55 protein-coding genes and 1 other RNA gene (2 of these 56 running past the window's edge) are annotated in these 57,671 nt (G+C 48.6%); 34 read left to right on the top strand and 22 right to left on the bottom strand.

Features of this window, described 5'->3' with window-relative positions:
- The 4 genes in view from ribH to CWC33_RS07960 are tightly spaced (at most 3 nt apart) and all read left to right on the top strand, a layout consistent with a single transcriptional unit that may run on beyond the window.
- Positions 1-82, top strand: partial view of a 6,7-dimethyl-8-ribityllumazine synthase gene (ribH, locus tag CWC33_RS07945; protein ID WP_053953707.1) — the 3' portion only. It extends 383 nt beyond the left edge of the window; only the last 82 of its 465 coding nucleotides appear in the window; the start codon falls outside the window, past its left edge; the stop codon is at positions 80-82.
- A 2-nt stretch (positions 83-84) separates the two neighbouring features.
- Positions 85-504, top strand: a complete 420-nt coding sequence (nusB, locus tag CWC33_RS07950) for a transcription antitermination factor NusB (protein WP_100691502.1) — start codon at positions 85-87, stop codon at positions 502-504.
- 2 nt (positions 505-506) lie between these two features.
- Positions 507-1,511 carry a thiamine-phosphate kinase gene (gene thiL, locus CWC33_RS07955; RefSeq protein WP_100691503.1) on the top strand — a complete coding sequence of 335 codons (1,005 nt, stop codon included), beginning with the start codon at positions 507-509 and terminating at the stop codon, positions 1,509-1,511.
- 3 nt (positions 1,512-1,514) lie between these two features.
- Positions 1,515-1,979 (top strand): phosphatidylglycerophosphatase A family protein, encoded by a 465-nt coding sequence (locus CWC33_RS07960; protein ID WP_100691504.1) that lies wholly within the window; start codon positions 1,515-1,517, stop codon positions 1,977-1,979.
- Positions 1,980-2,348: 369 nt separating this feature from the next.
- Here CWC33_RS07960 and dxs read toward each other — a convergent pair whose 3' ends face one another.
- Genes dxs through CWC33_RS07975 form a run of 3 tightly spaced genes read right to left on the bottom strand, consistent with a single transcriptional unit; the run spans position 2,349 to position 5,324 of the window.
- On the bottom strand, positions 2,349-4,199 hold the full coding sequence (gene dxs, locus CWC33_RS07965) for a 1-deoxy-D-xylulose-5-phosphate synthase (protein WP_100691505.1): 1,851 nt from the start codon (positions 4,197-4,199) through the stop codon (positions 2,349-2,351).
- 4 nt (positions 4,200-4,203) lie between these two features.
- Entirely contained in the window at positions 4,204-5,091 is an 888-nt protein-coding gene (locus CWC33_RS07970; RefSeq protein ID WP_100691506.1) for a farnesyl diphosphate synthase, read from the bottom strand.
- Entirely contained in the window at positions 5,088-5,324 is a 237-nt protein-coding gene (locus tag CWC33_RS07975) for an exodeoxyribonuclease VII small subunit (RefSeq protein WP_088767519.1), read from the bottom strand. The genes CWC33_RS07970 and CWC33_RS07975 overlap by 4 nt, the downstream gene beginning before the upstream one ends.
- A gap of 180 nt (positions 5,325-5,504) precedes the next feature.
- On the opposite strand from CWC33_RS07975, the gene pomA reads away from it, so the two are divergent.
- The 4 genes from pomA to CWC33_RS07995 all read left to right on the top strand — a co-directional run bounded on the left by pomA (position 5,505) and on the right by CWC33_RS07995 (position 9,080).
- Complete coding sequence (gene pomA / locus CWC33_RS07980) at positions 5,505-6,272, top strand: flagellar motor protein PomA (RefSeq protein ID WP_100691507.1); 768 nt, start codon at positions 5,505-5,507, stop codon at positions 6,270-6,272.
- A 2-nt stretch (positions 6,273-6,274) separates the two neighbouring features.
- Positions 6,275-7,213 carry a flagellar motor protein MotB gene (locus CWC33_RS07985; RefSeq protein ID WP_100691508.1) on the top strand — a complete coding sequence of 313 codons (939 nt, stop codon included), beginning with the start codon at positions 6,275-6,277 and terminating at the stop codon, positions 7,211-7,213.
- A 67-nt stretch (positions 7,214-7,280) separates the two neighbouring features.
- Complete coding sequence (thiI, locus tag CWC33_RS07990; RefSeq protein ID WP_088767522.1) at positions 7,281-8,735, top strand: tRNA uracil 4-sulfurtransferase ThiI; 1,455 nt, start codon at positions 7,281-7,283, stop codon at positions 8,733-8,735.
- 12 nt (positions 8,736-8,747) lie between these two features.
- Positions 8,748-9,080, top strand: a complete 333-nt coding sequence (locus CWC33_RS07995; protein WP_100691509.1) for a VanZ family protein — start codon at positions 8,748-8,750, stop codon at positions 9,078-9,080.
- Here the strand turns inward: CWC33_RS07995 and srmB are convergent.
- The 6 genes from srmB to CWC33_RS08025 form a co-directional block, all read right to left on the bottom strand.
- Positions 9,077-10,330, bottom strand: a complete 1,254-nt coding sequence (gene srmB / locus CWC33_RS08000; RefSeq protein WP_100691510.1) for an ATP-dependent RNA helicase SrmB — start codon at positions 10,328-10,330, stop codon at positions 9,077-9,079. The two genes, CWC33_RS07995 and srmB, sit on opposite strands and share 4 nt — an antisense overlap.
- 22 nt (positions 10,331-10,352) lie before the next feature.
- Positions 10,353-11,204, bottom strand: a complete 852-nt coding sequence (locus tag CWC33_RS08005; protein ID WP_442906125.1) for a universal stress protein — start codon at positions 11,202-11,204, stop codon at positions 10,353-10,355.
- A gap of 11 nt (positions 11,205-11,215) precedes the next feature.
- On the bottom strand, positions 11,216-12,706 hold the full coding sequence (locus CWC33_RS08010; protein ID WP_100691512.1) for a SulP family inorganic anion transporter: 1,491 nt from the start codon (positions 12,704-12,706) through the stop codon (positions 11,216-11,218).
- Positions 12,707-12,903: 197 nt separating this feature from the next.
- Positions 12,904-14,112 (bottom strand): organoarsenical effux MFS transporter ArsJ, encoded by a 1,209-nt coding sequence (arsJ, locus tag CWC33_RS08015; RefSeq protein ID WP_100691513.1) that lies wholly within the window; start codon positions 14,110-14,112, stop codon positions 12,904-12,906.
- Positions 14,112-15,107: an ArsJ-associated glyceraldehyde-3-phosphate dehydrogenase gene (locus CWC33_RS08020; protein WP_100691514.1), complete on the bottom strand. Its 996-nt coding sequence runs from the start codon at positions 15,105-15,107 to the stop codon at positions 14,112-14,114. The genes arsJ and CWC33_RS08020 overlap by 1 nt, the downstream gene beginning before the upstream one ends.
- Before the next feature lie 243 nt (positions 15,108-15,350).
- On the bottom strand, positions 15,351-17,012 hold the full coding sequence (locus CWC33_RS08025; RefSeq protein ID WP_088767530.1) for a dipeptidyl-peptidase 3 family protein: 1,662 nt from the start codon (positions 17,010-17,012) through the stop codon (positions 15,351-15,353).
- A gap of 98 nt (positions 17,013-17,110) precedes the next feature.
- Here CWC33_RS08025 and CWC33_RS08030 point away from each other — a divergent pair, with 98 nt between their 5' ends.
- Positions 17,111-17,959, top strand: a complete 849-nt coding sequence (locus tag CWC33_RS08030) for an HDOD domain-containing protein (protein WP_100691515.1) — start codon at positions 17,111-17,113, stop codon at positions 17,957-17,959.
- Between the two features lie 6 nt (positions 17,960-17,965).
- On the opposite strand, the gene rdgC is transcribed toward CWC33_RS08030, so the two are convergent.
- Both rdgC and CWC33_RS08040 read right to left on the bottom strand, forming a co-directional pair.
- Positions 17,966-18,856 carry a recombination-associated protein RdgC gene (gene rdgC, locus CWC33_RS08035; RefSeq protein ID WP_100691516.1) on the bottom strand — a complete coding sequence of 297 codons (891 nt, stop codon included), beginning with the start codon at positions 18,854-18,856 and terminating at the stop codon, positions 17,966-17,968.
- Positions 18,857-18,916: 60 nt separating this feature from the next.
- A complete protein-coding gene (locus CWC33_RS08040; protein WP_100691517.1) occupies positions 18,917-20,650 on the bottom strand; it encodes a sensor histidine kinase in 1,734 nt (577 codons plus the stop codon).
- Positions 20,651-20,832: 182 nt separating this feature from the next.
- Here CWC33_RS08040 and CWC33_RS08045 point away from each other — a divergent pair, with 182 nt between their 5' ends.
- From CWC33_RS08045 to phoU, 15 genes are all read left to right on the top strand, one after another.
- Positions 20,833-21,633 (top strand): DUF3450 domain-containing protein, encoded by an 801-nt coding sequence (locus tag CWC33_RS08045; RefSeq protein ID WP_100691518.1) that lies wholly within the window; start codon positions 20,833-20,835, stop codon positions 21,631-21,633.
- A gap of 12 nt (positions 21,634-21,645) precedes the next feature.
- Positions 21,646-23,025: a MotA/TolQ/ExbB proton channel family protein gene (locus CWC33_RS08050; protein WP_100691519.1), complete on the top strand. Its 1,380-nt coding sequence runs from the start codon at positions 21,646-21,648 to the stop codon at positions 23,023-23,025.
- Positions 23,026-23,027: 2 nt separating this feature from the next.
- Positions 23,028-23,558 carry a MotA/TolQ/ExbB proton channel family protein gene (locus CWC33_RS08055; protein ID WP_100691520.1) on the top strand — a complete coding sequence of 177 codons (531 nt, stop codon included), beginning with the start codon at positions 23,028-23,030 and terminating at the stop codon, positions 23,556-23,558.
- A gap of 21 nt (positions 23,559-23,579) precedes the next feature.
- Positions 23,580-23,987 carry an ExbD/TolR family protein gene (locus tag CWC33_RS08060; RefSeq protein ID WP_053953732.1) on the top strand — a complete coding sequence of 136 codons (408 nt, stop codon included), beginning with the start codon at positions 23,580-23,582 and terminating at the stop codon, positions 23,985-23,987.
- 6 nt (positions 23,988-23,993) lie between these two features.
- Positions 23,994-24,599 (top strand): energy transducer TonB, encoded by a 606-nt coding sequence (locus CWC33_RS08065; protein ID WP_100691521.1) that lies wholly within the window; start codon positions 23,994-23,996, stop codon positions 24,597-24,599.
- A gap of 11 nt (positions 24,600-24,610) precedes the next feature.
- Positions 24,611-25,888 (top strand): tetratricopeptide repeat protein, encoded by a 1,278-nt coding sequence (locus CWC33_RS08070; protein WP_100691522.1) that lies wholly within the window; start codon positions 24,611-24,613, stop codon positions 25,886-25,888.
- A 128-nt stretch (positions 25,889-26,016) separates the two neighbouring features.
- The gene (locus CWC33_RS08075) at positions 26,017-26,982 is read left to right on the top strand and encodes a porin (protein ID WP_100691523.1); all 966 of its coding nucleotides are present in this window, start codon (positions 26,017-26,019) and stop codon (positions 26,980-26,982) included.
- Between the two features lie 80 nt (positions 26,983-27,062).
- A complete protein-coding gene (locus CWC33_RS08080) occupies positions 27,063-27,974 on the top strand; it encodes an AEC family transporter (RefSeq protein ID WP_100691524.1) in 912 nt (303 codons plus the stop codon).
- 96 nt (positions 27,975-28,070) lie between these two features.
- Positions 28,071-28,757, top strand: coding sequence for a phosphate regulon transcriptional regulator PhoB (gene phoB / locus CWC33_RS08085; protein WP_100691525.1), 687 nt, complete (start codon positions 28,071-28,073; stop codon positions 28,755-28,757).
- 17 nt (positions 28,758-28,774) lie between these two features.
- Complete coding sequence (gene phoR, locus CWC33_RS08090; protein ID WP_100691526.1) at positions 28,775-30,070, top strand: phosphate regulon sensor histidine kinase PhoR; 1,296 nt, start codon at positions 28,775-28,777, stop codon at positions 30,068-30,070.
- Positions 30,071-30,171: 101 nt separating this feature from the next.
- The gene (locus tag CWC33_RS08095; protein WP_100691527.1) at positions 30,172-31,152 is read left to right on the top strand and encodes a PstS family phosphate ABC transporter substrate-binding protein; all 981 of its coding nucleotides are present in this window, start codon (positions 30,172-30,174) and stop codon (positions 31,150-31,152) included.
- Between the two features lie 165 nt (positions 31,153-31,317).
- Positions 31,318-33,585, top strand: coding sequence for an ABC transporter permease subunit (locus tag CWC33_RS08100; RefSeq protein ID WP_100691528.1), 2,268 nt, complete (start codon positions 31,318-31,320; stop codon positions 33,583-33,585).
- A 22-nt stretch (positions 33,586-33,607) separates the two neighbouring features.
- Entirely contained in the window at positions 33,608-35,269 is a 1,662-nt protein-coding gene (gene pstA, locus CWC33_RS08105) for a phosphate ABC transporter permease PstA (protein WP_100691529.1), read from the top strand.
- Positions 35,270-35,315: 46 nt separating this feature from the next.
- Positions 35,316-36,134, top strand: coding sequence for a phosphate ABC transporter ATP-binding protein PstB (gene pstB, locus CWC33_RS08110; protein WP_088769337.1), 819 nt, complete (start codon positions 35,316-35,318; stop codon positions 36,132-36,134).
- A 10-nt stretch (positions 36,135-36,144) separates the two neighbouring features.
- On the top strand, positions 36,145-36,867 hold the full coding sequence (phoU, locus tag CWC33_RS08115; protein ID WP_088767546.1) for a phosphate signaling complex protein PhoU: 723 nt from the start codon (positions 36,145-36,147) through the stop codon (positions 36,865-36,867).
- Here the strand turns inward: phoU and serA are convergent.
- The 3 genes from serA to CWC33_RS08130 all read right to left on the bottom strand — a co-directional run bounded on the left by serA (position 36,864) and on the right by CWC33_RS08130 (position 39,428).
- Positions 36,864-38,090, bottom strand: coding sequence for a phosphoglycerate dehydrogenase (serA, locus tag CWC33_RS08120; protein WP_100691530.1), 1,227 nt, complete (start codon positions 38,088-38,090; stop codon positions 36,864-36,866). The two genes, phoU and serA, sit on opposite strands and share 4 nt — an antisense overlap.
- The gene (rpiA, locus tag CWC33_RS08125; protein ID WP_088767548.1) at positions 38,090-38,761 is read right to left on the bottom strand and encodes a ribose-5-phosphate isomerase RpiA; all 672 of its coding nucleotides are present in this window, start codon (positions 38,759-38,761) and stop codon (positions 38,090-38,092) included. The genes serA and rpiA overlap by 1 nt, the downstream gene beginning before the upstream one ends.
- A gap of 79 nt (positions 38,762-38,840) precedes the next feature.
- Positions 38,841-39,428, bottom strand: a complete 588-nt coding sequence (locus CWC33_RS08130) for a 5-formyltetrahydrofolate cyclo-ligase (RefSeq protein ID WP_100691531.1) — start codon at positions 39,426-39,428, stop codon at positions 38,841-38,843.
- A 47-nt stretch (positions 39,429-39,475) separates the two neighbouring features.
- On the opposite strand from CWC33_RS08130, the gene CWC33_RS08135 reads away from it, so the two are divergent.
- Positions 39,476-41,062 (top strand): amidohydrolase family protein, encoded by a 1,587-nt coding sequence (locus tag CWC33_RS08135; RefSeq protein WP_100691532.1) that lies wholly within the window; start codon positions 39,476-39,478, stop codon positions 41,060-41,062.
- A gap of 12 nt (positions 41,063-41,074) precedes the next feature.
- On the opposite strand, the gene ssrS is transcribed toward CWC33_RS08135, so the two are convergent.
- Positions 41,075-41,259: non-coding RNA, 6S RNA (gene ssrS, locus CWC33_RS08140), on the bottom strand.
- 27 nt (positions 41,260-41,286) lie between these two features.
- Positions 41,287-41,598: a cell division protein ZapA gene (zapA, locus tag CWC33_RS08145; protein WP_100691533.1), complete on the bottom strand. Its 312-nt coding sequence runs from the start codon at positions 41,596-41,598 to the stop codon at positions 41,287-41,289.
- Between the two features lie 133 nt (positions 41,599-41,731).
- On the opposite strand from zapA, the gene CWC33_RS08150 reads away from it, so the two are divergent.
- The 4 genes from CWC33_RS08150 to CWC33_RS08165 are packed head-to-tail and all read left to right on the top strand — an operon-like array spanning position 41,732 to position 45,944.
- Entirely contained in the window at positions 41,732-42,301 is a 570-nt protein-coding gene (locus CWC33_RS08150) for a UPF0149 family protein (protein WP_088767551.1), read from the top strand.
- 3 nt (positions 42,302-42,304) lie between these two features.
- Positions 42,305-43,627, top strand: coding sequence for a Xaa-Pro aminopeptidase (gene pepP, locus CWC33_RS08155; RefSeq protein WP_100691534.1), 1,323 nt, complete (start codon positions 42,305-42,307; stop codon positions 43,625-43,627).
- Positions 43,609-44,775 (top strand): 2-octaprenyl-6-methoxyphenyl hydroxylase, encoded by a 1,167-nt coding sequence (ubiH, locus tag CWC33_RS08160; RefSeq protein WP_100691535.1) that lies wholly within the window; start codon positions 43,609-43,611, stop codon positions 44,773-44,775. Before pepP ends, ubiH begins: the two co-directional genes overlap by 19 nt.
- Complete coding sequence (locus CWC33_RS08165; RefSeq protein ID WP_100691536.1) at positions 44,772-45,944, top strand: FAD-dependent oxidoreductase; 1,173 nt, start codon at positions 44,772-44,774, stop codon at positions 45,942-45,944. The genes ubiH and CWC33_RS08165 overlap by 4 nt, the downstream gene beginning before the upstream one ends.
- A gap of 23 nt (positions 45,945-45,967) precedes the next feature.
- Here the strand turns inward: CWC33_RS08165 and CWC33_RS08170 are convergent, their stop codons facing one another.
- Positions 45,968-46,810 carry a LysR family transcriptional regulator gene (locus CWC33_RS08170; protein ID WP_100691537.1) on the bottom strand — a complete coding sequence of 281 codons (843 nt, stop codon included), beginning with the start codon at positions 46,808-46,810 and terminating at the stop codon, positions 45,968-45,970.
- Between the two features lie 141 nt (positions 46,811-46,951).
- On the opposite strand from CWC33_RS08170, the gene gcvT reads away from it, so the two are divergent.
- From gcvT to CWC33_RS08190, 4 genes are all read left to right on the top strand, one after another.
- Positions 46,952-48,031 (top strand): glycine cleavage system aminomethyltransferase GcvT, encoded by a 1,080-nt coding sequence (gcvT, locus tag CWC33_RS08175; RefSeq protein ID WP_100691538.1) that lies wholly within the window; start codon positions 46,952-46,954, stop codon positions 48,029-48,031.
- 45 nt (positions 48,032-48,076) lie between these two features.
- The gene (gene gcvH, locus CWC33_RS08180) at positions 48,077-48,466 is read left to right on the top strand and encodes a glycine cleavage system protein GcvH (protein ID WP_088767557.1); all 390 of its coding nucleotides are present in this window, start codon (positions 48,077-48,079) and stop codon (positions 48,464-48,466) included.
- A gap of 99 nt (positions 48,467-48,565) precedes the next feature.
- Positions 48,566-51,454, top strand: coding sequence for an aminomethyl-transferring glycine dehydrogenase (gene gcvP / locus CWC33_RS08185; RefSeq protein WP_100691539.1), 2,889 nt, complete (start codon positions 48,566-48,568; stop codon positions 51,452-51,454).
- Between the two features lie 134 nt (positions 51,455-51,588).
- Positions 51,589-52,200, top strand: a complete 612-nt coding sequence (locus CWC33_RS08190) for a tyrosine-type recombinase/integrase (protein WP_100691540.1) — start codon at positions 51,589-51,591, stop codon at positions 52,198-52,200.
- 107 nt (positions 52,201-52,307) lie between these two features.
- Here CWC33_RS08190 and CWC33_RS08195 read toward each other — a convergent pair whose 3' ends face one another.
- The 5 genes from CWC33_RS08195 to CWC33_RS08215 are packed head-to-tail and all read right to left on the bottom strand — an operon-like array spanning position 52,308 to position 56,939.
- On the bottom strand, positions 52,308-53,687 hold the full coding sequence (locus CWC33_RS08195; RefSeq protein ID WP_100691541.1) for an ATP-binding protein: 1,380 nt from the start codon (positions 53,685-53,687) through the stop codon (positions 52,308-52,310).
- Positions 53,684-54,283 (bottom strand): winged helix-turn-helix domain-containing protein, encoded by a 600-nt coding sequence (locus tag CWC33_RS08200; RefSeq protein WP_232709775.1) that lies wholly within the window; start codon positions 54,281-54,283, stop codon positions 53,684-53,686. Before CWC33_RS08200 ends, CWC33_RS08195 begins: the two co-directional genes overlap by 4 nt.
- 40 nt (positions 54,284-54,323) lie before the next feature.
- Positions 54,324-55,913 (bottom strand): phosphoethanolamine transferase, encoded by a 1,590-nt coding sequence (locus CWC33_RS08205; RefSeq protein WP_100691543.1) that lies wholly within the window; start codon positions 55,911-55,913, stop codon positions 54,324-54,326.
- Entirely contained in the window at positions 55,894-56,589 is a 696-nt protein-coding gene (locus tag CWC33_RS08210; protein ID WP_100691544.1) for a phosphatase PAP2 family protein, read from the bottom strand. Before CWC33_RS08210 ends, CWC33_RS08205 begins: the two co-directional genes overlap by 20 nt.
- Entirely contained in the window at positions 56,577-56,939 is a 363-nt protein-coding gene (locus CWC33_RS08215) for a diacylglycerol kinase (RefSeq protein ID WP_100691545.1), read from the bottom strand. Before CWC33_RS08215 ends, CWC33_RS08210 begins: the two co-directional genes overlap by 13 nt.
- A gap of 109 nt (positions 56,940-57,048) precedes the next feature.
- Between CWC33_RS08215 and CWC33_RS08220 the strand changes: the two genes are divergently transcribed.
- Positions 57,049-57,671, top strand: the 5' portion of a protein-coding gene (locus tag CWC33_RS08220; RefSeq protein WP_100691546.1) for an LTA synthase family protein. The gene runs 1,369 nt beyond the window's last position; only the first 623 of its 1,992 coding nucleotides appear in the window; the start codon lies at positions 57,049-57,051; its stop codon lies beyond the right edge, outside the window.

Here is a 57,671-nt window from a genome sequence, read left to right on the forward strand (position 1 = left end):
AAGCGGTTCTAAAGCGGGTAATAAAGGCTCTGAAGCTGCATTAAGCGCACTCGAAATGGTTAACGTACTGGATAAGATCTGAAGATGAAACCTGCAGCAAGAAGAAAAGCACGAAAATTAGCGGTACAGGCTATTTACTCCTGGCAGTTATCGCAAAACAGCTTCAGCGATATTGAAGCACAGTTCTTGACGGACACCGACACCAGTAAAGTGGATGTTGACTACTTTCTTGAGCTGGTACGTGGCGTTGGCGGTCAGTACCGTTCGCTTGATGAGTCTCTGAAGCCCTTTTTGGCGCGTCCAATAAACGAGCTTGATCCTATTGAGTTGGCGGTTCTGCGTATAGCGGCTTACGAGCTAAGTGAGCGCATGGATGTTCCTTACAAAGTGGCTATTAACGAAGCTATTGAACTTGCTAAGTCATTTGGGGCTGATGAGAGCCACCGTTTTGTCAATGGTGTATTAGACAAGGCAGTCGATACGTTGAGACCCGCACGAAAATAGTTATGCCTCAAGACGAGTTTTCTCTCATTAACGACTATTTCGCAAATCGCTCCGCTTGTCGGAGCGATGTTGCAATTGGCATTGGTGACGATGGCGCAGTGGTGAAACCTTTGCCTGAGCATGACCTTGTTGTCGTGACTGATACGTTAGTTGAGGGCGTGCATTTTGATAAAACCACACCACCAAGAGCCATTGGACACAAAGCGGTCGCCGTTAACTTAAGCGATTTAGCCGCTATGGGCGCCCAACCCAGCTGGATAAGCCTCGCACTCACTTGCCCTAATACTGACAACGACTGGCTAGCAGAATTCAGCAGTGGACTTGACGAAATTTGTCGTTATTACGATTGTCAGCTTATTGGCGGAGACACCACCAAAGGTCCGCTAACGGTCACCGTAACAGCCCATGGCCAGCTGCCAACCGGAACCGCCATAAGCCGAAGCGGTGCCAAACCCGGAGATTGGGTTTATGTGAGTGGCTCATTAGGTGATGCAGGGTTAGGCTTAAAAGTAACACAGAATAAAGTCAGCACCACTGGTCGCCACTTACAGCATGTCATCGAGCGGCTACACTACCCGACGCCAAGAGTTGCAATGGGGCAAGTATTGCGAGGGGTAGCAACGTCGTGCATTGATGTGTCGGATGGTTTGGTGGCAGACTTAGGGCACCTGCTAAAACAGGCTCAGGTCTCTGCGCAAATTGAGTTAGAAAAGTTGCCACTATCACTAGCGCTTACGGAAACCCTGGAAGCCAATGAGGCATTAGCGATGGCGCTAACCGCCGGTGATGACTATGAACTTTGTTTTACCTTGCCGGAAGAGCACCGCGGGCGCATGGAAACGCTGACATCACACTTAAAGACCAAGCCAGTCTGTATTGGCAGAATCGTCAAAGGTGCTGAAGCGAAAATTGACATGCACTATGAAGGCGAGCCGTGGGAGCTTCCCGGGGGCTATAAGAGCTTTAATCACTTTGCTACAGGCGAACGGGTCAGAGAAGGCGAGTAAGTTATGCCGAAACTAAACTGGTTTAATCCAATACACTGGCTCTCTCTGGGATTTGGCACTGGGTTAGCCCCAAAAGCACCCGGCACCTTCGGCACCTTAGTCGGCATCCCCTTTGTTTATCTGACTACCCAGCTCACATGGCAATGGCAAATTGGCGTCTTATTAATGGCGACCATTATTGGTGTTTTCCTATGCCAATACACAGCCAAAGCCATGGGTGAACATGACCATCCTTCCATTGTATGGGATGAAATAGTCGGCTACGGCTTCGCCATGTTCGCTTTACCCTTCGAAGCCGTTTGGCTCATCGCCGCCTTCATTCTATTCCGCCTATTCGATATCTGGAAACCCGGCCCCATCGGCTGGTCCGACAAAAAACTCACTGGCGGCACCGGTATCATGATGGACGACGTCATAGCCGGCATCCTAACCACCGCCATCTTGCATGGCGTAGCCCTGATAGTTTAGAGAAATAGCTCTTTCGGAAGCGCTGAGGTTACAGAACATCCTTTTGAGGACGCCCGTAAATACATCCCTGTAGGGCTTGGGCAGCGCCTTCCATGGCGCTGCACACCTCAATAGGATGTCCCGGAACCTTTGAGTGCGCTCCCTTCGATCTATTTCTCTAAATTATCAGGCCTAGATGTATGCAAGAAGGGGAGGTTGAGCACTTGTAAGCGTTAAGAGTATAGAGCCTCCTCTGGCGGAGTGTCGGAGGCCATGGATGGCCTTCGTCAAGTGTTCATGGATGAACTTGTAGCGTCTCCGCCAGAGGAGGCTCTGTGCTCAAGCGAAGCAAGTGAGCAACCTCCCCCTCGGCGCTCGCGTTTCCGCGATCTAGAAAAAGCGGGCTTTGACTTGGGCTTCGATGCCTTTGGCGTCTAGGTTGAGCTCTGCGCGGATTTCGGCTTGGGAGCCGTGTTTGATGAACTCATCGGGGAGTCCGAGTTGCAGGACAGCAATAGGCAAGCCTTTATCGGCAAGATGCTCGAGCACAGCACTGCCGGCGCCACCCGCGGTCACGTTTTCTTCAACGGTGACTAAACTGTCGTGTTTGGCAACCGCGTCTTCAATGGCTTTGGTGTCCAAAGGCTTAACGAAACGCATATCAACAACGCTTGCGTTTAATGCTTCTGCGGCTTGCATTACCTCTGGTAACAGTGTGCCAAAGTTCAAAAAGGCTATTTTTTCACCGTCACGGACGGTTCTGGCTTTACCGATTTTTAATGGTTCAGGGTCTCTCAGTTCGAGTCCAACACCGGCGCCTCTGGGATAGCGAACAGAGGCTGGGCCTTTATACTCATAGCCGGTCGTCAGCATATCCAGACACTCTTGCTCGTCACTGGGGGTCATTATGACCATATTCGGTATGCAGCGCATGTAGCTAATGTCGAAAGCCCCCTGGTGGGTTGGGCCGTCGGCACCAACAATACCCGCTCGATCGATAGCGAATAATACATCTAAATTCTGTAATGCTACGTCGTGAATGAGCTGATCGTAACCACGCTGTAAGAATGTGGAGTATATGGCGACAACGGGCTTCATGCCGGCAATGGCTAAACCAGCAGCGTAAGTGACGCTGTGCTGCTCAGCGATGGCAACATCAAAGTATTGCTCAGGGTACGCCTGGGAAAACTCAACCATGCCTGAGCCTTCACGCATGGCTGGGGTTATTGCCATAAGGGAGTTGTCACTTTGTGCAGTGCTACACAGCCACTGACCAAAAATATCGGAGTAATTTGGAACGCCCGGCGCCTTTTGCGGCAGCTCTGATGACTTAGGATCAAACTTAGGCACGCCGTGGTAACCAATAGGGTCTTTTTCTGCGGGCTTATAGCCTTTGCCTTTTTGCGTCACTATATGAAGTAACTGAGGACCTTTCAGGTCTTTCATGTTACGTAGGGTGTCGACCAGCGCATTAACATCGTGACCGTCAATGGGCCCTATGTAGTTGAAACCGAGCTCTTCAAAAATGGTCCCCGGCGCCATCATGCCTTTCATATGCTCTTCGGCACGGCTCGCGAAATGACGAATATGAGGCAGCGGACTCAGCAGTTTCTTGCCACTCTCCCGCAGCGACGTATAAAAACGGCCTGACAATAAGCGAGCAAAATGATGGTTTAAAGCACCGACGTTCTCCGAAATCGACATATCATTGTCGTTCAGAATAACCAGCATATCCGGTTTTATGTCACCTGCGTGATTCATGGCTTCAAAGGCCATACCGGCAGTCATAGCGCCGTCACCGATAATGGAAACCACTTTCTGTTCACGCTTTTGACGCTGTGCGGCCACAGCTAGCCCTAGTGCGGCGGATATCGATGTACTCGAGTGGCCAACAGAAAGCACGTCATAGTCGCTTTCTTCACGCCATGGGAAGGGGTGTAACCCGTCCTTTTGGCGAATGCTGTGCAGCTGATCTTTGCGACCTGTCAGAATCTTGTGCGGGTACGCCTGATGACCAACATCCCAAACCAGCTTATCATTTGGCGTGTGGTACACGTAGTGCAAGGCAACAGTGAGCTCCACGGTACCTAAACCTGACGCCAGGTGCCCGCTGCTTTGACTCACGGAGGTCAGCAGAAACTGACGAACTTCAGCGCATAGGTCAGTGAGTTGATTGGGTGACAGTTCACGCAAATCAGCCGGAGAGTTAATTTTATCGAGTAACGGGTAATTTTGTATCATTCGCTCAGTGATCCCGCTTCAGCAGGACATCAGAAAATTGTTCGAGTTTTGCCGTATTGTAAGGGATATCGGCGAGTGACAGTAGTGCTTTCTCATGTAACGAGTTTAAGTATTGCTGAGCCCCGCCGACACCTAATAGTTGAACGTACGTTGATTTATCGGCTGCCGTGTCTGACCCTTGGGGCTTACCAAGCAACTCAGTATTGCTTATAACGTCGAGAATATCATCCTGCACTTGAAATGCGAGCCCCAAATGGGCCGCAAAGGCTTTAAAATGCGGTTGCCACTTTTGGGCTTTTTCTTCACCACAAAGTACGCCTATTATCGCAGCGGCTTCAATTAACGCCCCCGTTTTATGCTTGTGCATGTGCTCCAGCTCGGTCTCATTGACATGCTGGCCTGTGGCTTGTAAGTCAATTGCCTGACCGGCGCACATACCCGCACTACCGCTGGCACGAGCCAATGCGTTTACCATAGACAACTGGCGGTCTGCATTCAACCCACCTAGCGGGGATTCTGACAACAATTCAAAGGCGAGTGTCTGCAGAGCGTCACCGGCTAAAATAGCGGTCGCCTCATCAAAGGCTATGTGGCAGGTGGGTTGACCGCGCCTTAGATCGTCATTGTCCATCGCTGGTAAATCATCGTGAATCAGCGAATACGCATGAATGAGCTCAATCGCCGCTGCAGCGGCTAAAGCGGCATGCTTATCGCCGTGACAAATATCGGCAATCGTCATTAATAAATACGGGCGCACGCGTTTCCCACCCAGCAACACACCGTGCTCCATAGCGCGGGTTAATGGTTCATTAATTGAGTGGCGAGACAGCTGTTTTTGTAAAAACGTGTCGACTTGCTCGCGCACTTCAGCCGTTAATGCATTAATGCTCACATGACTTCTCCGTCATCACTTTCAGAAGAGCCTTCCTGAGCAGCCATGAGGGTTGTGACTTTTTGCTCGGCCTGTTGCAGTTGTTGTTGGCTGGTACGAGCTAATTGAATGGCTTTTTCGAACTTTTCCAGCGATTTCTCAAGTGGCAGTTCGCCATGCTCCAGTTCATTAACCAATGACTCTAGCTCTTCTAACGCCTGCTCAAATGAAGGGGCTTTTTGTTGTTCTGACATAGTGCTTCTTGCGCAATTGTTGTGTGTTAGGGCTAATTATCCGATAAAGAATCCCGAATGTCAGCCGATGATCTCATTATTCCTGTGTAACATAACAAGAAGATGCTTGTCAGAGCAGCGCTATTGTTTAAGAATGGAGCGTAGCTGAATGGCAAAAAGTGAATTGGGGAGGAGCACTGAGTGGATATAGCAACGCTCGTTGGGATAATCGGCGCCATTGGCTTCGTTGTCATGGCAATGGTTTTGGGTGGCGATATCAGTTTGTTTATGGATACACGATCGGTATTCATTGTTTTTGGTGGCTCCCTTTTTATTACACTCGCCAACTTCTCCCTGAGCCAGTTCCTGGGAACCGGTAAGGTCCTTGTAAAAGCCTTCTTTTTCAAAATCGAGCACCCGCAAGAACTTATCGATACGGCGGTTGAAATGGCGGACGCCGCGCGTAAAGGTGGATTTTTGGCGTTGGAAGAGGCGGAAATTCCCAACAAGTTTTTTCGTAAAGGTGTCGACATGCTGGTCGATGGTCACGACGCAGAAGTCGTAAGAACAACGCTGTCGAAAGACATAAAAATGAGTTTTGCGCGCCATGAAGAAGGCGCTCGTGTTTTCAAAATTCTGAGCGATGTCGCACCGGCCATGGGTATGATAGGTACGCTTATTGGCTTGGTGGCTATGCTGTCTAATATGGATGACCCTAAAGCCATTGGCCCGGCCATGGCGGTTGCCTTGTTGACGACACTTTACGGTGCGTTTTTGGCTAACGTTATCGCCATTCCAATCGCTAACAAACTGATGTTGCGTGCCGAGCAGGAAAAACTGAATCAGCAGTTGGTTCTTGATGCCATACTCGGTATACAAGACGGGCAAAACCCACGTGTCATTGAAGGTATTTTGCGTAACTACCTGGCTGAATCAAAGCGCGTTGGTGACGGTGACGAGGAAGAGTAAGAATGGCCTCTGAGACAGTAAGAGACGAAGAAGAAGAGTGCGACTGCCCGCCCATCGGCTTGCCGATGTGGATGGCAACATTCGCCGACTTGATGACGCTGTTGATGTGTTTCTTCGTTTTGCTGTTGGCGTTCTCCGAAATGGACGTGCTGAAGTTTAAACAGATAGCCGGTTCGATGAAGTACGCCCTGGGCGTGCAAAATAAAATTGAAGTGAAAGACATACCCAAAGGAACCAGTGTTATCGCTCAGGAATTTCGGCCTGGTCGGCCTGAGCCAACCCCAATAGAAACCATTCAGCAGCAAACCGTTGAAATGACTCAACAAATGCTCGAGTTTCAGGAAGGACAGTCCGACTTTGCCGGCGGTCAGCAAACCGAGCGTGGCGGTCAGGAAGCCGATAGTAAAGAAGACGAAAAACAGGCTGAGTCTGAAAATACTGAAGCCATGACTCAGGTTTCACAAGAGCTCATGCGCCGTATTGAACAACAGCTCGAGAACGAAATAAAAGCCGGTACTATTGAGCTGGAACAGCACGGTCAGCAAATTATTATTCGCATTCGTGAACAAGGCTCATTCCCGGAAGGCTCGGCTTTCTTACAGCCGCAATTCCGCCCAATTATTCAGCAAGTCGCGACAGCACTTAAAGAGATTCCGGGCGAAATTACGATTTCCGGACACAGTGACAATGAGCAAGTTGTGTCAGAGATTTACTCTTCACGCTGGGATCTCTCCAGCAAACGAGCGGTGGCTGTCGCTGAGGAAATGCTAAAAGTCGATGACTTCAGTGAAGACCGCATGGTGGTTATGGGGTATTCAGACACCAAACCGTTGGTTCCAAATAACTCTGAAGAGAATCGTCGCCGTAACCGTCGGGTTGAAATATCGGTGATGCAGGGTAAAGCGGCCGAGTCTGAGCAACAGCTTGACGTCATAGACTAAGCGCTGGTTTCTGGCGCTTAGGACACGTATAATTGCCGACTTTCTCACAAAGCCAAATGATATTGCTATGAAGTTTGTTGTCCGCCTGCACGCCGAAATCACCATTAAAAGCGCATCGGTCCGAAAACGCCACGGTAAGGTGTTAACCAATAATTTGCGCAAAATTTTGGCACCGATACATTCATCCATTTATGTTAAGTGGCTGTGGGACCGTATTGAGGTGGCAGCGGAGACCGATAGCAACGACGCGCGCGACGCGATACGCGAGGCACTGAGACATACTCCGGGAATTTCCTGGTTTGCGGAAGTTATTGAGCAGCCATTAACGACCTTTGACGATATTGCTGAACTCGTCGGTGAGCACTGGAATCGTCGCCTGCAAGGCAAGAGTTTTGCGGTGCGAGTCAAACGTCAGGGCAAACACGAATTTAATTCTCAGCAACTTGAACGCTACATCGGTGGCTATCTTTTAAAGCATTCAGAAAACGCTCGTGTGCAATTAACCCGGCCGGATGAAGAAGTACAACTGCAGATTACCAATCAAGTGGTGCATCTTATTGGTGAACGCATTGATGGTATTGGCGGTTTTCCCATTCCGACTCAGGAGACGGTGTTGTCACTGCTCAGTGGTGGGTTTGACTCCGGCGTTGCCAGCTATGAGTTTATTCGTCGTGGGGCCCGTACTCATTTCTGCTTTTTCAACTTAGGTGGCGACGCTCACGAAGTGGCGGTGCGTCAAATTGCTTATTTCCTTTGGAAAAAATACAGCTCATCACATCCTATTAAGTTTATCAGTGTCGACTTTGCGCCCATCGTTGATGACATTCTGACGAATGTTGATAATGGCCAAATGGGGGTTGTGCTTAAGCGTCAAATGCTTCGGGCGGCATCAAAAGTTGCTCATTATGTTAAAGCACAGGCGCTGGTCACTGGTGAAGCAATGGGTCAAGTCTCCAGCCAAACACTGTCTAATCTGCGAGTGATTGATCAGGCGACACCGGCCTTAGTATTGCGTCCGCTTATCACCAAAGACAAACAAGAAATTGTCGACGAGGCGAAGAAAATAGGCACTGAACCGTTAGCGAAATCGATTCCTGAGTACTGTGGAGTCATTTCTAATAAACCGACAGTGAAAGCCTTGCCTGACGTTATCGAGGCGGAAGAAGCAAAACTGAACCCGGAGCTTTTAGATCAGGTTGTGCGCGCATCCAATGTATTGAGTATGCAGGACATTGCAGAACAAACTGAAAATGAATTGCAAATGCCGGATACAACAGCGGAACTCAGCAAGCAGAGTGTCATCATAGATATTCGTAACGATGATGAAATTGAAGCGGCACCTTTGAGTGTCAGTGCGGATATCATCGAAATTCCATTTTTCAAATTGGCGTCTAAGTTTCCTGAATTAGACCAGAGTCGCGATTATTTGCTCTATTGTGACCAGGGAATTATGAGTCGTATGCAGGCGTTGCTATTGCACGAAAATGGCTTTAACAACGTATCTGTTTATAAGCCTGATTAAAGAGACGTATTTATGCTGGCACGATTGCTGTTTTTTCTTCTGTTGAGTATCGCGACGGTTCTGTTTTTGTGGCAATTCCCAAACACCGGCGCGCAGAGTATTCCTTACCTGGATAAGCTCGTGCATTTTGGAATATTCTTCGTGTTGGCGATGACTTTTCACCGAGCCTTCTCATTGTCAGCGAAGTTGTCTTTATTGTTTTTGGCCTGCTATGGCTTGGCCATTGAGATTGCACAAAGTTATGCACCTGGACGCGGTGCCGATGTCTATGACTGGATAGCTGACGCCTGTGGCGTTATTGCTTACTTTGCTCTCCATCATATACGAAAAAAGTCGCGCTCTTAACGCGACTTTTTCGGTTTTTTTGGCTTAGCCGATTTTTTCCCTTTTGTCTCTTTCTTTGCCTTCTTCTTCGGCTTAGATTTCTTCGTCGACGGGAATTTGTACTGAGGGCGCAGCCCTTCAATAACACGTCTATCGAGTTGAGCATCTAAGTAACGCTCAATCCGGCCTAGCAACAATGCATCATGCGCTTCGACTAATGAAATAGCCGTACCCTTTTGCCCACCGCGAGCCGTTCGGCCAATACGGTGCACATACACATCGGCCTGTTTGGGTAAGTCGTAATTAACAACTAACGAGATATCATCAATATCTAACCCACGCGCGGCCACGTCAGTAGCAACCAGCGTAATGTCCTGATTCTCTTTCAGTGTATCAATAATTTGCTGGCGCTCATTCTGAGGCATGTCGCCTCTTAGCGTGACAATCTTGCGCGTATCAGTAAATTCACTGCGCAAGAAGTTAGCGACTATTTCCACCCGCTCACGAGTGCGAACAAAGACAAACTGACGACCTTTAAAGTCCTTTAGGGATGAGATTAAAAGTTTACGCTTGTGCTCATCGGTGTCAGCCAAATGAATCCACTGAACAATTTTACCGCGTTCGCGCTTGGGTGGTTGCACGTCGATGTATTCGGGCTCATTTAAAAGCTCTTTGGAGAATTTAATAACCCCAGAGCTGCCCAGTGTTGCAGAGAACAACAGTGACTGCTGTCTGTGTCGGGCCTGCAACGCCATTTCTTTTACTGAAGCGGCAAAGCCCATATCCAACATTCTGTCAGCTTCATCAATGACCAGCCACTCAACACTTTCTAAGTTGTACTGTTCGGCCTCCAGTAAATCCATCAAGCGGCCAGGCGTTGCGACCAACAGATCGTGACTTTTTTCTAGTTGAGACAACTGGCTTCCATAGTTAATGCCGCCGGTGACCACCACCGACGACAAACCGGTAGCCTCAGAGAACAGCGACGCTTGTTGGTGAATCTGTTCAGCCAACTCACGCGTCGGCGCCAACACCAAAATCCGGGCCGGGCCTGGTTGTTTGCGAGGGAAGTCCAATAAGTGCTGCAGCGCCGGCAATAAAAACGCTAAGGTTTTACCGGTGCCTGTTGGCGCACTCACTAACAAGTCTCGGCCGTCGAGCGCTTGTGGAATACTTAACTGTTGAACTTTCGCCGGTTTGTTTAAATCGGCTGCTTTGAGAACGCCAATTAAGCGATCATCCAGTTCTAACTCTTCCCAGTCTGGGACCATTGTTTTTCCTCTTTAAAACAAATTAACGCAACAGCAGCAGAGCTGAGTTGGTTGTTTGTAAAATGCTAGTGGTCGTGCTGCCCACCAAGAACTGGCGAATGCGCGAATGACCATAGGCCCCCATCACCAGCACATCAATATTGTGTTCATTCTGGTAGGCGTGCAGAGTTGATTCAATCTCTCCTGAGCGCACTTCAAAGCGCACGTCGTGACCCAGTTCCCGTAAATGGTTAGCCGCTGACTCTATTGCCGCATGGTTGTCGTTAGTGTCGGCGCCAACCATGACCAAGTGTAAAGGCAGACCTTTAAAAATCGGGCTTTCAGCAAGTAAGCGTATGCCTTTGCGTGACGAATCGCTGCCATCGTATGCCAACATAACACTTTTCGGTTCGGTGAATTCTTCAGGTGCCACCAAAATAGGGCGACGCATGGTTCTTACCACGGTTTCCAACTGGCTGCCTATGCGATTAGTGCGGGTCGTGTCTTCACCATGTAAGCCCATGACCAGCAAGCGCATAGAGTCTTCAATTTCGTGCAACGATTCGGCTAAGTCACCATGACGCTGTCGCAGGTGTACTTGCTCCACACCGTCTTCCTGAGCGCGTATTTTGGCGCTTTCCAGCATGTGGTGTCCTTGCTCAAGCGCTAATTTACTGCGCTGTTGGTCGAGTTCAGCCAGCTGTTCCAGTAAGGCTTCGCGACTGCCCAAGCCAATATTGCCCGTCATATCCGTTTCGGTCGGGTAGCGCGCTTCATCCAATACGTGGAACAGCGTTAATGGGGTATCTAAACGCAGTGCCGCCCAGCTGGCGTAGTCACAAACTGACTGTGTCGAGGCAGAACCGTCAATACAAGCAACAACATGTTTCATCATCGAATTCCTTTTTAGTGACCGCCCATTAATTTATCAACCGCTTCGGGTTTGTCGTGAACACCAAACCGATCGACAATCGTAGCGCTGGCTTCGTTAAGTCCAACCACTTCAACATCCGCACCTTCACGGCGAAACTTCACTACTGCACGGTCAAGTGCTTCAACGGCGGTAATATCCCAGAAATGGGCATTGCTCACGTCAATAACAACCCGTTCAACACCTTCTTTAAAGTCAAATGCGGCGAGAAACTTCTCAGACGAGCTAAAGAACACCTGGCCGACAACGCGGTATGTGCGTTTAATGCCATCCGCATCAACATCCGATTTAATATACAGATAATGCCCGATTTTGTTGGCAAAGAACATGGCAGCCAACAGCACGCCGACTAGAACGCCTAATGCCAAGTTGTGTGTTGCGACAACAACCGCAACGGTACTCACCATAACGATATTGGTCGACAGTGGGTGTTTCCTCAAGTCTCGAATAGAGCTCCAGCTAAAGGTACCAATAGAGACCATGATCATCACTGCAACCAACGCTGCCATGGGTATTTGTACCAAAATATTATCCAGCACTAAGACCATAATCAGCAGAAAAATACCCGCAACCAAGGTGGATAGGCGCGTACGACCACCCGATTTCACATTAATAATCGACTGGCCAATCATGGCACAACCTGCCATGCCGCCGAGTAAACCCGAGCCGATATTGGCAATGCCCTGACCTTTACATTCGCGGTTTTTATCGCTGGAGGTATCGGTTAAGTCATCAACAATGGTTGCCGTCATCAGTGACTCAAGAATACCGACAACCGCCAATGCCGCAGAATAAGGGAAAATAATGGCTAAGGTTTCGAAGTTTAACGGAACGTCAGGCCATAAGAATATCGGCAGAGCGTCCGGCAATTCGCCCATATCACCAACGGTGCGAATGTCTAAGCCTAAGAACACGGCAACAATGGTTAAAGAAACAATACAAACCAATGGAGACGGTAAAATTTTTCCGATAACCGGAATGTAAGGGAATCCGTAAATAATTGCCAAGCCAGCCGCCGTCATCGCATACACATGCCAGGTGACATTGGTCAGCTCAGGTAACTGAGCCATAAATATCAAAATAGCCAAAGCATTCACAAAGCCTGTCACCACCGAGCGTGAGACAAAGCGCATGAGGTCCCCTAACTTGAGATAGCCCGCAATTATTTGCAGCACACCGGTCAATAGGGTGGCAGCTAGCAGGTATTCAAGCCCGTGGTCTTTGACCAGGGTGACCATTAGCAGTGCCATAGCACCGGTTGCGGCAGATATCATGCCCGGGCGCCCACCCGTAAAAGCGATAACCACAGCAATACAGAAAGAAGCGTATAAGCCTATTTTTGGATCAACGCCGGCAATGATGGAGAATGCGATGGCTTCAGGAATTAGCGCTAGAGCAACGACAATACCTGAGAGCAAATCACCACGTATATTAGAAAACCAGTTCTGCTGGATAGACTTCAACATAGTTAAATGACACCAAATTTTAAATAACACATATAAAAGCGGCCGGAATGGCCAGAAAAGCAGTGAACAGCCTACTGCGCACCTGTGACAAGGAAGTGACGGCTAGGGTGGCGTAATACGCGTCAGCACGTAGGTGGCTCCTTATGGTTTGAGGCTGGTCAAAAAAAGAGCGCGAATTTTAGCATAAAACGTGCCAACTACAAGTGCTTTCCTCGCGCCGGTAAAAAGCTAATCGCCATGGTAGATAGTGCCAATAACAGCGTTGATATGATCAGGCAAGCAACCAGCCCCCATTGCTGATACACCCAACCGGATAAAACCGTACCTAATAGGCGTCCGGCGGCATTGGCCATATAATAAAAACCAACGTCCAGCGACACCCCGTCAGCGCGTGAATAAGCCACAATTAAATAACTGTGCAGCGACGAATTGATGGCGAACAAAATACCGAATAGCCCTAAGCCAATAGTAATGCTGTGAGCAATCGGTAAGTATTGCCAAAGTGCCAGGGCAAGCGCTAGCGGGCTCAGTGTCAGTAGGGCGTTCCATACCACCGCCTGAGCTTTGGGCACGTCCTGGCTACTTTTTGTGAATTTAGGAGCAACGCTTTGCACAAAGCCGTAGCCAATCACCCATAACGCCAAAAAGCTACCGACCTGCCAGTGACTCCAGTTGAGTTGACTGGCAAGAAATACAGGCAACGCAACCACAAACCAGACATCGCGGGCGCCAAAAAGTAAAAAACGCGCGCCCGATAGAATATTAATAGGCCGGCTTTTGGACAAAATGTCTTTAAACTTCGGTTTGAACTTGGCTTTGCCAGACTCTTTTTTCAGGAAGATCAAACTGCCTGTCCAGACAACAGCGAGCATTATTGCCATAGCCAGTACCGCGCCTTGAAAACCAATTAAGGTAAGGAGAAACCCGCCCAGGAAAAAGCCAACGCCTTTTAAGGTGTTCTTCGATCCCGTCAGTATCGCTACCCACTTGTACAACTGTCCTTGTTTGTCATCTGGCACCAATAGTTTAATGGTGCTTTTGGCACTCATTTTATTCAGGTCTTTGGCAATACCGGATAGCGCCTGAGCCGCCATCACCCAAATAACAGTGAGCATCGAACTGGGCACCAGCAGCATGGCGAGTGCCACAATTTGTATGCCGAGTCCAATGTTCATGGTGCGATTGAGTCCCCATCGAGCCCCCAGCCAGCCCCCAAACAGGTTGGTGACTATGCCGAAAAACTCATAGAACAGGAACAACATGGCGACTTCCAGCGCACTGTAGCCCAACTGGTGGAAGTGCAGCACCACCAGCATACGCAGCGCGCCGTCAGTCAGAGTAAAAGCCCAGTAGTTGCCCGTAACAATTAAGTATTGGCGTATTGCCGGCGACAGCTGGCTCAGCATTAACCGACCTTTTCGACCAGCTCAACCGCGCGGTTGGCATAACCCCACTCGTTGTCATACCAGGCGTAAATTTTTACATGCGTACCGTTAATGACTTTGGTGGACAGGGCATCGACAATGCTTGAGCGCGGATCAGTTTTGTAATCTATCGACACTAACGGGCGCTCTTCGTAACCCAGAATGCCTTTAAGCTCACCTTCTGCGGCTTCTTTCATCCAATCGTTAACCTCTTCAACAGAAGTGGCTTTTTCCACTTCGAATACACAGTCGGTTAACGATGCATTGGCTAAAGGAACACGTACCGCATGTCCATCAATTTTGTCTTTCAGCTCTGGAAAAATCTCCACAATAGCAGTAGCCGAACCGGTGGACGTCGGAATTAAACTCATGCCGCAGGCACGGGCCCGACGTAAGTCTTTGTGCGGCGCGTCCAGAATGGTCTGCGTGTTGGTTAAGTCGTGAATCGTGGTAATGGACGCGTGCTTAATACCAATTTTGTCTTGTAGTACTTTTACCACAGGCGCCAGACAGTTGGTGGTGCAGGAAGCCGCGGTGACTATTTGATGCTTTTCCGGGTCATAAAGGTGATCATTAACGCCCATGACAATATTCAAAGCGCCGGGCTCTTTAACCGGAGCGGATACTACAACTCGCTTAACGCCCTGTGACAGGTAATCGTTGAGCACCTTCACGGTTTTCATCTTGCCGGAGGCTTCTAAAACCACATCACAACCGCTCCAGTCGTTGTCAGCAATGGTTTTGTGTTGAGTGAAAGCGATACGTTCAGCGTCAATTTGAATGGCATTGTCCACACCTTCGGCTTCATAACCCCAGCGACCATGTACCGAATCAAAATTCAGCAAGTGCGCAAAAGTAGCCGCATCGGCACCCGGGTCATTGACCTGAACAATCTCCAGCTCAGGGTTTTCCCATGCTACACGTAAAGCGAGACGACCAATGCGACCCAAACCGTTAATTCCAACTTTAATTGTCATAAATGACTCCTTTCTAATACTTTAGGAGAGGAACTACCTCGAGAGCACTGAAGTAGGAGTAGATAGGGTAGGTTGCTCACTTGTAAGCGTTATGAATGTTGAGCCCCTTGTGTAGTAGCCTGATGCTATTGCATCAGGTGAGATATTTGAGCACCTCACCTGACGTGGAACGTCAGGCTACCTAGTCTCCGTCACAGGGGGCTTAATGTTCAAGCGAAACGAGTGACAACCTGCCCCTTTCCCCTAAAGCCCCAGCACGTCTTTACCTTGTTTGAAGGTCACGTCAACCGGAATGCCGGCGTCGGCGAGTTTATCTAAGTCAGCTTTTAACTGTGGGCTGACAACGCCAAGGGTTGCTACCAATTCAGCGACACCGTTGTAGTCTCCGTCGCCTTGCAGCGTCAGAATTTTTTCTGAAAGGCTGTTCATGGCGGCGCGCATTTTGTCCATATCAATAGCGTACTGGCCTTGTGCATTACGCTTGAATGCGCCTTCATCGGCAAAATAGTTGAATCGAATCATATTAGCTTTACCGTGGGCACTGGATGCACCAAAACGCACTGAACGGAAAATGCTCGCCATAAAGGTGGTGTAATAATCTTCCAATTCGCCTTCGGCTAAAACGCCTTGTTCAAACAATTGTGTGACCATGTAAAGCCCCAGAATATCGGCCTTGCCTTCCTCTAGCGCAGAAGCGTGTTCTTTCAATGCTGAACGCACTGTGCCTTTGTCATTTAGCGTGTTTTTAATGCCCAGGCCATGAGCCACTTCGTGGAACATGGTATTGGCAAAGAAGGCATTAAACGTAATGTTCTCGCGCTGTTCTGGCACAATCAGCTGTTCGGCAATAGGAACCAGAATTTTATCGAATTTAGCCTGCATGGCGTTTTTGAGCTGTAAGCGGCGGGTGCCTTTTTCCAGCTGAACTTCTTCGTCGTTAGGCAGGTTTATCGCAATCGTTTTGCTGCCCGCATTCGAATGACCAGCATAGTAAACCGCATCGTACGCATTTAGCTGGGCATTAGCGCCCGGCATTTCCGCTTTGTAAGCGTCTTCAACCGGCAAGCCGCGTTGTAATTCAGGCAAGTACTCGGCGTATTTTGCTAAGCGATCACTCCAGGCTTTGTCTTTAATCAAAACATAAGACTCAAATGCCGTTTTGTAGCCGTACAAGTGATCTTCGTAGTTCTCAATAGGACCAATAACCACATCAATCTCGTTGTCGGTCATGTCCATCCACGCCATATCAGACGGTTGGTATTCATTACTTAAAAACGCATCGGCACGTAAGCGCAGGTATTCGGCGAAGTCTTTACTTTCCGCGAGATCCGCCGCCTGGCGCAGTAACTCAGCTGCCTCGGTCAGTGACTCATTGAACGCTTCAGAGTAAGGAACTGTCATTAAGTCGCCGTTTTCATCACGGCGTAATAACGTGTAAAGACTGTCTTTGTTGGCTAAATCAGCGTTCTCAAACTCAACTTTGGTCATATCCTCCGGGTAGAAGTTGGCGCCGGCAGGCTTGTCGTCAAAGCCCGTTAAAAAAGGTTGATTGTTGTTGAGGCGATCCCACGGACCGTAGTTTATCACCGTGAACTCTTTAGCGCGTTCTTCTACCTTTGTCAGCAGCTTCTCTTTGTTTCCGGGGAATGCCTGCTGCCAAAATAGCTCGTCCATTATTTTCGACGCATCAATCAGTAAGCCGATCATTTTTTTCTGGTCGCTGGATAAATGCGACAGGTCACTGGTCAATTCATACGGCGTGTAAATATCGAGCCGGTGCTCTTTTCCTTCAATCAATTGGTAGCTTTTTGGAGCCGCGCTTTGGGTATCTTCAGTTGTTGATTGTTGACCGCAGGCGGCTATAGCAAGCGCTAACGGGGCAATAAAAAAGGCTGATTTTTTCATAATGATACTTTTGTCAAATTGAGTTGTTGGAAAGTTCTGTTAATCTACTGCTATGCCTGATTAGAAGCAATAGAATAACCATAAAAAAGGATCTCTCAATGGCATCGCAGAATGCGCTTTATTTACTCATTGATGAACGGTTACAGCGTGATGAACTAACGTTGCCCGGTTTGCCGAAAACGGCTGAGCAAGTGCGTAACGCAACACTTGATCCTGATTGCAACTTGCACGATTTGGCGCACATCATTCAACAAGATGCCGTATTGTCGGCTCGATTAATACGTCTGGCAAACAGTGCTTATCTGGGGGGCCGCAATAAAGCTGAAAGCCTGATGCAGGCGCTAACACGTATAGGTATGCGTCGAATTCGCACCTTGGCTTTTGCAATGGCCATGGAGCAGGTATTTGAGCCTGGCAACGACATTGTGAAGATGTTCTCAGAACAATATATCAAAGAGAGCAGAGAAATTGCCGCTGCATCGGTGGTTATCACGAAAGATCTTCAGCGCAGAGGAATAGGGCACCGGTTACACCAGGATGTCTCTTTGCTGGCAGGGATGGTATCCAGAATTGGCGTGACGCCTATTTTAAGAATGGCCAGTGAGTTTGAGGACAGTTTTGCCAATCCAACGTTTATTAACGAATGCATTTCACAGTTAAGTTCACCGCTGGGTACTAACATTTTGAAATACTGGCAATTCACACCAAATTTAGTGCAGGTACCGTTACATTTTAATAAAGGGCGCATGAATCTGGATGACGCCATTACTGTGAATTATTGCGATATTGTGCATTTAGCCAGTCTATTAACAGGCAATAACGCCAGTAAAAGACACAATGTTACCGTGGTGGAGTATGAATTAAGAGGGATTATAGAAAGCGAGGACTTCTGGCAGCAAGACTCAACTCAAGAGTCTTACCACCAGGTATTGGATTTATTTGGCTAATCCGGGTTATGCGAACGCTTTTTTCAAGTCATCGAATAACTGACCGGCTTCGCCACTAATTAAAGCGAAGTCGGCATCGACCTTTTCTTCTGGTGTTGGATCAACTAAATCGTCTTTTGCGTCTAACAACACGTCAGTCGGTTTGACACGTTTCAGCGCCATATCGGACTCAATAATGAACTCGAGATTTTCTTGCCAAACTAAGCCTAGTCGAGTCACTTGTTTGCCTGCGGTTAAATGGGCTTGAATGTCGTCACGAGTCAGGTCTTCCTGCTTACAGCGAATGATGCCACCGTCGGCCTGGGGTGAACGCAGCTCTGCTTCGTCGCCCAGTTCAAAAGGTGCAGGAATCTCTTGTTTTTGTAACCAGTCGGTCAAGTACACTTCAACGGCTTCAGACGGGCTGAAAGGTCTGACGGGTAAAGAGCCCACCGAGCCACGCAATAAACCGAGAAAGTCTTCCGCTTTATTTGCTGCAGATTCGTCAACCGCAATAAACTGTCGGTCTAAGTCAATATAGCCCCAGCTAAGACGAAAACGACTAAAGGCCTGTGGCAATAGCTGGTGAATCAAATCTTCTTTTAAGTTTTGTTTTTCTTTGCGCGGCACAGAGCGGCCTTCGGCTTCACTAATCTGACGAACTTTTTCATCGAGTTGTGCGTTGACGACCGTGCTGGGCAATACTTTCTCTTCACGCTTGGCACATAGCAGCCAACAGTTACCAACGCTGTGGGTTAACGTCTCGTTGTCCGGGCCAAAAGGGGAGAACCAGCCAAAACTGCTTTGTTCAGTTCGCGAACATGGGTGAAATGTATGTTCAGCTAGCTGCTCTGCAAAATCATCGGGTAATGAAAAAGTCTCACTGAAATGGTAAAAGCGAAGGTTTTTAAACCACATAAATTAGGGTTCCTGTCCGACATTAGAAACCCTGAATTGTATCGACTAACAACGTTGCTGTCAGTTTAAAACCTGTACAGGAAACGAAAAGGTGTAAGTTAGGCCGTGACCCGGTTCACTGGTGGCGTCAATATCGCCTTTCAGTGTTTGAGTAACCAAATTACGCACTATATGGGTACCCAAGCCACTGCCACCATCGTTGAGCTTAGTCGTAAAGAAAGGATCAAACAGCTTGCCGAGGTTCTCTTCAGACAGACCATTACCATTATCTTCGTAAACAACATGAAGCTCGCTGTCGCGCAGTTCGATATTGATGGTCATGGTACCTTGTTCAATGCCGTCAAAGGCGTGGCGTAACGAATTTAAAATTAAATTAGTGAATATCTGCGACAACGCGCCGGCAGGGCACCGAATAAATAAGTCATCGGCACAGTTGAGCTCAATTTTATGCAACGTTTTCTTCAAATGGGGCTGCAATGACTGAATCAACTCTTCTATGTAGCGCTTCACATTAATATCACGAATGGCGTCAGACGCCTGGTCGACTGCCACTTGCTTAAAGCTGCTGATAAGATCGGACGCTCTGTGCAAGTTGTTATCGAGTAGGCTTAAGCTTTCTCTGCCTTCCTCGATAAACTTTTGCAGTTGAGGCTGCGTCAGTTCTTTATTGCTTAACGCGGTATCCAGTGAATCTAACTTCTCACGCAGATATGAGGCTGCAGTCACACTGATCCCGATGGGTGTGTTCACATCGTGAGTAATGCCCGCGACAAGGCCCCCCAGTGACGCCATTTTCTCGGATTCAATCAGTTGCTGCTGAGTCTCGCGTAGGTGGTTCAGTGACGACTCGAGTCGCTGGTTAGACTGGCGCAAGGTATTTTCCATGGTGCGACGCTGACTAATTTCTCTTTCGAGTTTTTCCTGTCGCATTTCCAGCTCGTTTTTACGCTGCTCAAGGTCGAGCATCACCTGGCTCAAGCGAGAGGTTTTACGAGCCACTTCCTGCTCTAGAATCGCGTTCTGTTCATCCAGCTGCCGATTCGCTGCTTTCAGTTTATTTTGAGTACGGTCTAAATCGGCCTGGTACTCTTCAATATTATCGAGAAGTTGGTTGTAAGCCTGCTCAATCAGTACCAGTTCGTTATTATGCTGGTCTTTTAAGCGGATCCGCGAACGCTCCAGGTTGTCCAGCCTGAAGCTTTTTATTTGCTGTGTTAAGTCATTGAGAGGGCGGCTTAGCATACGGCTGAAGGCGACCGTAAACAGAATAATTAAGAAGGTACTTTTTATGAGTGCGTTACCAATAATAAAGCCCAGGCTGACTTTAATCCGGTCAATAGCAATGTCGCGCGTTGAAAACAGGCTAACGTCACCGACTTTTGTAGAGTGCCCGGAAAACTCGAAAATAAGTGAACTGTGGTAGCCAAAAACACCATTACGTTCAGGGAGTAAAACGCCCTCACTCGTTTCTTCCGGTAAGTCAGACATTTCCGAGGTTTCGCCCAGTTGTACCAAAATATTACCGGCGTCATCACGAATTAATACACCGGCAATAGCCGGAATACCAATGAGACCGTCTGCAATACTGTCAATTTGATCGCTATTAAACTCCCACAGCGAGCGTGTCAGAGAGCCATTAAACGTGCGTTGTTGGTTTTGAAGCTCGGCAATGAGTATGCGTTTGGTATCAAAGTATTCCGCACCAATTTGTACTGCGGTAACAATAAATGTCAGTACAAAATAAACGGACAGAACCCGTGTCAGTAGTGATGATGAAATACTTTTGATGGCCATATATGAGGTGTGCGTAAGATTTTTGTAAATATAAGCTTAAACTAAATCATTGCTGTTAATAACGCAATAAAGCAAAGCGCTCCCTCGGAAGCAATTGACACAAAACTGACACACTTTGGTCATCAAGCTGTCACTAAAACTCACTAAAGTTGCCACAAATTAATTCACAAGGGTCATAACTTATGAAGTTCATTACCTCGGCTGGCGCTTTGGTTTTAAGTTCTGCGCTTTTAGCGCAAGCGCACTCAGCTCCATTACAAGAGCAAGACAAGCTTGAACCGGTTGTTGAACAAGCCTCTTCAATTAACCAGTCTGCACGTCAATCGCAACTGACCATCGATCAAATCTCAGACAACATGCAAGAGCGCTTGCAGCAGTATAAACGCATCATGAAGGAAATTGATGGTTTAAAAGTGTATACCGCGCAGCTCGAACAGCAAATCAATAATCAGCAACAGGAAAAGCAAGACATCAACGACTCAATAGACAAAGTCAGTTATGTCGAGCGTCAAATTACTCCACTGATGCTGCGCATGATCGACTCTCTCGAGTCTTTTGTTGAGCTGGACGTTCCCTTCCTGCAAACCGAGCGTAACGAACGTTTAGCGCAATTAAACGACTTGATGGAGCGCGCCAACGTCGATGTTTCTGAAAAGTTCCGCCGTGTTATGGAAGCGTATCAAATAGAAGCAGACTACGGCCGCAACATTGAAGCCTACACTGCAGAACATGAGATTAACGGCCAACAGCAAGACGTCACTTTCCTGCGCATTGGTCGGGTCGCGCTTATTTATAAAACCCGCGACGGTCAGCACCTGGGTATCTGGAACCAACAGGAGCGCAACTGGCAAGAGCTCGATAGTAAGCACTTACCTGCCGTTGAAGAAGCTATCCGTATAGCCCGAAAACAGTTAGCACCGGACATGCTGATGATGCCTGTCTTCGCTAACAAAGCCGCTACCAACACCGCTGCTGGTCAATAAGGAGTCACACACATGAAGCTAACACAACGCATTGTCCAGTGGTTCTCGGTGATTGCGCTGGCAGCGACCTCAAGCGCTGCACTAGCCGCGCCGCTGCCGCAAGAGCCGATTAACTTAGATCAATTACTACAGCAATTAGAGCAAGGCAAGTTCTCGCAATCAGAGAGTAATAAGCAACGTGAACAGCGTTTCCGCGAAAAAGAGCAAGAGCAAAAAGCCATGCTCGAAGACGCGATTGCTCAAAGAAACCAGCTGGAGCAACGCGCCGGGCAGCTGGAAACGAACTTTGAACAGAACGAAGTCGACTTAGGCAACTTAAGCGACACGCTGACCCAGCGCATGGGCTCACTCAAAGAGCTGTTCGGTGTGTTACAGCAGGTGGCGAATGACGCATCAGGCAAGTTCGACAACTCGGTTATTTCAGCTCAGTATCCGGGTCGCTCCGAAGCGCTTAAGCAGCTGGCAGAAAACATGAGCTCGTCATCGAAACTGGCGTCCATTGAAGACATTGAAAGCGTCTGGTTTGCTCTGCAAAAGGAAATGACCGAGTCGGGTAAAGTGGCGGAGTTTACGACAGAGGTAACAGCAGCCAACGGCGACAAAGCGGAGCAAGAAGTGGTTCGCGTAGGTGCCTTTAACCTGGTTTCAAACGGCAAATACTTAGAACGTATGAGCTCAACCGGCTCTGTGGCAGAGTTGGTGCGTCAGCCGTCTGGTCGTTATTTGGACACTGCGGAAGAGATTCAGAAAACCGACAGTGGGGTTGTCACTTTCGGTCTTGATCCGACAGGCGGCTCCATCCTTGGTCTATTAGTTCAGGCACCAAGCCTAGGTGAGCGCATCGACCAGGGTGGTACCGTGGGTTATATCATTCTGGCGCTGGGCGCTATTGGCTTGCTGTTCGCGTTAGAACGTTTCGTGTCACTGATGTTGCTGGGCAACAAAGTGAAGCGTCAGCTTAAGAAAGACAAGCCAAGCCAGGACAACCCGCTTGGTCGAGTCATGCTGATTAAAGACAAGTACCCGCAAGCCGACACCGAAACGCTGGAGTTGAAGCTTAGTGAAGGTATCTTGCGCGAAGTTCCTAAAATAACGCGCAACCTGACGTTCATAAAAATCATTTCTGTGGTCGCTCCGTTGATGGGTCTGTTGGGTACCGTGACCGGTATGATCAATACCTTCCAGGCGATAACGCTGTTCGGCACAGGTGACCCGAAACTGATGGCAGGTGGTATCTCACAAGCCCTGGTAACAACCGTACTTGGCTTGGTGGTCGCAATACCCATGACCTTACTGTTTGCCACCTTACACACTCGCAGTAAAAACCTGATTCACATATTGCAGGAGCAGGCGTCCGGCATTATTGCGGAGCGCTCAGAGCGAGGAGAGTAACCGTGTTATTTCTCATCGAGTTTAATAATGCGATTAGAGATTTCATCGAGGCCGGCGGGCAAGTCCTGCTGGTCATCGGAATCCTCATTTTTAGTATGTGGTTAATGATTATCGAGCGCATTTTTTACTACCTGAAAGGGCATCGTGCGCGCGTTAAAGACACGCTAAAGCGCTGGCAGCAACGTGAAGACAAGTCGTCCTGGAACGCAGAGCAAATTCGTCAGGCGATGATCTCACGCGTCAGTCTGGCATTGGGCGGCAATTTGCCGGTCATTAAAGCTCTGGTTGCCTTATGTCCTTTATTAGGGCTCATGGGCACCGTGACCGGCATGATTGAAGTGTTCGACGTTATGGCAGTAACCGGAACTGGCAGCGCCCGCTCGATGGCATCGGGCGTATCAAAAGCCACTATCCCGACAATGGCGGGCATGGTTGGCGCACTGTCCGGCGTATTCGCCGCCACCTGGCTACAGCGCACCACCCGTCGCGAGCGCATGAAGCTGGAAGACAAAATACTTTTAGAGCGTCACTAAGGTGGGGCTGAGGAAATAACTATGAAACAGCATTTTGCCAACTTAATTGAAGAAGAAGAGAGCAACATCGACATGACGCCCATGCTGGATGTGGTGTTCATTATGCTGATTTTCTTCATTGTTACCGCATCTTTTGTCAAAGAGGCGGGTATCGATGTAAACCGCCCTGACGCAGCAACAGCGGTGCAAAAAAACCGTGCCAATATTCTGGTTGCCATTAGTGACAACAACGAAATTTGGATAAACAAGCGTCAGGTTGATGTGCGTGCGGTGCAGGCCAATATCGAGCGCTTATACGCAGAGAACCCGCAAGGTTCTGTGGTGATTCAGGCCGACGAAGAGTCGAACACACGTGTCCTCATTAAAGTAATGGACGCAGCGCGAGCCGCTGGTGTTTATGACGTATCTGTTGCAACCGACGAAGAGTAACCCGCAATGAGACTTTTGGCAGCATTATTGGTCGCCGCGTTTGTCACTATTGGACTGTTTTACTTAATGCAGTCGCTAATAAGCGGTGGCGAAGGGGCAATGAGCGAGCCGCCGCGAGGCAGTGTGCTGGACTTTGTGCGCACACCAGAGCCTGAAGAAGTACAGGAGAAAGAGCGCAAGCCAGAGCGCCCACCAGAGCCTGAACAGCCGCCCGAAGACTTACCGCAACCGCAAGTGGACAACGATATTGCCGATGCTGATAGCGGCTCGGGTTATGACTTCTCGGCCAGTATGGATGCCGGCGCTGACATTGGTAATGGCATGTCATTGCAAGCCAGCGACGGTGAATATCTGCCTATTGTAAAAGTGCAGGCGGCTTACCCTCGACGTGCTTTACAGCGTGGCATCGAAGGTTATGTGGTGGTGGAATTTACTGTGACCAAACAAGGTTCAGTGCGCGATCCTGTCGTTGTTGAGGCCGAGCCGGAAGGCATTTTTGATCAGGCCGCCATGGATGCGGTGCTGAAATTCAAATACAAACCACGGGTCATTGATGGTGAAGCGGTTGAAGTTGACGGAGTCAGAAACCGCATGACCTTTGAAATGAACTAATTGGGTGACTTATGAACATGAAATTTGTGGTTATTGCCGCCTTAAGTGGCTGGATAGCATTAACGCAGCCCCTTCTTGCACAACAAAGAGGTGCGCAACAAACCGAACGTGTGCCAGCACTGCGCGAAAAAGTATATGGTCAGCTGGCTCGGGCGCAGGAACAAGCCGACAACGGTAATGTTCAGGAAGGGCTCAGCATACTGTCAGACATTGAAGGTAAAGCCGACAGTATGAACAGTTATGAACGTGCCATGCTCTGGAACTTCTATGGTTTTATGTATTACGAGCAGGATCAAATAAGCCAGGCCATTAACTATTTTGAGAAAGTCGTGAATGAATCGCCAATTCCCGAGTCGCTCAAAAAAAGTACCCTGTTCAGCCTGGCTCAGCTGGCGTTAAGCGAAGGTCAGTATCAACGCTCCGTAGAATTTCTGGGGCGCTGGGAAGCGTTGGCCGAACAAGACGAGCTGGGCAAAGCCTGGGTATTAAAAGCGCAAGCCTTTTATCAGTCGGGAGACTTTACTAAAGCGCTGCCGCTTATTGATAAAGCCATTGCTAACGCCGACGCCAACAATAAAACGCCCGACGAAAACTGGTTAATACTCAAACGTGCACTGCACTATGAACTGGAGCAAACTGAACAAGTCGCCAAAGTCATGGAACGCCTGGTCACTGACTACAGTAAACCGGAATACTGGCTGCAACTGGCAGGCGTTTACGCGCAACTGGAGCAGGACAAAAAACAGTTAGCGGTTTTGGAAGCGGCGAATCAACAAGGATTTATTGAAAAAGCCAGCGACTGGCGTCAGCTCGCACAAGCGTACTACTTTAATGAACTGCCGTTTAAAGCAGCTGAGACATTAAGCAACGCCATGCAAAAAGGAACGGTTGAAACGAACGTAGACAACCTGAAGTTTGTGGCACAAGCCTACGCTCAGGCAAAAGAGTACGAATTGGCCATTCAGGCCTATGAGAAAGCGTCAGAGCAGGTCGACCATGGCGACTTTGCCGCGCAAATTGCACAACTGCATTTAAACCTGAACAATAATGACCAAGCCATTAAGTACGTTGAACTAAGCCGTAATAAAGGCCAGGTTTCAAACCCGGGACATTTGCATTTAGTAGAAGGAATGGCGGCGTTAAATTTAAAAGACTACAAACTGGCGCTACAAGCCTTTGAACAGGCAAGCGAATATGAAAAAACAGCAGCAACAGCAAAGCAGTGGTTGAAGTACGCAAAGGCACAACACCGACAAAAGGAGCAGTTGGCTTCGTTAATTGACTTATAGCTGTCATAAAGCTGTAACAAAAAAGACATAGAATTGACTCATGGCAGAAAAATAACTGCAATAATTCTTATCGTGTCTATAATGCGGTTAAGAATTGGGCAGTTGGGTTATAAGTTAATGAGGGTTCTATGAAAAAGTCTTTAATTGCGTTGTTAATTGCTGGTGCGACTTTCCCGGCGTTTGCGAACGATGACGGTACGTTAACCGTTTACGGTCGAGCTAATGTATCGTTACAAAGCAATGATACAGGAAACGGCTCTGACACCGACGTTGTTAGCAACTCGTCGCGCTTTGGTTTTAAAGGCGCGGCTGAACTGAAAAATGATTTAGAAGTTTTTTACCAGCTTGAGTTTGGTGTTGACTTAGCGGACTCCAGTGATGATAAAGATGCCGTAACTAACCGTAACCAAATCGTCGGTTTACGCGGCAACTTTGGTGAAGTCATGATAGGTCGTTACGACACTTTCCTGAAAGACTCGCAAGGCTCTATCGATGCGTTTAAAGATTACGAAGCGGATTTAAAAAGTTTATTCGTTGGTGAGGAGCGTCCGGACAACACCGTGACCTATTACTCGCCAACCTACAATAACTTCACGTTCGGTGTTACCTATATCGCCTCTGGCAGCGATGCGCAGGAAGACGGCGTGTCGATGGGGTTACTGTACGGTGACGACAAACTGAAGAAAACGCCGTTTTACGCTGCTATTGCGGTTGACCGTGACGTTGACGGTTACGACACTGAACAGTTAAGCGTCCACACTAAATTAGGTGGCTTCAAACTAGGCGCTGCGCTGCAGCAGTTTGAAAGCACCGACGGTCTGGAAGACGGTGACGGTTACTTACTGAGCGCAACCTACCCAATCGATAACTGGGTATTAAAAGGTCAGTACCAGTCGGTCGATGAAAGTGGTGAAAGCGATGCGTCGTTCTCATTCGGTGCGGACTACCACTTTACCGGCGATACTCGTGTATACGCATGGTACACCGGTCGTGAGTGTGACATAGCCACCTACGAAAGCCGCGGCTGCGGTGCAACACCAGGCGCAGAGCAAGACTTCTTCGCTGTTGGCATTCGCCACGACTTCTCCTGGTAAGCGTCTAACAAAGACTGATGTAGCCTGATCGTCTCGGTCAGGCTACACTATAGGCGTCACTCTCAACCTCTGTATTTATCATGACCAACCTGGCGGTACTTGGCTTTTACCTACTTATTGGTTTTATTCTAAAACGCTCCGGGAAGTGCCCCGACAACACGGCCGAAGTTCTCAATTTATACGTTATTTATGCCGCGCTACCCGGCGTTATTTTCAGCAAAGTACCAGGCCTTGAATTTTCCACTGACTTACTTATTCCGGTTATTACTCCCTGGGTACTTCTTACGTTCAGCGCAGTGTTTATCTTCCTTATTGGCAGGGCACTGAAATGGCGCAAAGAAATTATCGGCGCCCTGTTAGTTTGTGTTCCTTTAGGGAATACTTCTTTCTTCGGTTTTCCGATGATAGAAGCTTTTTACGGCAGTGACGCGATAGCCTATGGCTTGCTCTATGACCAATTTGGCTCTTTCTTCGGTTTAGCTATTTACTCAACCGTTATTATTGCGCTTTACAAAGACCAGAACGAGACGCCAACCATAACAGGCGTATTGAAAAAAATTGTGACGTTCCCGCCATTTATTGCGTTAGTGCTGGCGCTCTTGACCAAAAACCTGAATTATCCTGATGTTTTTCAGCGCTTGATTGAGTCATTAGCCGTTACGCTAGTGCCGGTCATTATGATAGCCGTGGGTTTTCAGCTGAAGTTCCGTTTACCCAAGGGCAGTAAAACACCATTGGCCATTGGCTTGTTAACCAAGCTGGTACTCATGCCGGCAGTTGCTATGTTACTGCTGTTCAGTTTTGGGTTTGATAACACATTGATTCAGGTCACCGTTTTTGAAGCTGCCATGCCACCAATGATAACCGCAGGAGCGGTCGCTATTATGGCCGGGTTAGCACCGCGGCTGTCAGCTGCTATGGTCGGTTATGGCATATTGTTGGCTTTTATCACGCTGCCGTTAACCTATGAATTAATGCAGTATTTGGCCTAAAACAATAGAAATTTTACAGCAATGTGTCGCTGGTCATAAAAATGTCATATTCTTTAGTAATAATTGGCTCAACTGATCCAATAAGGGACTAAACACATGTCGCGTAGAATTCTAATTGTAGAAGATGAAGCACCTATTCGTGAGATGTTGAGCTTTGTTATGGAGCAACACGGCTATCAAGCAGTCGAAGCTCATGATTTTGACGCCGCTGTCGGTAAAATTGCCGAGCCATACCCCGACATGGTATTGCTTGACTGGATGCTTCCCGGTGGCTCAGGCATTCAACTCGCCAAAAAAATTAAAGGCGATGACTTCACCCGCAATATTCCTATTATTATGTTGACCGCTCGTGGTGAAGAAGAAGATAAAATTAAAGGGCTGGAAGTAGGGGCCGACGACTATATTACTAAGCCGTTCTCGCCAAAAGAGCTCATGGCTCGCATGCGTGCCGTATTTAGACGTGTTGCGCCAACAGTATTAGACGAGCCATTGGAAGTTGAAGGGCTTAAGCTGGACCCCGTATCGCACCGCATTTCAGTCGCCGACAACAGCGTCGACATGGGGCCAACTGAATTTAAGCTCCTGCACTTTTTTATGACACACCCAGAGCGGGTGTACAGCCGCGAACAGTTGCTGGACCACGTGTGGGGCACAAACGTGTACGTTGAAGACAGAACGGTTGATGTCCACATTCGCCGCTTACGCAAAGCTCTGGCTGACCATGGTTACGACCGTTTAATCCAGACCGTTCGTGGAGTTGGTTATCGTTTCTCAAGTCGCTAACAGCGGGTCTGCTTGATATGGACAGAGACTATTCAAACTGGCAGTCGCTGCGTAATCTCGCTCTCTTTTTGCTGCCGTTTATTTTTGTTGGTTGGCTGTTCGATGTTCTCTGGCCACTGCTGACGTTTGCCTTACTGGGCCTGGTTTGCTGGCATTACTTTTATCAGCAAAAGCTCATTAAGTGGCTGTGGCAAAGTCGTACGCTCATGCCGCCATCGGCGCCGGGTAGCTGGTCCTATATTTACGACGGCATTTATCGTTCGCAACGGCGCAGTCAAAAGCGGCGCAAGTCGTTAGCCCGTTTGTTAAGACGCTTCCGGGAGGCGGCAGAAGCATTGCCGGACGCAGCTATTGTGTTTCGTGCAGACGGTGCTCTGTTGTGGAGCAACAAACTCGCGCAATTTTATTTTGGCCTTCGTTGGCCGGACGACGCAGGACAACGACTTTCCAACCTTATTCGTCATCCGGAATTCTCGGTATACCTTAGTAAAGGGCAGTTTGACGATGCTTTGACGATACCCTCACCGGTGCGTGACAGTCTCGACATCGAAATTCGCATTATGCCTTACAGCGAAGACCAGTACCTATTAGTCGCACGCGATGTTACCCAGGTTAAACGCCTGGACTCTATGCGGCGTGAATTTGTTGCTAACGTATCGCACGAATTAAAAACGCCACTGACTGTGTTGCAGGGTTATCTGGAAATGATGGAAGAGCCGGAGCAAACACCACCGGCGATGCTAAAAAAAGCAGTCGAGAACATGAATGCACAAAGTGATCGCATGGCCAATCTGGTTGACCAACTACTGGTTCTGTCACGCATGGAAACGCCAAGTGATGATGTGTTTGATCACGAAGTTAACGTACCTGCTTTACTGGAACAACTGCAAACAGAAGCTCATCGCCTCAACGAACAGAAGCAGCATAACCTTATATTCAAGGTTGACCCTATTCGTATCTATGGCAAAGAGTCATTGCTGCGCAGCGCCATGCAGAACCTGATCACGAACGCCATTCGTTACACGCCGGAGGGCGGCGAAATAGAGGTGTGCTGGAAAGAAACCTCAGGTGGTGTCGAGTTCAGTGTCACCGATAATGGCAAAGGCATACCCGCGCAGCACCTACCGCGATTGACTGAACGTTTTTATCGTATTGATGAAGACCGTAACAGTGCCAGTGGTGGAACTGGGCTGGGGTTATCTATTGTGAAACAAGCCATCGAACATCATAACGCTCAACTGGATATTAGCAGTACACCGGGCAAAGGCAGTTGTTTTGCATTTCAACTGCCGCACGGATTAATTAAGTCATAAATTTTTCACATTGTCATAAAGCTGTCACAAATCGTTCTTAAACTACTTATCATCGAAGAACGATTCCTTGAATTTAGACAAAACCCACAGAGGTGAAAAACATGTTTCAATCAACTTTGAACAAGACATTAACTGGTTTAGTCGCAGCGGGCACGTTACTGTTCAGCTCGCTGGCAGCAGCAATTGACGACCTACCAGAGTACGAAAAAGTCAGCGGTTTATCAGGCAACCTATCGTCAGTGGGCTCTGACACCCTGGCCAACATGATGACGTTCTGGGGCGAAGAGTTTAAGCGCATGTACCCAAGCGTTAACATTCAAATTCAAGCGGCAGGCTCTTCAACTGCGCCGCCGGCATTAACCGAGGGGACGTCAAGCTTTGGCCCAATGAGCCGCGCTATGAAGTCAAAAGAAATTGAAGCGTTTGAGAAGCGTCACGGCTACAAGCCAACCCCAGTGCGAGTTGCTATCGATGCGTTAGCGGTTTTCGTACATAAAGACAACCCAATTGAAGGTTTATCCATTGCGGAAGTCGACGCAATATTCTCGTCAACTCGTAAATGTGGTGCGAACCAGCAAGTCAACCGTTGGAGTGATCTGGACTTAGGCGGTGACTGGGCTAACCGCGACTTACAGCTTTACGGCCGTAACTCGGTATCCGGTACTTATGGTTACTTTAAAGAAGTGGCACTGTGTGACGGTGACTTCCGTGCAAACGTCAACGAACAACCCGGCTCAGCGTCAGTTGTTCAGTCAGTCTCTACATCACTGAATGCGATTGGTTACTCAGGTATTGGTTATGTCACCTCGGGTGTGAAAGCGGTACCGATTGCTAAGGGCGACGGCGACGACTTTATTGAAGCGTCACGTGAAGCCGCATTGGCAGGCAAATATCCGCTGGCACGTTTCCTCTACGTATACGTGAACAAGCACCCGAACAAACCATTAGGTAAAGCAGAAGCTGAGTTCATGAAAATGATTCTGTCAAAACAAGGCCAGGACATTGTGAACAAAGACGGCTATATCGGCTTGCCGAAGCAAGTGGTCGAAGCAGAGCTGAAAAAACTCGGCCTTAGTCACTAAAAAATTACGTCATAACAAAGCCGGTAGTTCTTTGAAACTGCCGGCTTTTTTCTATTTTGACAGTTTGGTGAAGAAAATATGACGGTACTGTAACAGTACTGTCATAAAACTTTACTACACTATCACTCAGTTAAATTTGAAGTCATTTTAGAGTCCGAGGTCACAATGGCAACACAATCTGCCCAACAGCTGTCGGCCAATCGCATGCGATTGTTCAAAGACCGTTTCGCACGTTATGGCGTAACGGCTGGCGGCGTTATGGTATTGGTCGCACTGCTTTTGATCTTCTTTTACCTGCTTTATGTGGTGCAGCCGATATTCGAGTCGGTGAGCTTGAAAAAAGTGAACAGTTTTAACTTGCCTGAGGCGGGGCAAGTTGAAGCGGTTGGTATGGAAGAGCAGGCAGAAATTGGTTATCGCTTTTTACAAAGCGGTGAGCTGCAGTTTTTCTCGCTTATCAACAAAAACGATCGTCGTTCAGGTGACATATTACTGAGTGAGACCTTTGTGGGCTCAGAAGACATCACCAGCTTTGCTAAGACTCTGCCAGTGAATAAGCAATACGCTTATGGGTTAGCGTCGGGTGAAGCGCTGGTTGTTGAGCCTAAGTTCTCCGTTACTTTTCCGGAAACGGCGGCAACTTCCGTAACCGATAAAGTGGAACGGCTTATTACGCCAAGGTTTGAAGTGAAAAACGACGGCGAGCCATTAGTTATTGATGAACAAGGCCGGGCACTTGAGAAACTGGCTTATGAGACCGACGGCGACGGTATGTTATTTGCTGCCGCCGTTGAAAAAAGCACTTTGTTGATCACGCACTTTGTTGCCGAAGAAAACTTTATGACAGGCGCCGTCACATTGACGCCGAACTACACCGAAGTTCCTTTAAATACCGCTATTGATGACCTGGTTGTGACGCCAGACTTACGACAGGTTATTGCTCGCCGTGGCAACCGTGTGCATGTATTTGATATCTCGATTAGCGGTAACGTTACTGAGCGTGAATTGTTGCCTATGCGTACGCGCGAGCTGGGTAATGCTACCGGCATGTATCTATTGGCTGGCGCGTCATCGGTATTGTTAACCCACGACTCGGGCAAAGTCTCACAATGGTTTGAAGTACCGGGTGACGACGGACGCCAGTATCAATTTATTCGTAGCTTCGACGCCGGTTCACCGGTAACTAACGTTGAAGTCGAATATTATCGCCGTACGTTCTACACGTTATCTGAAAACGGTGACATGAACATTTTCCACACCACGGCAGAAGCTGACTTATACCGAGGCAAACCCGCCGATGCGGAAGTTCAAGCTGTCATGGTCGATCCGCGAGCCAATTACCTATTAATGAAAACAGCAGACGGTTATGGCCTTTATGATGTCGATAACGAACACCCGGAAGTCAGCTGGAGCGGTTTGTGGCAGGAAGTCTGGTACGAAGGTTACCCTGAACCAGACTACACTTGGCAGTCAACGTCAGGTTCTGACGACTTTGAGTCTAAGTTCAGTTTGGTACCTATTTCGTTCGGTACGATAAAGGCCGCCGCTTACGCGATGCTATTTGCGGTGCCGATTGGCTTAGCCGCAGCGGTTTACACGGCGTATTTTATGTCGCCATCGGTGCGTAAGTACGTTAAACCGACCGTGGAAATTATGGAGGCATTGCCAACGGTTATTCTTGGTTTCCTTGCGGGTTTATGGTTGGCCCCTTTAGTGGAGGCCTACCTCCCGGGGTTTGTCGCCGTGCTACTACTGGTGCCACTGGCCGTTATCTTAATGGCGGCGCTTTGGAGCCAGTTGCCGACTCATATTAAGAGCAAGGTGAATGACGGCCGTGCTGCGGTACTGCTTATTCCTGTTGTTTTGGCGGTGGGCTGGTTCTCCTTTGAAATAAGCACTTGGGTTGAGCACGTGGTGTTTGACGGTGATGCCCGTCGTTTTATCACCAATGAACTGGGCGTTACCTTCGACCAACGTAACTCGCTGGTGGTGGGTATTGCGATGGGCTTTGCGGTTATCCCAACCATTTTCTCCATCGCTGAAGATGCCGTATTCAGCGTACCTAAGCACTTGTCCAACGGTTCATTAGCACTGGGCGCTACGCCGTGGCAAACGTTGACCAAAGTGGTGTTACTTACTGCCAGTCCGGGAATTTTCTCGGCAGTGATGATGGGGCTTGGTCGTGCTGTGGGTGAAACCATGATAGTGCTCATGGCCACGGGTAACACGCCTATTATGGACTGGAACATTTTCGAAGGTATGCGCACCTTGTCTGCCAACATTGCGGTTGAAATGCCAGAGTCGGAAGTGGGCAGCTCGCATTACCGTATTTTGTTCCTGGCAGCCTTTGTGTTGTTCATATTCACCTTCTTCTTTAACACCATTGCTGAATTTGTGCGCCAACGCTTGCGCGACAAATACAGCTCAATGTAATCCGCGGAATTGAGGTTTAACGATGAAAAAGTGGTTTAGAACCGGAAAACCCTGGATTTGGCTAACGGCTGGCTCGGTCAGCGTCAGTCTAATTGCCGTCATTGGGCTGGTTATCATGATTGGCTGGCGCGGTTTGTCATTCTTCTGGCCATCCGCCATTCATGAAATGGACATTATGCAGGCCGATGGCAGCACCAAGCACATTATTGGTGAGGTGTACGACTCGGAAGTGGTTCCGACCACTCGCTTGCCTCAGTCAATGATTGAGCTAGCCGACATAGAGTCAGAAACCGTCACGCGTTACCTCATGAAAATTGGTAACCGCGAATACGTGCCGCTCGACTTTACCTGGGTACTGGAGTCACTGGTTACTGAAGACACCACGCCAAAAGACATGGCGGTCATTGAGCGCAGTAAAGACGGTAACTTCTACGGTCGCATTACTGCCGTGACCGAAAATGGTGACGTTGTTGCGTCGCAAAGTGACGACAACTTTCGTGAAGTCATGTTCGCACGGGTTGAACGAGCGGTCGAGCTGAATGAACAAGCCATGAGTTTACAGGAAGGCGAAATATCGTCTATTAACTACCAGTTGAATGAGCTCACGCTGGAACGCCGTCGCCTGGAGTTACAGGGCGAATTAACCGATCAGGCTATCGCCGAACTGCAGGCACAGCGCGAACAATTAAATGCCGATTATCAGGTTTACGAAAAAGAGCTGTTCGACTTACGTGAGCAGGCACAGCGCGACGCGTTAGTGGTTAAAGACTTTCGTGGCGAAGACGTCAAAGTGCCAATGTACCGGGTGTTGGACGTTAACTTCCCAAACGACATGGGCTTTTTCGCCAAGCTGGGGCACTTTTTCCAGCAAATTGGCAAGTTTGTGAGTGAAGATCCACGTGAAGCTAACACCGAAGGCGGTGTATTCCCTGCTATTTTCGGTACCGTCTTTATGGTGCTGCTAATGTCCATTATTGTCACGCCGTTTGGTGTTGTGGCAGCGGTTTACCTGCACGAATATGCAGGAAAGAACCCAGTCACCAAGCTCATTCGCATTGCGGTTATTAACCTGGCGGGTGTACCGTCGATTGTTTACGGGGTGTTTGGCCTTGGCTTCTTCGTATACATGGTCGGTGGCAGTTTGGACCAAATTTTCTATCCGGAAGCGCTGCCGAACCCAACCTTTGGGACGCCGGGTGTGTTGTGGTCGGCGGTTACCTTGGCAATTTTGACATTGCCGGTAGTTATCGTCTCAACCGAAGAAGGTTTGTCACGTATTCCGTCGTCGTTGCGAGAAGGCAGCTTGTCGCTAGGCGCCACTAAGTGGGAAACCATTTGGCGTATTGTTTTGCCGATGGCGTCACCGGCTATTATGACGGGGCTTATTTTGGCTGTTGCACGAGCCGCGGGTGAAGTCGCACCGCTCATGCTGGTGGGTGTGGTGAAGTCGGCGCCGATGCTGCCGGTTGATGGCAACTTCCCGTACTTACATTTAGACCGTAAGTTTATGCACTTAGGCTTTCATATTTACGACGTTGGCTTCCAAAGCCCGAACGTTGAAGCGGCACGGCCGCTGGTTTACGCCACCTCATTTTTACTGATTACCGTCATTGTGGGTCTGAACCTGACGGCCATTGGTGTGCGTAACCATTTACGTGAAAAATACCGCTCACTTGAGCACTAAAGTTTACAAAGAAGATTTTGATGAATTAGCGAAAGGGTCAGAATTTATGATTTCGGTAAACCCGAGTACAAGCAACATGGAAAAGCTGGACTTACACAACTTGCCAGCTGAGCAAACCGCGTTGGATATTAAGAACCTGGACTTATATTACGGTGAAGATCAGGCGTTGCATGATATTTCCATGCGCATTCCAAAAAATCGCGTCACGGCGTTCATCGGGCCGTCAGGTTGCGGTAAATCGACACTGTTGCGGTGCATTAACCGCATGAACGATCTGGTGGAAATTTGCCGTATTGACGGCGAAATAGAGCTGCACGGCCAGAACATATACGACAAAAACGTTGATGTTGCTGCGCTAAGACGCCGCGTTGGTATGGTGTTTCAGCGTCCTAACCCGTTTCCTAAGTCCATTTATGAAAACGTGGTCTATGGCTTGCGCTTGCAAGGCGTAAAAGATAAACGTGTATTAGACGAAGCGGTAGAAACGTCGCTTCGCGGCGCGGCTCTGTGGGACGAGGTTAAAGATCGTCTGAACGCCAGTGCGTTCAGTCTGTCGGGTGGTCAGCAGCAACGTTTGGTTATCGCGCGCTCTATTGCTATTGAACCTGAAATTTTACTGCTCGACGAGCCAACCTCAGCGCTTGACCCAATTTCTACGTTAACGATTGAAGAGCTTATTACCGAGCTGAAAGAAAAATTCACAGTGGTAATTGTTACCCATAACATGCAGCAGGCGGCGCGTGTGTCAGACCAGACCGCATTTTTGTACATGGGTAAAATGATAGAATACGCAGACACTGACACGTTATTTACGACACCGTCGGAAAAGCAAACCGAAGACTACATTACCGGTCGTTACGGCTAAGGAGAGTGTTATGGATAAAATGAACATGAGTAAGCACATTTCCGGTAAGTTCAATGAAGAGCTTGAGGCTGTGCGTAACCGGGTATTGAGCATGGGCGGAATGGTCGAGCAGCAAATAAGCGATGCGCTGGAAGCCATTCAAAAAGGCAACGTTGAGCTGGCAGAAAAAGTCCTGAGCAGTGACCACAAAATTAATAAGCTGGAAGTGCAGATTGATGAAGAGTGTGTGCACATTATTGCGAAACGTCAGCCGGCAGCCAGTGACTTACGTTTGGTCATTGCTATTATCAAAACCATTGCCGACTTAGAGCGCATTGGTGACGAAGCGGAGCGTATTGCCAAAGTAGCAAAAGAGAGCTTCAACAAAGATCAGCAGCAGTTGTTAGTGAGTCTGGAGAACTTAGGTCAGCACATTCTCAGCATGCTGCGCAAAGTGCTCGATGCCTTTGCACGTATGGACCTGGAAGCGGCCTACGACGTACACCAACAGGACGAGCAGGCCGACCGCCAGTACGAAGCACTGACGCGTCAGCTAATGACTTACATGATGGAAGACTCACGCTCGATACCGAAGATTATGGATGTACTGTGGTCAGCGCGTTCATTAGAGCGCATGGGTGACCGTTGTCAGAACATTGCCGAGTACATTATCTTCTTTGTAAAAGGCAAAGACGTGCGCCATGTCTCACCGGAGAGCATGGAACGCACGGTTTTGGGGAAAAAAGCTGACTAAAACAGACGCCGGGCTCGAATGGTGCCCGGAATGTCTTTCAGTTGTTGCAGGATATCGGCGCCATTGTCGCTGTCGATATCCATCACAACGTAACCGACCGTCTCGTCGGTTTGTAAATACTGACCCGCCACGTTTATTTGGTTGTCACTAATAATACGGTTAATGGCATTCAGCATACCTGGCTGGTTTTTGTGAATATGAAGCAACCGCTGTGTGGTCGCGTGTGTGGGTAAACTGACTTCCGGGAAGTTTACTGCAGACAACGTTGAACCATTATCAGAATAACGCACCAGCTTACCGGCTACTTCCACACCAATGTTTTCCTGCGCTTCCAGGGTTGAACCGCCAATGTGTGGCGTCAGCAGGCAGTTTTTCAGACCACGCAGCGGCGACACAAACTCATCGTTATTGCCTTTCGGCTCAACCGGGAACACATCAATGGCAGCACCGGCAATATGGCGCGAAGACAGGGCGTCAGCCAACGCGTCAATATCCACGACTGTGCCGCGCGACGCGTTAATCAATAAACTGCCGGGCTTCATTCGCTCTATTTGACGGCGGCCTATCATCCACTGGGTTTGTTCGGTTTCCGGTACATGCAGTGTCACAATGTCTGCTTGCGCTAATAAATCATCGAGCGTGGCCACTGACTGAGCGTTGCCCATTGGCAGCTTGTCTTCCACATCGTAGTAGCGAATGTGCATGCCTAATTGCTCGGCAAGCACACTTAACTGACTGCCAATGTGACCATAACCAATAATGCCCAGTATTTTACCGCGCGCTTCAAAAGACTGTTTCGCCGATTTTAGCCAGCCACCTTCGTGAGCCACTGCGTTCTTTTCAGGAATACCGCGTAGCAGCATAATAATTTCAGCCAGCACTAACTCCGCCACACTGCGAGTATTGGAAAACGGCGCGTTAAATACAATAACACCGTGCTTTTTCGCTGCCTCAAGGTCGACCTGGTTGGTGCCAATGCAAAAACAACCGACCGCGATGAGTTTCTCTGCTGCCGCAAAGACCCGCTCATTTAACTGGCTGCGCGAGCGTATGCCGACAATGTGCGCGTCTTTAATTTTCTCACACAGTTCGTCTTCGTTAAGTGATGTCTGCAAAATCTCTAAATTGGAATAACCGTGATGCCGAAACAGCTGTATGGCACTGTCGTGCACACCTTCTAACAATAAAACTTTTATCTTGTCTTTCGACAATGACTTTTGCATTAGCCTGCTACCTTAAGAGTTTCAACGCCGTCTTCGCGTGCAATCAGCGCCACGTCGGCGCCACGCTGCGCGAATAAGCCGTTAGTGACTACGCCGACAATATTGTTCAGGTCAGACTCAAGCTCCATGGGTTTCATAATGTCCAGGTTGTGGACATCAAGTATCCAGTTGCCGTTGTCAGTGGTAAAGCCCTGACGCCAGACCGGGTCACCGCCTAACTTGACGATTTCCCGCGCCACATAAGAGCGCGCCATAGGAATCACCTCAACCGGTAACGGGAAACGACCCAGCAAGCCCACACGTTTACTGTCGTCGGCGACACAAACGAACTTGTCCGCCACCGCCGCAATAATCTTCTCGCGGGTTAATGCTCCACCGCCGCCTTTTATCATTTGGCCGTGCTCGTTAATTTCGTCGGCACCGTCAACGTAAATAGGAATGTCGGCAACTGAGTTTAAGTCAAATACCTCAATACCATGGGCTTTTAAGCGTTTGGTCGATTCCTCAGAACTTGATACCGCACCTTCAATATCGTCTTTCCGCTTGGCCAGCTCATCAATAAAGAAATTGACAGTGGAACCGGTACCAACACCGACAACAGTGCCGTTTTCAATGTATTGCATAGCTGCTTCTGCAGCGGCTTTTTTGAGTGAATCTGCATTGCCTGACATGGTAAAACTCCCCGTTTGACTTTTAGCGTCAGTATAAGGTTTTTGTTGGTTTTTATCGAACGCTTTACACCGAAAACCGTTAAAATTGCCAGTGTCTCGTTGGCGTAATAATTTCCGGCAAAGGAATATCCCAGGCTTCAACAGGCAACTCATCGACCCGCTGCTCGTCATAACTTAGCCCAATTGGGAATAAATGGGGTGTATGTCCGTTATGCCACTGCGCTAATGTTCGGTCGTAGTAACCGCCTCCCATGCCCAGGCGGTTTCCTTTTGTATCGAAACCGACCAGCGGCAGCAGCAAAATATCAATCTTGCTGAGGGGCACCACGTTGTCTACACGCAGTTCGGGCTCTTCTATACCATATTTATTGGAGGTCATAGGGGTATCGGGTGCGTAACGTAAAAACAGTAAGTGGCCTTTAGCGAATGGGTGCAACACTGGCAGCACCGTTTGGAAACCGTTTTCCCAAAGCCGCTCAATAACCCGCTGAGTGGGCAGCTCGCCGGAAAAACTATGGTATACCGCAACCGTCTTTTGTTCAGGTGACAGCCCTTTTAGCCGCTGTGCAATGCGCTCTGCCACCGCTTGACCCGCTTTTTCGGCATAGTCCTGGGGTAAGCTGCGGCGAATTTGCTGTAACTTGCGTCGGAGTTCTTGTCGGGTCATGCTAAAGTTTGTGTCAGTCAGCCGAACGAATGTGTCGAGGATAACCGATGAAAACAATAAAAACGATAGCTTTCACCTGCGTAGCCTTGTTGCTTGCAGCTTCCTCTCAGGTGTTTTCTGCCCCGTTAATGCAGGCACCACCTAAAGCACCGGAGCGCGAGCAAGGTGAGGGGCCCTATGACCGCTTAATTTTGCGTGGCGGAACCCTCATTACCGGCGAAGGCGCGCCGCCACAAGGTCCTGTCGATATCGTTATTGAAGACGACCGTATTACTCAAATTGTCAGTGTGGGTAACCCCGGCGTGCCTATTATTGACTCGCGTCGTCCGAAAGCAGGTCGCGGCGACAAAGAAATGGATGTGTCCGGGCATTATGTTCTGCCCGGGTTTATCGACATGCACGCTCATATCGGCGGCTCAGCAAAAGGTATTCCGGCCGAATACGTTTTGAAACTTTGGCTCGGACACGGCATTACTACCATTCGTGAACCCGGCAGTTTTAACGGTCTGGACTGGGTGCAGTGGCATCAGGAGCAGGCGCAGGACAACGACATTGCCTCGCCGCGCATTGTGCCTTATGTCGGTTTCGGACAAGGTTGGGAAGAGCCTATTTACGGTGCTGAGCAAGCGCGAGAATGGGTACGCTACATAAAAGATCAGGGGGCTGCAGGCATTAAGTTCTTTGGCGCGTCACGCAAAGTCATGGAAGCCGCGCTTGATGAAGCCAACAAACAAGGTCTCGGTACCATGATGCACCACGCTCAGCTCAACGTTATGTCCATGAATGCGCTGGACTCGGCGCGGCTGGGGCTGACCTCAATGGAGCACTGGTATGGCTTGCCGGAAGCGTTGTTCGAAGATCAGCGCATTCAGGACTATCCGGCGCATTACAATTACAACAATGAACAACACCGTTTCGAAGAAGCCGGGCGTTTATGGAAACAAGCGGCGGAACCAGGCTCTGACAAATGGAACGCGGTGCGTGACGAATTGATTGAGCTCGACTTTACCATTAACCCAACGCTCACAATTTACGAAGCCTCGCGCGATCTTATGCGTGAGCGCCAAGCCATTTGGCACGACGAATACACACTGCCAAGACTGTGGGACTTCTTCGAGCCCAGCCGTTATGCACATGGCTCATACTGGTTCGACTGGACCACCGATAATGAGATTGCCTGGAAAAACAACTACGACAAGTGGATGGCTTTTCTGAAAGATTATCACGCCAACGGCGGCCGTATTACGTTGGGCTCTGACGCAGGCTATATCTATAAAATTTATGGCTTTGGTTACATTCGCGAAATGGAACTGCTCCGTGAGGCTGGTCTAAACGCACTGGAAGTCATCCATGCGGCAACGGTTGCAGGGGCGGAAGCCTTAGGCATGGAAGACGACATTGGCAGTATTGCGCTGGGCAAAAAAGCCGACATGGTTATTGTTAAGGAAAACCCGCTGGCGAACTTTAAAGTGCTGTATGGCACCGGTCATTTCAAATTAAACGACCAGAACAAGCCGATGCGCACAGAAGGCGTTAAATACACCATTAAAGACGGTATTGTTTACGACGCGCAGGCGTTGTTGGACGACGTGAAGCGCCTTGTCGCAAAAGAAAAAGCAGAACGCGCGGAATAATGTATGAAGTGGTGGTTCCCCAAGGTGCCGCTGCTGGCTGTAGCCCTTGAACCCATTGGTTCAAGGCGGGGAGCAATTGGTATCCGTCGTAGGCTTCCCGGTGCGTGCCGGGCTTGCTCATGACGGGCCAGTGATCCCCTTTTAATACAAGCATCGGCTCAGGGACATAAGCCTGCTGGCTAACACCCCAGGGAACCGCAGAAAAGGGTTACTGTATTGTCAAATTAGCGATTACGTTGCGAGCGCTGCTCGCTCATCGCCTGTTCAATTGTCGCCTGAAGCAGTTGAATTTTCTCTTCAAGCTTGGCCGTTTTGGCCGACTGTTCATTTTGGTCTTGTATCCATTCATGACACAAGTTGAGTGCGGTCATCACGGCTATTTGTTCGACATTGGTCAGTTGGGTTCGTTCCTTGGTTTCTTCAAGGCGTCTGTTTAGAGCATCTGCCGCTTGCTGCAACGCGCTTTCCTGACCCACAGGGCAGGCAACCTTATAGTTACGCTCCAGCAATTTAATATCCATGGTTTTCGCGGCCATTCAAAAGACTCCTTGCAACTGACTCATCAGCGTGAATAACTGCATTATGGCACGAGCGGCGGGCGTTTGTCAGCTAGCGATTATGTAAAGCCAGTGTTAGGATTAGGGCAAGATTCACAAAAGGCGAGAATTCATGTCCACACGCTTTAATTATGACCGTTTAGCCGAACTTTATGCTGGTTACGATATGACGCCAGGCGTTTCTGAAGTACAAGGCATGCTGACCGGCTTAATCGCAACAGGCAGCGACGCTCAAAGCGACGAACTCATGGCGATATTGTCAGACTTAGCCTACGACGGCCAAAGTATTCCAACTGAGCTTAAAAACTTATTACAGCAACAAGCGGAAGAAATTGAACATTCGCTGGGCGACCACGATTTGGGCTTTCGTTTACTGCTGCCGGAAGACGGCGAGCCATTGCCGGAGCGTCTAAATGCCTTAGCTGGCTGGGTGAATGCGTTTCTTGCAGGCTACGGTGTTAATCAACAAAGTATGGCGACCTTAAGCGCTGACTTAAAAGAAGCCATAGAAGACATGGTCGAACTGGCAAAAATTGAGTTCACCGAAGAAGGTGGTGGCGAGGAAGAAGAGCGCGCTTACTTTGAAATTGTCGAATATCTGCGTGTATCGGCCATGATGTGCTACACCGAGTTAGGCCGCAAAGAGCAGCCAGCCAACCAACCACCGAAAACACTGCATTAATTTATGACCGCCGTAATTTCCGTAGAAGAGTTTGCACAACGTCGGCAAGCGCTCATGAAGCGTTTGCCACTGGGCACTGTTGCCATTATTGCCGGTAACAGCGAAGTCACGCGCAGTAACGACACCGAGTATCCGTTTCGGCAAAACAGTGACTTTTTCTATTTAACCGGCTTTGCCGAACCCGATGCGGTGCTGGTACTTATTAATGACAAGCAACCGCAAAGCCTGCTGTTTTGCCAGGACAAAGACCCGCAGCAGGAAGTTTGGCATGGTTTGCGGTTGGGCTATGAAAATGCCGAGCAGGCATTGAGTGTGGACGTGGCGGAAGACGTAAACGCTTTTGAGGAACGACTGCCGGATGTACTGAAAGGTATGGACAGCGTGTTTTACCTTATGAGCGATCAGGCCGAAGTCGGCGAGTTGATTAACGGTGCCCGTAACCAACTACAGCAAACCGCTCGTCGCAGCGGCGAGTTGCCGCCGCAAAGTCTGCGCGATTTAAGACCGTTATTAGACGACATGCGACTGATAAAGTCGGACGCTGAAATTGACGTTATGCGTGAGTCGGCGCGTATCAGCAGCAACGCGTTTCGTCGCATTATGCGTTTTGTGGCGCCCGGCAAACACGAGTACCAGGTGGGTGCCGAACTGCATCATGAGTTTGCTATGAACGGGGCGCTGTATCCGGCTTATGGAATGATCTGCGGTGGCGGTGCCAATGCCTGCGTACTGCACTATACCGACAATAAAGACGTACTGAACGATGGCGATTTGATCCTGGTCGATGCCGGCGCCGAGTATCAGGGGTATGCTGCCGACATTACTCGTACTTTCCCCGTCAATGGCAAATTCAGTGATACGCAGCGCACCTTGTATGAGTTGGTATTAAAAGCACAGTACGCAGCGTTTGAAGAAATAAAGCCCGGCAGTAATTTGGTTAATGCCAGTAACGCCGCGGCTCGTGTCATTAACGACGGTTTAGTTGAACTGGGCATTATCGATGGTGATCCGGACACAACCTTTGAAGCCATGCGTTGGAAAACGTACTTTATTCACGGCTTAGGACACTGGCTGGGACTCGACGTACACGACATGGGACGCTACAAAGACGACAACGGCAAACCCGTTGCTTTTGAACCGGGTATGGTGCTGACGGTCGAGCCGGGTATTTATATTCCGGAAGATGCCGATGTCGATGAGAAATGGCGTGGCATTGGCATTCGCATCGAAGATGATTTGGTGGTCACCGCCGAAGGTTATGAAAACCTGACCAGCGACGTGCCTAAAACCATAGAAGAGATAGAAGCATGGATGAACGGCAAATAACCTCTGCCGATGTCGCTATTGTTGGCGGCGGTCTGGTTGGTGCATTAACCGGCATGATGCTGGCGCAACAGCGTCCGGACTGGCGCATTGTTATTTGCGAACCCCGCAAAGAAGGCCCGCCCAACGACAAACGAATTATTGCACTGGCCGCTGCGTCGGCCCATCGTTTGTCAAAGCTGGGCGTGCTGAAGGATATTACCCACGAGCCCATAAAGCATATTCATATTTCCGATCGCGGTTTCATTGGCGGTACAGAACTTCATGCGGAGCACGAGGGCGTGGAAGCCTTGGGCAAAGTCGTGGCCGCGTCTGAGTTGGTAGAACGCTTATATAACAGCTGCCAGACGCTGAATAACGTTATCTGGTTAGGCGGCGTGCGTGCCGAGCGTATTGAGCAAGAACAATCACAGGTAAACGTGACACTGGACAACCAACAGCGGGTGAATTGTCGGCTGCTGATTGGCGCCGACGGCCAAAACTCGCTGGTGCGTGAGCAGTTACGACTGAAGTCAGACGTGACCGATTACGGACAGTACGGTTGTATTGCCACACTGACGCTTGAGCAGCCCCTCAATGGCTGGGCCTACGAACGTTTTACCGAAAATGGACCCATTGCCCTTTTACCTATGAAAGGAAACGACGCGTCGTTGGTGTGGAGCTTTACCGAAAAGCAGTTGGCCGAAGCGGAACAATGGACAGACTCAGAGTTTTTGGAGCGTTGTCAGAAAGCTTTTGGTTATCGAGCCGGGCGTTTTAAATCGGTGTCGCCGCGCGTGTTCTATCCGCTTATTCTGCGCCGGGCAAAACGCTCAACGCACCACCGCACGGTGATTATTGGTAATGCCTCCCACGCTTTGCACCCAATCGCCGGGCAAGGGTTTAATCTGGGGCTGCGTGACGTAGAGCAGCTTTGTGAGGCCTTGAACAATGCGACGGATCCGGGCGCATTCCAGCATCTGACCGACTACGAACAGCAACGCGAGCGCGACTACGAGTCTATTATCCGCTTAACCGATGGCTTAGTTAGAGGGTTCTCCAATCAGTTTTGGCCAACGATATTAGGACGGAACGGTGTACTCATGTTGTTGCAGCACTGTAGCCCTCTAAAATCGAGCTTTGCCCGACTGACCATGGGGATGAAACCATGACACGCAAATACACTGACATTGTTGTTGTTGGCGGCGGCATGATAGGCCTGAGTCTCGCTACTAAGCTGGCGCAGCAGGGGCGGCAAGTCATTGTCATAGAACGCCACGACCAGCCTGAACTCACTGAAGAGCTGGCATTGCGGGTCAGCGCGTTAAACGACCGCAGTCGCAGTGTGCTTGCCGATTGTGGTGCCTGGCAGAAAATACAAGCGCACCGCACCGGACCATACAACAGCATGCAAGTGTGGGACAAAGACAGTTCTGCCCATATTGAATTTTCTGCTGAAGAAATTAACGCGGAAGATATTGGCGCCATTGTCGAGAACAATGTGGCCGAGCATTTTCTATGGGAAAGCGCGGAGCAGGCTGGCGTTGAAATCATTAAAACAGACAGCTGGAAATTAATGAGCGCGGGCAATGACAGCAGCCTGGCAGAAATACAAGTGGGTGAGCAGTTACTTTCCGCCAGCCTTATTATTGGCGCGGACGGCGGGCGCTCGCAGGTACGTCATTTTGCTGAGTTACCCATTAGCTTCTGGGACTACGAGCAGCGCGGTATTGTCGCCAACATTCGTACTAAACAGCCTCATAATGGCGTGGCGCGACAAGTGTTTTTACCGACAGGACCGCTGGCGCTGCTACCCACGCCCGACCCACATACTGTTTCTATTGTCTGGTCAGCGGACGAGCCGTTAGCAGTGGCGTTACTGAATGAAAGCCCGGAACGATTCGCTAAACAGGTAGAAACTGAGTCAGGGCGAGTGTTGGGCGCGTGTGAGTGCGTGTCTGACGTAAAAGCTTTTCCCTTAAGAATGCAGTACGCACGGCAGTGGTTTCATCAGCGCATTGTGTTGGCTGGTGACGCCGCACATACCATACATCCGCTTGCCGGGCAGGGCGCTAACTTAGGCTTTGGTGACGTGAAAGAGCTGTGCGAACAGCTACAGGGCATAGACTTAAAAGCGCCTAATGATTTAACCAAACGCCTGGGGGCCTATCAGCGTTCCCGCAAAGCTGACACTCAAGTTATGATAGCTGCCATGGAGCTCTTCAAGCGCGGCTTTGGTACTGCCAATCCGGTGGTCAAAGGACTGCGCGCAATAGCCTTTGGTGTGGCGAATAAATTGACGCTCTTAAAAAGAAAACTTGCCGAAATCGCCGTCGCCTGATGCTATTGCATCAGGTGTGATCTTTAAATTCGCGCTTTCAGGTAATCGGCTAACTGCGAGGCCGCGCTGGAAGCGCCACCAGCCAGGCGCATAATGACGTTCACTGACCCGGGTGTTGGTAGGCTTTGCCCATTTGCTAAAGCATCAATGACTGAGACACTCTCGGGCACGGTACTTTTGGCTAAAACCGTTATACCCAGTCCACTATTCAACGCCGCGGTGAGTCCGGAGAAGTCTGTATTGGTATAAGTAATTCGATAGGGCTGCCGAATACGCTGTAAACTTTGCTCAGCCCGACGTCGGTAAATACAGCCATCCGGCGCGACGACTAACGGCAAGCTGGGTTGCTCAACCAATGCCGGGGAACCGACCCAAACCAGCTCCTCCCGTTGAATTAACACATCGCTTTTATTGGTCTGCTCGCGCAAAGCCAGAATAATATCGAATTGCTGTCCCAGCCGGGAAAGTAAGTCTTTACTCAGTCCCGAGGTTACCTGCAACGTAACCTGAGGGTATACCTGGGCAAACTGGCCCAGCACTTTCGGCAATAAGCTAGACGCAAATTCACTGGTAATGCCCAAGCGTACTTTACCGCTGACTTGCTGGGGCTCGAATTGAGCCCAGGCCTGATCGTTTAGTGCCAGCATACGCTGTGCGTAGTCAAACAGAACGTCGCCGTCAGGGGTCAACGTAAAGCCATTGCCCTGGCGAACAAGCAACTCGACGCCAAGCTGTTCTTCCAATTTTTTGAGTTGCAGGCTGATAGCGGGCTGGGAGCGCCCCATCCGTTCACCGGCCAGCGTCATGCTGCCTAACTCGACAACGGCGCTAAAACTGCGTAATGCCTCTAATGATAAATGTTTCATTGGTTTGCTTTATAAAGTGCTTACTTGGTATTTGAAAAATTAATAGCATTATAAGCATTATTGATTTTAAGTTTAAGTCAATCACGCCTATAATTTGCGCCCATAAACACGCACATAAAGTGAACAGATAAGGAACGCGTTATGGGTAGCAAAACGCCACTGTACGATGCACACGTAAAAGCTGGTGCCAAAATGGTCGACTTTCACGGCTGGGACATGCCGCTGAACTATGGCTCACAGATTGAAGAGCACCACGCGGTACGCCGTGATTGCGGTGTTTTCGATGTGTCTCACATGACCATTGTTGACGTTGAAGGCGCTCAGGCTCAGGCGTTTTTACGTTACTTGCTTGCTAATGACGTGGCTAAGCTTAAAACAGAAGGTAAAGCACAATACACCAGCATGCTGAACGAAAACGGCGGTGTTATTGATGACCTTATCGTGTATCACTTCTCTGAAACGTCTTATCGTATGGTCGTCAACTCAGCCACTCGTGACCGTGACTTAGCATGGATTGAAAAGGTTGCTGCGGATTTTGACGTAACAACGAAAGAGCGTGACGATATGGGCATGCTTGCGCTGCAAGGTCCTAACGCTGCCGATAAAATTCAGAAAGTACTTTCAAGCGAACAATACGCTGAAATTGACGGCATGAAACCATTCGTTGGCAAACAAGTAGGTGACTTTTTCATCGCGACCACGGGTTACACCGGCGAAAAAGGCTATGAAATTGTCGTACCGGCAAGTCAATTAGAAGCACTATGGAACCAGCTGTTAGAAGCGGACGTTGCTCCTTGTGGACTGGGCGCACGCGATACTCTGCGCTTAGAAGCCGGCATGAACCTGTACGGTCAGGACATGGACGAAAATATCACACCATTAGAAGCTAACATGGGCTGGAGTGTGGCATTTGAGCCAGCAGACAGAGATTTTATTGGCCGTAAAGCTTTAGAGCAGAAAAAAGCGGAAGGTCACGACAAGCTGGTAGGCTTGGTGATGGAAGAAAAAGGTGTGCTTCGTCACGGTCAAAAAGTGACCGTAGAGGGTGGCGAAGGTGTCATCACTTCTGGTACATTCTCGCCTACGCTTGGTTTCTCAGTCGCAATGGCGCGTGTACCTGCTTCAGTAGGTGATACTGCGGACGTTGAAATGCGTAAGAAACAAGTACCGGTGAAGGTCGTCAAACCGGGCTTCGTGCGAAACGGTCAATCTGTTTTATAATTCTGTTTCATCACAATAAACGATTTTGAACTACAGGAAGTCATTATGAGCAATATTCCAGCCGATCTGAAATACGCGTCAACTCACGAGTGGGTGCGCGACGAAGGTGATGGCACCTTTACCGTTGGTATCTCTGAGCACGCGCAAGAGCTGTTAGGAGACATGGTTTTCGTTGAGTTACCAGACGTTGGTGACAAAGTTGAAACAGGCGACGACATTGCTGTTGCTGAATCCGTAAAAGCGGCATCAGACATTTACGCACCAATGACAGGCGAAATTGTTGCAGTCAACGAAGACTTGGAAGATGCGCCAGAAACGGTTAATAACGACCCTTATGGCGATGGCTGGTTATTCCGTATTAAAGCGGATGACAGCAGTGAACTTGAAAATTTATTGGACGCGAACGCATACGAGGCTTCAATAGACGAAGACTAAGCCATTGGACTTTGTACCAATGACTAAGCGTCCTGAGCCCCGGAAATTAACCGGGGTTCGTTGTTTCTTACTATCGATAAATGTACGAGGCTGAGTTAAATGAGCAGTACTACCCTGACGCAATTAGAACACCACGATGAGTTCATCGGTCGCCACATTGGCCCAAGTGCTGAAGAGCAAAAAGCCATGTTGGCAGAGCTGGGTGTGGATTCTTTAGAAGCTTTAACCAAAGACACGGTGCCTGGCGCAATACTGCGCGAACCGTTCTTGCAAGTTGGTGAGCCGCAAACGGAACGTGAGGCGTTAGCTCGCCTGAAAACCATTGCTCAGAAAAACGAAATTTTCACCTCGTACATTGGTATGGGTTATTACGATACGGTCGTGCCAAACGTTATTTTACGTAACGTGTTGGAAAACCCGGGTTGGTACACAGCGTACACACCTTATCAGCCGGAAATTGCGCAAGGTCGTTTAGAAGCGCTGCTGAACTTCCAGCAAATGACCATGGACTTAACCGGCCTGGATTTAGCCAGCGCATCTTTGCTTGATGAAGCAACAGCAGCAGCGGAAGCCATGGCGATGGCCAAGCGCGTGTCTAAAAACAAGAAGTCTAACGCCTTCTTTATTGCCGACAATGTTTACCCACAGACCATCGACGTAGTGAAGACCCGAGCCGAGTACTATGGCTTTGACATTATTGTTGGTCCTGCACGTGAAGCGTCCGACCATGATGTATTCGGTGCGTTACTGCAATACCCGGACAAACAAGGTCAGCTGCACAACATCGAACAATTAATTGGTGAGTTGCAGGAGAAAAAAGCCATTGTTGCCGTCGCTTCTGACTTAATGAGCCTGTTAATGCTTAAGTCGCCGGGCGAAATGGGCGCTGATATGGTCTTCGGTAACGCTCAGCGTTTCGGTGTGCCGATGGGCTACGGTGGCCCTCACGCGGCGTTTTTTGCAACTCGCGACAAGTTTAAGCGTTCGTTGCCTGGTCGTATCATTGGCGTTTCTAAAGACTCTCGCGGCCGCCCGGCACTGCGTATGGCCATGCAAACGCGTGAGCAACACATACGCCGTGAGAAAGCGAACTCGAATATTTGTACCGCGCAGGTGCTGCTGGCGAACATGGCGTCTTTCTACGCTGTGTATCACGGTCCACAAGGCTTGCGCCGTATTGCCAACCGCATTCACCGCCTGACTGACATTGTTGCCTTAGGTATGCAGGACAAAGGCGTGAAGCTAGTGAACAGCCACTGGTTTGACACCTTAACCTTTGAAATGAAAGACAACGCAACCGACGTGTTAGCGCGTTCAAAAGCGGCGGGTATTAACCTGCGCGTTGATGGCGAAGGCGTATTTGGCGTTAGCTTAGATGAAGCGAAAACGCGTGACGATGTTGAAACGCTGTTTAATGTGGTGTTTGGTGAGAATCATGGTCTGGACGTTGACGTACTGGACAGCCGTGTTGCGGGCGGAGATGTTGAGTCGATTCCTGCTGCGTTGGTACGTCAGTCAGACTATTTACAGCACCCGGTATTCAACGAGTATCACTCAGAAACCGAAATGCTGCGTTACATTAAGAAACTGGAAAACAAAGACTTAGCGTTGAACCATTCCATGATTTCACTGGGCTCTTGCACCATGAAACTGAATGCGACCGCTGAAATGATTCCGGTTACCTGGCCTGAGTTTGGTCAGCTACACCCATTCTGCCCGGTAGAGCAGGCACAAGGCTACCAGGAGTTGGTCGGCACTTTGTCTGAATGGCTATTGGATATTACCGGTTACGACGCTATGTCGATGCAGCCGAACTCGGGTGCACAAGGTGAATACGCTGGCTTGCTGGCTATTCAGAAGTACCATGAGAGCCGCAACGAAGGGCACCGCAATATCTGCTTAATTCCAAGCTCTGCGCACGGTACTAACCCAGCGTCAGCGCAAATGATCAACATGAAAGTGGTGGTGGTCGACTGTGACAAACACGGCAACGTGGACATGGACGACTTAAAAGCCAAGGCCGAAGAAGCGGGCGATAACTTGTCGTGCATTATGGTGACTTACCCGTCAACGCACGGTGTTTACGAAGAAGGCATTAAAGACATTTGTGACCTGGTTCACAGCTACGGCGGTCAGGTATACATGGACGGTGCCAACATGAACGCACAGGTTGGCGTAACCTCACCGGGTTACATTGGCTCGGACGTATCGCACCTGAACCTGCACAAAACCTTCTGTATTCCGCACGGTGGCGGTGGCCCGGGTATGGGTCCTATTGGCGTGAAGCAGCACCTGGCTGAATTCCTGCCGAACCACTCGGTGATTAATATCGACGGCCCTAAAGCGGGCAATGGCGCGGTATCTGCTGCTCAGTTTGGTAGTGCCAGCATTCTGACCATTTCGTGGATGTACATTGCCATGATGGGCGGACGCGGCTTACGTGAAGCGTCAGAAACCGCTATTTTGAACGCCAACTACGTTGCTGAGAAGCTGAGTAAGCACTTCAAAATTCTGTACCGTGGCCGCAACAACCGAGTTGCGCACGAGTGCATTATCGACTTGCGTCCAATGAAAGACGCCGCCGGCATTGCCGAAATTGACGTGGCTAAGCGCCTGCAAGACTACGGTTTCCACTCGCCAACTATGAGCTTTCCGGTAGCCGGTACCATTATGGTTGAGCCGACCGAGTCTGAGTCTAAAGCCGAGCTGGACCGCTTTATTGAAGCCTTGGTCAGCATTAAAGCCGAAGCCGATAAAGTAGCATCTGGTGACTGGCCGAAAGACAACAACCCACTGGTGAATGCACCGCACACACTGGCGGACATTACCGATGCAGAATGGGACCGCCCATACGACCGTCAAACAGCAACCTACCCGGTTGAAGCCGTTGGTTACGACAAGTTCTGGCCAACCGTAAACCGTATTGATGACGTGTTCGGTGACCGTAACCTGATGTGCTCATGCCCGAGCATTGAAGAGTATAGGTAAGTTTTGTGATGTAGCCTGACGTTCCACGTCAGGTTCGATGTATCACTGACATGAATATGAAGCCCGCTTTTTAGCGGGCTTTTTACTCTTTTTAAAGGCCATACTTAAGTCTCAGTGCTAACTGGAGATTAATCATGGCAGTTCAACAAGCATATCCGTGGAATAAAAATCGAATTATAGGACAGAAAAAGCCACTCCAGATATCCCATATCTGGGGCATTCGCATACGCCTTGAACTTGAAGGGAAAGCAAGAGATTTGGCTCTTTTCAATCTAGGGTTAGATAGCAAGCTTAGGGGTTGTGATTTAGTAAAACTGAAAGTATCGGATGTTTCGTGTGGCCGTTCGCTGCTTACCAGGACTCATGTTGTGCAGCAGAAGACAGGTTGTCCAGTACAGTTCGAGATAACTCAAGGAACTAGAGATTCGCTATCCGCTTGGATCAGGCAAGCGAATCTATCAGAATCAGATTATTTATTTAGATCGAGAGTTACTGATGCAGAACATATCTCGACCCACCAGTACAACCGGATATTTCATGGCTGGATCGAGAAACTAGGATTGGACAGTTCGCTGTACAGCACTCATTCAATGCGAAGGACCAAGCCATATCTTATCTATAAGAAAACTAAGAACCTCAGAGTTATCCAACTTTTATTAGGCCACAAAAAGTTGGAAAGCACTGTACGCTACCTCGGAATTGAAGTGGATGACGCGCTTTATATTTCTGAGTCAATTGAGGTCTAACTGTTAGTGGGCTGCTACGGCAGCCCCGTGCCAAGAGCGGACGTTAGAATCCATGATATTAATCGTTAGGGGGACCAACAGTAAAATACGCTCAATTCTCCAAAGTTTCACTTAGGTAACTCTATATGTACTTCAAGGCCTGTGGTGTAGGCATTGTTGAATGAAATTTTTCCATGGTGCAGTTGCACTATCTTATGTGTAATCGACAGGCCTAAACCAGATCCTGATACACCACTATGCTCTTGAAGTCGATAGAAACGCTCTCCCAAGCGCTCAAGTATTTCTTCAGGGACGCCCTTGCCTTCATCAGCAACCTTGATAATGACTCTATTAGCCGCCTCGGTCGCGACTATCTGTATTTTCGAATTTTTCGGCGAAAATTTCATTGCATTGGACAACAGGTTGGTTAAAGCGCTAACGATAAGAGTTTCGTCGCAAATTATTCGAATAGAGGAAACATCAATGTGCCACTGGTGATTTTCCACTTTATTAATTGGTAAGTTATTTAGCGCCAAAGAGACCAACTTACTGATTTCAACTTCCTCAAACTTTTCAGTAAAGTTTAGGCTATCAAGCCGGTTCAACAACAATAGTTGATTAACGAGGCGTGACATTCGCTCCACGGAGTAAAAAATTGACTTGCCAGAGTGCTTGGCATCGCCAAGTGAATCAGCTGAAATGACATTTTCGGCGTGTACTTGGATTGCGCTTAACGGTGTGCGCAGTTCGTGAGAAGCATCAGCGACAAACCGCTTTTCGCGTTCCGAAAACATTTTAATTTGATGCAACAACCGATTTAGTGCTTGCCGGATCGGAACCAACTCATTGGGTAGCTCGGACTCAACTGGCGACAAGTTATTTAACTCCCTAGCTCTTAGGTCGGCAGCAAAACGGTTTACGGGTTTTAGGACAATATAAACGATGAACAGTATTATTAGGCTTATTGGAACCCACATTAATAATAGTGGATAGAGTTGCTCTGAGGCTAAATAGCCACTCAGCTCACCTCGAACATCCTGACGCTGAAAAGTATGAACCCATATGTCTTTCGATTCCTCGAAGTAGCTAAAGATAAACCACGTGTTTTTGTCACTCTTTAATGTATGGTAACCGGCTTCTAAACCCTTAAGGCTCAATGATTGAGGCTGGTTTGTTGAAGCCAGCAAATTACCGTCAACACCATGAATTTGGTAGCCAATCTTAGACTCATATTTATGACCGCTGGGACCTTTCTCTTCAGTGGAGCTACCCTCACCGACATCATCATATGCGGATATCGGAATTATTTGAGTGACTGACAGTTTATTTTTGGGCGGCGCATAAAATGTCGCGAGTGACTTTGCGGTTTGAGCCAGTTGCGCATCAAAAACCTCATCCAGCTCATGCAAAATATCTCGGTAGCTAGCCCACGCGGTGGCGGCGAGTACAGTAACAACGGCTAAGTTGATGCCAACAACCAATGAACGACGAAGTGACCACAGGCTCATGATGATCCATCTTGTAAGCGATAACCTAGACCTCTTATAGTTGAGATAAGGCTACCATCGATTTTCTTGCGTAAATAGTGGATGTGCACTTCCAACGAATTACTCTCATGATCGCCTTCCCACCCATAGCACGCACTGGCTAATTGCTCTTTACTCACTATTTTTCCTTTATGCAGCGCTAACTGTTTCAGTAGCAGCCACTCAAGTCGAGTTAAATTAATCGTTTTGTCACGAAAACGGCATTCCTGTGATGATAGGTTAATAGTCAGCTGCCCACAGGTTATAATATCGTTTAAGTGCTGGTTTGCTTTGCGAACCTGCACTCGAATACGCGCTTCTAATTCGCGTAATTCAAAAGGCTTAACCACATAGTCGTTGGCGCCTTCGTTTAATGCCAGTACTTTAGTATCAATATCATCCCACGCTGTAAGTACGAGAATCGGGATTTCTTGGCCTGCTTTCCTTAACTTTTTAATCAGTGGTACGGCATTTCCATCGGGCAGTCCGAGATCAAATATTGCAAGATCAAATTTATCTGTCCTAAGGGCGCTCTCAGCTTGAGACAAGTTTGCCGCTAGTTCAACTAAGTATCCCATTCGGCTCAGACCCTTGATTATTCCTTCCGCCAAATGCCTATCATCTTCTAGTAGTAGCAAACGCATGTGCGTACCGTCCATCAGGTTTAGTCAAGTCAAGGTGTTCGTTGTAAACAGAGGCTTCAACATTAAAGTAGCCCAGGATCGTGTGCGAGAAATTATCATGGCTGATAGTAGCGCTCGTTTCGTGTTTACTTACACTGAATATGTCGGACGGCCATACTATCCAGGGTATGTGGCGCTGTTCTTCTGGAGCTATCCAGTTAGGCAAGCCATGCAGATAGATACCGTTATCACCGAGTGATTCACCATGGTCAGATACATACATCATACTGCTGTCTAGTTCAGTGTGGCTTTTCAATAACTTTATGACCTGACTTACCAGTTGGTCGGTCACGAGCAAACTGTTGTCATATGCATTAGTGATTTCATCCACAGAACAATTCGACAGCTCTTGGCTTTTACATTCGGGTAAAAACCGTTTCATTTCGTTAGGCGACCGTTCGTAATAGGCAGGCCCGTGACTTCCCATTTGATGAAGCACAATAATTGAGTCTTGATGCAAATTGCTTAACCAAGATTTGAGTTGTTCGAGCATATCTATATCATAGCATTGCGATTCTTCACATCGGGATTCGCTCATTTTGACGGTTTTAATTCGGTTACAGACATCTTTGCAGCCAGAGTTATTTTCTATCCATGTTGCATTAATACCAGCAGTTTCTAAAACATCTAATACATTACTCGAGTTTCTAGCAACATCCGAGTAATTATCAGCGGTTAAAAAACTGAACATGCACGGCACTGAAATAGCAGTTGCCGTTCCACAAGACGTAGCTTTTTTATAGCTGAATATTGGCTCTGATGTCATGAGCGCATTCAGTGAAGGCGTTGTCGGTCGAGCATAGTTATTGATTGCAAAATGATCCGCACGCGCTGTCTCACCCAAAACGATTACCATGACTCTCGGTTTTTCAGACGTACCTACCTGAACGGCATCTTGCCCTAGTCTTATAAATTGAGTTGGGGTTTCTAGTTTTCGTTTCAAAGCCGAGACGGTTGATGATATGACGTTGAAAGGAGCAACTCTGTACTTCACATCTCGATGGTTGCGAAATAAAGACGCGAAGTCGTCATAACTGGTGTAAGCGATACCGACCGCTAATATTGAAAAGCAAGTCGCCGCTGCAAGACCTTGTTTTATTTTTGTTGTCGCACTGGAAGTGGGGAGTTTTATATACGCCAGCAATAGCGATGGGATAACACCAAGTGTTATGAAGGTTTCAAAAAAACTTCCCGAGAGTTGTTCACGAGCCTCAGCCGTATCGGTCTCAATTGCATTAATTATCATATCTGCATCAATGATAATGCCATATTCCGACATGTAAAAAAGTGCAGGAGCAGCAAGAACAAACAACAATATTGCGAATGGCTTAAAAGCATTAACGCATCGACTGATGGCGAGCGCAACAGTATAGAAAAAAGCAATGAACACCATCAGTTTGACTTGCGTGAACCCATGAACCCCGTATTCACTCAACGCACTCACAAGAGGACCCGAGTATGCTAGAGCAAGCCAAGCCGCAACGAGTATTAATAGAACTGGAAAATTAAGCGTCAGTCGCTGCATATTGCTCACCTATATGAAATATAAATAAAGAAACACTCCAACAGATGAATGCTGTTGTTATGTCATCAATAAAGAAGTGCGCGCCCCGCAGCTGTTGAACAGCTCCAAGTAAAAAGCCGGAAGAAAGTGCGAGAATTAGCGAAGCTTTCGCAAGAAGAGGCCTGTTTTTACGCCAGAAAAAGTACAGAGCAATCCAGGCAAAGCCAATACTTGAATGTCCCGAAGGAAAGCACCGACCCGAGCCAAAATGAGTGTCGTTGAACGACCATAAACTGATATATGGTTTGACTCCTCCGTATAACTGCAAATCCCAAGGACAGTCCATACCAAGCATCGCCTTGAGGTAATTCACTAAACCAAAAGACAACAAAACCGATAAGAGTAACAATACATACCGGCGCCGCTTGCTTTCCCCTTTGCTTGATAAGAACTGAGCCACGGTTAAGGCTAGGACAAGCACTACAAATGCGAGATTAAGCTTCCGTATACCGTCATGAAGAATCGTTTCAGTGATAAAGTGGTGCCTTAAAGACCACTGTCCCCCTTCAAGCTGGTATAACGCATTGGCGACTAAAAACTTAAGCTCTAGAAATTCTACGACCAGTAATATAGCGACAAAAACCGCCAAAACACTTGCCCAACGCCTCCAAACCGTCATGGACTTTAAAGCGGCCATACTACAGCTACCCAAACGACGATGAACTGACAGATAGCAATGAATACTGCAGCCGAGGCGATGTCCTTTGCTCGACCGCTGAGCTCGTGAAAGTCGGCGCCAATGCGGTCGACAACCGTTTCAATGGCGGAGTTTAGTAGCTCCGTAATAAGTAAACCAAGCAATGACATGAACATTAGCAACCGCTCTGAAAGCTCAAGCTCTGCTATCACTAAAACTGGCAACAACACCAACAATAAAAGTACCTCTTGTCGAAAAGCTGCTTCAAAACACCACGCCGCTCTGAGCCCTTTCATGGAATATTGCGTTGCATCGATGATTCGGGCTATGCCAGTTTTTCCTGGTTTCATAGTCACCTCTTGAGAAATAAAAACTGCATAGTAAACAGTCAATATTAAGTTCAGCTTAAGGTTCGTTCTTTAGTATCGCGTTCATTATCAGAGCTAAGTTGGGCTACTAATGAGCAATACACCTTTATTAAAAGAACTGAAGTCGTCGCTATTCCAATACCGGACGCTTATAGCGGGTTTTTCGCTGGGTCTAATTATCCTGAGTGTTAGTCGCTTACTATTATTTATATGGCAGTTTGAACGCGTAACTGAGGCAGGAGAGCTCAGTTACTTGATGTTAATGGGCCTCAGAGCAGACATCGTTCAGATGGGTTATCTGACGCTACCTTTATTGCTATTCGCGCCATTATTTTTAAATCGCTGGGGTGTGAGGGCTTGGCAAACAGTTCAAAGCGTTTGGTTGATTATTGCTATCACCTATATCACGTTTATGGAGGTCTCAACGCCCGCCTTTGTTATGCAATACGACTTGCGACCTAACCGTCTGTTTGTTGAGTATTTAGAGTACCCGAGGGAAGTGTTAAGCACCCTTTGGGGAGGGTTTAAAGTCTGGTTACTTTTGACCGCGGTAGTGTTGGGTATTTGCTTATTCGGACTCGGTAAGCTTGCTAAGCGACTGAACCAGACAACTTATGGTCATAAACAATACACTGGCAGGGCGCTTATTGTTTGGCCGCTTTTGATGGTAATTGTTTTTGCCGGTGTGCGGTCAACGTTAGCGCATCGCCCGGC

Source organism: Idiomarina sp. X4, assembly GCF_002808045.1.
Classification (GTDB): Bacteria; Pseudomonadota; Gammaproteobacteria; order Enterobacterales; family Alteromonadaceae; genus Idiomarina.

Coding starts and splice junctions, on each gene's coding strand:
- nusB (WP_100691502.1), top strand. CDS start 85: ATGAAACCTGCAGCAAGAAGAAAAGCACGAAAATTAGCGGTACAGGCT.
- thiL (WP_100691503.1), top strand. CDS start 507: ATGCCTCAAGACGAGTTTTCTCTCATTAACGACTATTTCGCAAATCGC.
- CWC33_RS07960 (WP_100691504.1), top strand. CDS start 1,515: ATGCCGAAACTAAACTGGTTTAATCCAATACACTGGCTCTCTCTGGGA.
- dxs (WP_100691505.1), bottom strand. CDS start 4,199: ATGATACAAAATTACCCGTTACTCGATAAAATTAACTCTCCGGCTGAT.
- CWC33_RS07975 (WP_088767519.1), bottom strand. CDS start 5,324: ATGTCAGAACAACAAAAAGCCCCTTCATTTGAGCAGGCGTTAGAAGAG.
- CWC33_RS07985 (WP_100691508.1), top strand. CDS start 6,275: ATGGCCTCTGAGACAGTAAGAGACGAAGAAGAAGAGTGCGACTGCCCG.
- thiI (WP_088767522.1), top strand. CDS start 7,281: ATGAAGTTTGTTGTCCGCCTGCACGCCGAAATCACCATTAAAAGCGCA.
- CWC33_RS07995 (WP_100691509.1), top strand. CDS start 8,748: ATGCTGGCACGATTGCTGTTTTTTCTTCTGTTGAGTATCGCGACGGTT.
- srmB (WP_100691510.1), bottom strand. CDS start 10,330: ATGGTCCCAGACTGGGAAGAGTTAGAACTGGATGATCGCTTAATTGGC.
- CWC33_RS08005 (WP_442906125.1), bottom strand. CDS start 11,204: ATGATGAAACATGTTGTTGCTTGTATTGACGGTTCTGCCTCGACACAG.
- CWC33_RS08010 (WP_100691512.1), bottom strand. CDS start 12,706: ATGTTGAAGTCTATCCAGCAGAACTGGTTTTCTAATATACGTGGTGAT.
- arsJ (WP_100691513.1), bottom strand. CDS start 14,112: ATGCTGAGCCAGCTGTCGCCGGCAATACGCCAATACTTAATTGTTACG.
- CWC33_RS08020 (WP_100691514.1), bottom strand. CDS start 15,107: ATGACAATTAAAGTTGGAATTAACGGTTTGGGTCGCATTGGTCGTCTC.
- CWC33_RS08025 (WP_088767530.1), bottom strand. CDS start 17,012: ATGAAAAAATCAGCCTTTTTTATTGCCCCGTTAGCGCTTGCTATAGCC.
- CWC33_RS08030 (WP_100691515.1), top strand. CDS start 17,111: ATGGCATCGCAGAATGCGCTTTATTTACTCATTGATGAACGGTTACAG.
- rdgC (WP_100691516.1), bottom strand. CDS start 18,856: ATGTGGTTTAAAAACCTTCGCTTTTACCATTTCAGTGAGACTTTTTCA.
- CWC33_RS08040 (WP_100691517.1), bottom strand. CDS start 20,650: ATGGCCATCAAAAGTATTTCATCATCACTACTGACACGGGTTCTGTCC.
- CWC33_RS08045 (WP_100691518.1), top strand. CDS start 20,833: ATGAAGTTCATTACCTCGGCTGGCGCTTTGGTTTTAAGTTCTGCGCTT.
- CWC33_RS08050 (WP_100691519.1), top strand. CDS start 21,646: ATGAAGCTAACACAACGCATTGTCCAGTGGTTCTCGGTGATTGCGCTG.
- CWC33_RS08060 (WP_053953732.1), top strand. CDS start 23,580: ATGAAACAGCATTTTGCCAACTTAATTGAAGAAGAAGAGAGCAACATC.
- CWC33_RS08065 (WP_100691521.1), top strand. CDS start 23,994: ATGAGACTTTTGGCAGCATTATTGGTCGCCGCGTTTGTCACTATTGGA.
- CWC33_RS08070 (WP_100691522.1), top strand. CDS start 24,611: ATGAACATGAAATTTGTGGTTATTGCCGCCTTAAGTGGCTGGATAGCA.
- CWC33_RS08075 (WP_100691523.1), top strand. CDS start 26,017: ATGAAAAAGTCTTTAATTGCGTTGTTAATTGCTGGTGCGACTTTCCCG.
- CWC33_RS08080 (WP_100691524.1), top strand. CDS start 27,063: ATGACCAACCTGGCGGTACTTGGCTTTTACCTACTTATTGGTTTTATT.
- phoB (WP_100691525.1), top strand. CDS start 28,071: ATGTCGCGTAGAATTCTAATTGTAGAAGATGAAGCACCTATTCGTGAG.
- phoR (WP_100691526.1), top strand. CDS start 28,775: ATGGACAGAGACTATTCAAACTGGCAGTCGCTGCGTAATCTCGCTCTC.
- CWC33_RS08095 (WP_100691527.1), top strand. CDS start 30,172: ATGTTTCAATCAACTTTGAACAAGACATTAACTGGTTTAGTCGCAGCG.
- CWC33_RS08100 (WP_100691528.1), top strand. CDS start 31,318: ATGGCAACACAATCTGCCCAACAGCTGTCGGCCAATCGCATGCGATTG.
- pstA (WP_100691529.1), top strand. CDS start 33,608: ATGAAAAAGTGGTTTAGAACCGGAAAACCCTGGATTTGGCTAACGGCT.
- pstB (WP_088769337.1), top strand. CDS start 35,316: ATGATTTCGGTAAACCCGAGTACAAGCAACATGGAAAAGCTGGACTTA.
- phoU (WP_088767546.1), top strand. CDS start 36,145: ATGGATAAAATGAACATGAGTAAGCACATTTCCGGTAAGTTCAATGAA.
- serA (WP_100691530.1), bottom strand. CDS start 38,090: ATGCAAAAGTCATTGTCGAAAGACAAGATAAAAGTTTTATTGTTAGAA.
- rpiA (WP_088767548.1), bottom strand. CDS start 38,761: ATGTCAGGCAATGCAGATTCACTCAAAAAAGCCGCTGCAGAAGCAGCT.
- CWC33_RS08130 (WP_100691531.1), bottom strand. CDS start 39,428: ATGACCCGACAAGAACTCCGACGCAAGTTACAGCAAATTCGCCGCAGC.
- CWC33_RS08135 (WP_100691532.1), top strand. CDS start 39,476: ATGAAAACAATAAAAACGATAGCTTTCACCTGCGTAGCCTTGTTGCTT.
- zapA (WP_100691533.1), bottom strand. CDS start 41,598: ATGGCCGCGAAAACCATGGATATTAAATTGCTGGAGCGTAACTATAAG.
- CWC33_RS08150 (WP_088767551.1), top strand. CDS start 41,732: ATGTCCACACGCTTTAATTATGACCGTTTAGCCGAACTTTATGCTGGT.
- pepP (WP_100691534.1), top strand. CDS start 42,305: ATGACCGCCGTAATTTCCGTAGAAGAGTTTGCACAACGTCGGCAAGCG.
- ubiH (WP_100691535.1), top strand. CDS start 43,609: ATGGATGAACGGCAAATAACCTCTGCCGATGTCGCTATTGTTGGCGGC.
- CWC33_RS08165 (WP_100691536.1), top strand. CDS start 44,772: ATGACACGCAAATACACTGACATTGTTGTTGTTGGCGGCGGCATGATA.
- CWC33_RS08170 (WP_100691537.1), bottom strand. CDS start 46,810: ATGAAACATTTATCATTAGAGGCATTACGCAGTTTTAGCGCCGTTGTC.
- gcvT (WP_100691538.1), top strand. CDS start 46,952: ATGGGTAGCAAAACGCCACTGTACGATGCACACGTAAAAGCTGGTGCC.
- gcvH (WP_088767557.1), top strand. CDS start 48,077: ATGAGCAATATTCCAGCCGATCTGAAATACGCGTCAACTCACGAGTGG.
- gcvP (WP_100691539.1), top strand. CDS start 48,566: ATGAGCAGTACTACCCTGACGCAATTAGAACACCACGATGAGTTCATC.
- CWC33_RS08190 (WP_100691540.1), top strand. CDS start 51,589: ATGGCAGTTCAACAAGCATATCCGTGGAATAAAAATCGAATTATAGGA.
- CWC33_RS08195 (WP_100691541.1), bottom strand. CDS start 53,687: ATGAGCCTGTGGTCACTTCGTCGTTCATTGGTTGTTGGCATCAACTTA.
- CWC33_RS08200 (WP_232709775.1), bottom strand. CDS start 54,283: ATGGGATACTTAGTTGAACTAGCGGCAAACTTGTCTCAAGCTGAGAGC.
- CWC33_RS08205 (WP_100691543.1), bottom strand. CDS start 55,913: ATGCAGCGACTGACGCTTAATTTTCCAGTTCTATTAATACTCGTTGCG.
- CWC33_RS08210 (WP_100691544.1), bottom strand. CDS start 56,589: ATGGCCGCTTTAAAGTCCATGACGGTTTGGAGGCGTTGGGCAAGTGTT.
- CWC33_RS08215 (WP_100691545.1), bottom strand. CDS start 56,939: ATGAAACCAGGAAAAACTGGCATAGCCCGAATCATCGATGCAACGCAA.